This window comes from Gordonia sp. 'Campus' (genome assembly GCF_022206305.1).
Lineage (GTDB): Bacteria > Actinomycetota > Actinomycetes > Mycobacteriales > Mycobacteriaceae > Gordonia.
The window spans coordinates 1-48,478 of sequence record NZ_JAKOIW010000027.1; the positions used below are offsets into that span (position 1 = coordinate 1).

The window sequence follows — 48,478 nt, forward strand, 5'->3', positions numbered from 1 at the left end:
ACCCCGACCCCCTGCACCCCGACCTCGGATCAGGGCCGGCCGAGCAACCGTCGGCGGACGTCGTCGACACCGGTTCGGGTACCGCCGGCCGGCTGGTACTGGCGGCCACGCCGATGGGGCAGGTCGACGACGCGTCACCGCGCCTGCGCGTCGCGCTGCAGACCGCGGACATCGTCGCAGCGGAGGACACGCGTCGTACCCGGGCCCTGGCCGCCGCGCTCGGCATCGAGATCGGCGGGCGCATCGTCAGCTACTACGACCAGGTCGAGGCGGCGCGCACCCCGGGATTGGTCAGCGCGATCGCCGAGGGGCAGACGGTGCTCCTGGTCACCGACGCCGGGATGCCTTCCGTCAGCGACCCCGGTTACCGCATCGTCGTGGCGTGCGCGGATGCCGGGTTGCCGGTCACCGCTCTACCCGGCCCCTCGGCGGTCACCACCGCACTGGCGGTGTCGGCGCTGCCGTCGGAGCGGTTCTGTTTCGAGGGCTTCGCTCCCCGCAAATCCGGGGCCCGGGCCGAGTGGTTGCGCGAGTTGATCTCCCAGCCCCGCACGGCGGTGTTCTTCGAGTCGCCGCACCGCCTCGCCGACACTCTGGCCGCGGCTGCGGAGATCCTGGGTCCAGACCGCCGCGCCGCCGTCTGTCGCGAGATGACGAAGACCTACGAGGAGGTCCGTCGCGGGGGTCTCGCCGAGCTCGCCGATTGGGCCGCCGCCGGGGTCCGGGGCGAGATCACCGTGGTGGTCGCCGGCGCGGTGGCCGCCGAGCCAGACGTCGACGACCTCGCGGACCGCGCCGAAGCGCTTGTCGCCGAAGGGATGCGGTTGAAGGATGCCTGCGCGCAGGTCACGCAGGGTTCCGGTGCCTCTCGCCGCGACGTCTACCAGCAGGTGCTCGATAGACGTCGAGCTGATCCGGACTGACACGCAACTCGACCCGTGGCGCCAGCCGGTAGGGCCGGCTCGACACGAGTGCGCCGACCACCCGGCGCAGGCGGGACAACTCGGCGCGCACGCTCACCGAATGACCGTCGTCGCCGAACAGCAACTGGCTGAGCCGTTGTGAGGTGAGTCCCTGTTCGCCCGCGTCGGCGAGGAGCAACAGGATCTGCGCGTGCCGGCGCGTGAGGACCGTGCGCCACGGCTCGCCGTCGCCGGTCACCGTGACCGACGGCTCGCCGCTGAGGTCGAGTTGTGCCAGCACCGGGCCCGTCGGGCCGGCGGGTCGGACGAGCCAGCCCTTGCCCAGCCGTTCCACGACGCAGATCCCGAGCCCGGGCACGAACTGCCGCATGTCGTCGGTCGGTGCCGCCACTCGGACCGGTGGCGTACACCCGCGGCCCTCGGCGACCCACCCGTCGTCGTCGATCAGCAGGCCCGGCCCGTGTAGGCCGGCGAGCTGTGAACGGCCGGAGAACCGCAGATCCGCCAGTTCGCGCTGGTGCGCCAGGGTCACCTCGTGCTCGCCGAGGGCGGCGAGCGCCGAGGTGAACGCGGATGCGGCGGGCTGCATCTGGAGTGCCGGGCCCGCCAGGCCGGCGATCGCCACCATCTCCCCGGTGCGGTGATCGTGCACCGGAACGGCCGTGCAGAAGAGCCCGTGCAGAGAGCTGCAGTAGTGCTCGGCGCCGAACAATCGTGTGGGACGGCGGTGGTGCACCGCGAGCCCGACCGCCGTCGTCGCGGTCGAGTCCTCATCCCAGCGACTGCCCTCGACGAGATCGAGCCGATCGGCCTCCGGCAGGATCGTCGACGACCCGCCCCGCCACAGCAGGACCCCGTCGGCGTCGAACACGCCGAGAGCCATCGAGGCGTCGTCGGCCGACTGCGCGAACAGTCGTTGCAGCGGTTCGACGGCGTCGCGCAGGGGGTGCGTGGCGCGGCGCAGCTCGAGTTCGTCGGGCGAGATGTGCCCGGGATGGTGGGCGTCGGGGGTCGCGCGGTGCTTGCCCGCCCGCACGCGCCCCCACGATTCGATGACGTCACCGGGTACATCCGGTCGGGGGACACCACCGGACATGAAGGCGTCGTGATCACGGCGCAGATCGCGATCGAGCACCGTCAGGTCGGTGGTCGACCGGATGGGCACAGTCATGAGCGGAATCGTACCCAAACCGTCCTGCATTCATGCCGAACCGAATCAGCGCAGTGTTCTCTGTGGCCGCGGCTGCGTGTCAGTGCGTCCGCAGTGCGCGATCGTGTCCCACGATGCTGGCGGCCTTGTCGAGACATTCCTGCCATTCGCGGTGCGGGTCGGAGTCGATGGTGATCCCGCCGCCCACGCCGAGCGCGGTCGTCCCGTCGGAGCCGATCTCGACCGTGCGGATGGCGACGTTGAGGTCGAGGGCACGGTCGGGTCCGGCCATCCCGATGGCGCCGCAGTACACACCGCGCGCATCGGCCTCCCAGTCGTGGATGAGTTCCAGCGCACGCAGTTTCGGGGTACCCGTGACCGATGCGGGTGGGAACGTCGCGGCCAGAACGGCGTCGTTACCGGTGCCGGGCGGCAGGATCGCCTCCACCCGCGACACGAGGTGCCACACACCGGGTGCCGGGACGACGGTGAGGAGTTCGGGCACCCGGACGCTTCCGGTGACCGCGACGCGTCCGAGGTCGTTGCGGACGAGGTCGACGATCATGATGTTCTCGGCGACGTCCTTGGCGGAGGCGGCGAGGGCGTCGGGATCGGCCTGGGCCGGCAGCGTCCCCTTGATCGGCGAGGACGAGACGATGTTGCCCGTGCGTCGGAGGAACGTCTCCGGCGACAGGCTGGCGACGGCGCCCCAATCACCCTGCAGAAAGGCAGCTTTGGCGGGAGTCGTCGAGCCGGCGAGCTCGGCGAAGTAGTCGACGGGCGCACTGTCCGTCGTGCCGGTGAACCGAGTGCACACGCATGCCTGGTAGATCTCGCCGGCACGGATGGCGTCGAGACATTTGTCGATGGCGTCGAGGTGCGGGGTGCGTGCCGGTCGGTCCCAGTGCGTCGCCTTCGCCGGTAGGGGCAGGGTGTCGGGCGCATACACCGCCGCCCATGCCCAGTCGGGTATCCCGGCGCCTTCGGACGTCCATTCACCGTCGCGGAGCACGAGGACGCCGTCGGTGAGCCCGCCGACGGTGGCGGGCAGCGCTCCATCGTCGGGCCGAACGGGAAATCCGATGTAGCCGAACCAGTATCGGTCCGGGTCGTCGGGCGGTGGGCAGCCCGGACGGAGATCGACGGTGGGTGCGACCACGGCGTCGGCGCCGTACCAGTCGCCGATCAGTGCCGCCGGTGGCGGTAGCCCGCGTGCCGTCGTCTGGGTGTGCAACGCGCGTAGCACGTCGAGGGCTGGCGCGACCATGTGCGGCGAGAGGTCAGTTCTCGTACCGAGGGAACACCGGTGTCGGTTTCGGCAGCGCTGTACCCGGCACGAGTCGGTCTGTGGCAGCGGTGAATTGACGGTCGTCACCGGTTGCCAGCAGATCGAGGATCTTGTTCGACGACTCCGGCATGACGGGTTGGCTCAGCAGTGCCACGATGCGAACGACCTCGGCGCAGACGTAGAGCACGGTGCCGGTGCGTTCGAGATCGGTCTTGGCCAGTTTCCACGGTTCCTGCGCGGAGATGTACCGGTTGGTCTCGGCGAGCGTCGCCCACAGGGTTTCCAGCGCCAGGTGGATGGCCTGGTTGTCGATGTGGCCGCGGACGGTGTTCAGCAGCGAGTCGGCACGGTCGAGCAACGTGGTGTCGACCTCGGTGAACTCTGCCGGAGTCGGGACCGTCCCGTCGAAGTACTTGCCGATCATCGACAGGGTGCGCTGGGCCAGGTTGCCGAATTCGTTCGCGAGGTCGGCGTTGATGCGCGACACGATCGCCTCGGCCGAGTACGAACCGTCTTGTCCGTAGGAGACCTCGCGCAGGAAGAAGTAGCGCACCGGATCGAGGCCGAACTCCTCGATGAGATTGTCCGGGTCGACGACGTTGCCGACCGATTTGCTCATCTTCTCGCCCTTGTTGAACAGGAAACCGTGCGCGAAGACGCGTTTGGGCAGGTCGATGCCCGCGCTCATCAGGAACGCCGGCCAGTACACGCAGTGGAACCGGATGATGTCCTTGCCGATGATGTGCAGGTCGGCGGGCCAGTACCGGGCGACGGTGTCCGGGTCGTCGGGAAAACCGACGCCGGTCAGATAGTTGGTGAGGGCGTCAACCCACACGTACATGACGTGTTCGGGGTGATCGGGGACCGGAACGCCCCAGTCGAATGTGGTCCGTGACACCGACAGATCGGTCAGCCCGCCCTTGACGAAGCTGATGACCTCGTTGCGCCGCGCGTCGGGTCCGATGAAGCCGGGCTGTGACTCGTAGAGCTCGAGGAGCTTGTCCTGGTAGGCGGAGAGACGGAAGAAGTAGGTCTCCTCTTCGGTCCAGGTGACAACGTGCCCGGTGTCGGACGCCACGCGATCGCCGGCCTCGTTGAGCTCGGTGTCGCCCTCCGCGTAGAAGGTCTCGTCACGGACGTCGTACCACCCCGAGTACTTGTCGAGGTAGATGTCGCCGCGGTCGCTCATGCGCTTCCAGATCTCTTCCGACGCCCTCTTGTGATCGGCGTCGGAGGTCCGGATGAAGCGGTCGAAGCTGGACCCGAGTCGTTCCTGCAGCGCCTGGAATCGGTCGGAGTTGCGGTTTGCCAGTTCCGCTGTCGGGATGCCCTCGGCGTTCGCGGTCTGCTGCATCTTCTGCCCGTGGACGTCGGTGCCGGTGAGGAACCGGACGTCGAAGCCGTCGAGTCGTTTGAACCGGGCCAGCGCGTCGGCCGAGATGTATTCGTAGGCGTGCCCGATGTGCGGTGCGCCGTTCGGGTAGGCGATCGCGGTCGTCAGGTAGTACGGGCGTCCGGCGCCGTGTGATGCGCCGGAAGGATCAAGGCTGGTCAGATCGGGTGCCATAGTGTCCAACAGACTACCGATCGGCCCGGCGGGCACCCAATTGCGTCCCGGCCGTCACCGTGTCACCTCGGGCACTCCGCCCGAGGTGACACGGTGCGGGTTCACTCTGGAACTCTCAGAGAACGAAAGTCTGGTTCCTGCGGGCCGGAACCCGCCGAGACGTCAGCGGCGGGTGCCGCAACGCCACCTCGGGGCGCGCTCTCACGCGGCGTCGTCGAGGTGCATGGTCCGGCGGTGATAGCCGGGAAGTGGCCGGCGCCGGGGGTCGATGGTGGCCGGGGGGATGAGCCACGGGTGCCGGTCGATCCCGAGGGCGATGTCCCAGCCGTGGTGATGGACCTGGGTGTGGCAGCGCTGACGGAGCAGGCATCCGTTGTCCAGGTCGGTGGGGCCGCCATCAGCCCAGTGCACGATGTGGTGGACCTGGGGGTGTGAGGCGGGTGCGCCGCCCGCACCCCGCTCGATGGCCCCTCACGACTCCGATCGCCGGGCGAGCACTGCGACGGCGGTGCGGGACACGGTGCTCTCGGCATCGGCGGTCAACGTCCGTAACGCAGAACTTGCTGCATCGCCGGGGATCTCGGCGAGAGCCTGCACGAGGCGGGACCGTACCGAGGGGTCGGGATCGGAGCCGAGGCGATCGACGAGCAGGCCGACGATCTGCTCGCGGCGTGACTCGTGACCCGCGAGCACCTCGGCGGCCTCGACGTCACGGTCCCCGGCGGCGATCAACTCGATCAGGGCTTCGGTCGCCGCCGATCCGTCGCGACGCCCGAGGGACAGGGCAGCGACGCGCCGGACGTCGGGGTCGGGATCGTCGAGCGCCTCGTCGAGGAGCGCGGTGACCCGTCTGGAGGTCTCGAGCGCGGCGAGTGCGGTGACCGCGCGCAGTCGGACCCGCGGGTCGGGGTCGGTGGCGCCGTCGCCGAGGCGGTCGATGCCGCCGGGCCGTTGGGCGAGCGCCCACCGTAGAGCCCCGGCCACGTTCGGATCGCTTTCGGCCAGCAGCGCATCGGCCAGCGAATCCGCGGACACACCGCCCTCGCCGGCGAGGAGCGCGGCGCGTTGGCGATGGGCTGCGTGCTCGGACTGCACCCCGCGGAGCAGACCGATCACGCCCACGACCGTCGACCAGTCGCCGGGGCCGCTTGCCGCGATGTGCTCGAGACGCTCCAGGAGCCGGGCATCGGCCGCCATTCTGGCCTCGGTGTCGTCGATCAGGCGTTGCACCAGCGCATCCGGCGCGAAGCCGGGATCGTCGAGTGCGCGACCGACCTCGCGGAGCGACAACCCCAGCGAACGAAGGCTTTCCACATGCAGCAAGCGCTGCAGGTCGGCCTCCGAGTACTCGCGGTAGCCAACCGCGGTCCGGCCGGTCGGCCGCACCAGCGCGAGCGAATCGTAGTGCCGCAGCATACGGGTGGTCAGGCCCGTACGCTGCGCCACCTCACCGATCAGCATCCGGGTCGTCTGCGGGCGCACCGGAACCGGCCAACCGCGACGCGAAGTCCAGTGCGGCGGCGAAGTCGCTGTCCGGGTCGTCGATCAGCTTCTCGGTCGCCGCGACATGGGCGCGCACGGCGGCGGGGCCACGCTTCTTCGCGGTGGAGAGTGGCCCGGACGCGGCGTCACCGAGCTCGACCAGGGCCCGGCTGAGGCTTCGTTGCACGTCCGGCTCCCCGCGGCCGAGTTCCCCCGCGAGTTCGTTTGCCAGCCAGGTCTCTCTGCCGGGCGGGACCAGGACGGCGGCGGCACGCCAGGCGGTCCGAGCGACCTCGTCGTCGGCGTCGTGCAGCAGTTCGGGCGTGATCGCCGGCCAGGCCGACGGATGCCCGATCTTCGACAACGTGTGCAGGGCCTGCGCCCGCGCCTGCGCCGATCCCGAACCGAGTTCGACGACGAGGCGCGGCACCGTCAGGTCGGCCGGGAGCCTGGTCAGGGCCCACGTGAGCATGTCCCGGACGAAGAAGTCCGGTTCCACGCCGCACCGCGCGACGAGATCGTCGGTCAGCGCCGGGTGGGGATCCGTGCCGGCGGCCATCGCCGCGCGCAGTCTCGTCGACGCATCTCCTGCGGCCAGTGCCGCCATCACGGCCCGATCGGACGGGCGGATGGTCTGATCGGTCATGGGACCACCTCCTTCGTCCACGATTCCACTCCCTGACACCGTGTGAAGGTCAAGCGGACCCGAGGCGGATCAGGCCGTGGCCGGGATGAGCCGAGCGGTCAGATCTCCCGCCGGTAGGGCTCACATCCGGGCGGAGCCTTCGGCGGCTCGCGGTAGGCCAATTCCGGGATGTGCAGGGTCACCGGAGCGGACTCGAGAGTGAACTTGTCGCCATGGTGCGCCAGATCGATCGGCGGACCGGACAGCAGACGATAGGTCGCGGTGTCCTTGTCCACCGCGACGACGATCTTCGAGTCGCGGATGATCATGCGGAAGGACATGTACGTCAACCGTTTCGGCAACCGGGGCGCGAAGGTGATGTTGCCGCCGAAGTCGCGCATGCCACCGAAGCCCGCCACGCAGTCCGTCCACGCCCCGGCCAGGGCCGCGATGTGCAGGCCGCTGCTGACATTGTTGTGCAGATCGTGCAGATCGGTGAACACCGATTCGGCCAGCAGATCGTAGGCCAGATCCGGGTACCCGACCTCGGCGGCGGTGACCGCCTCGCAGCACGCCGACAACGACGAGTCGCGCACGGTCAGCGGGTAGTAGTAGTCGAAGTTGCGGAGCTTCTGCTCGGCGGTGAACGCATCTCCGAAGAGGTAGGTCGCGAACACGAGGTCTGCCTGCTTGACGACCTGCTTCCGGTACAGGTCGTAGTACGGATAGTTCAGGAGCAGGGGATAGCGGCCCACCGACGACTCGAAGTCCCAGGCACCCAGCAGCGTGAACGATTCGCACTGCTGGTGCACGCCCAGGGCATCGTCGTAGGGGATCGTCATCTCGTCGGCACACGATTCCCAGTGCGCCGCTTCGGCTGTTGTCACCCCGAACTGTTCGGCGAGGTCGGGACGACGATGCACCGCGGCCACGGCATCGCGCAGATTCTGTTGTGCCGCAAGGTTGGTGAACGTGTTGTTGTTGACCACGGCGGTGTACTCGTCGGGACCGGTGACGCCGTCGATGCGGAACTTGCCGTTCACATCGTGGTGTCCGAGACCGGCGAACAACCGGGCGGTCTCGACGAGGAGTTCGACGCCGCACTCGGTTTCGAACTGTTCGTCGTTGGTCGCGCGGAGGTAGCGGGCGGTGGCGTTGGCGATGTCGGCGGACACGTGCACGCCGGCAGTCCCGGCCGGCCAGTACCCGGAACACTCGTCGCCGTTGATCGACCGCCACGGGAACATCGCCCCGCGCTGGCCGAGCTCGGCCGCGCGAGCCTTGGCCTTGTCCATCGTGGCGTGCCGCCACCGCAACTCCTCACCGGCCGCGGCGGGCACGGTGTAGGTGAGCATCGGGAGGATGAAACTCTCTGTGTCCCAGAACGTGTGGCCGTCGTAACCCGGACCGGTCAGTCCCTTGGCCGGGATGGCGCGCGACTGACCGCGCGCCCCCGCCTGCAACACGTGGAACAGCGCGAACCGGACCGCCTGCTGCAACTCGGGATCGCCGTCGAGTTCGACGTCGGCATCGCGCCAGAAATCCTCGAGGTAGCTGACCTGGTCGGCCTTGAGCGAGTCCCAGCCGGTCTCCATGGCCATCGCGAGAGCGGCGTCGACCTGGGCGCGCAGGGCCGGGACCGAGCGTCGTGCCGACCAGCCGTACCCCATGTACTTGGTGAGGGTGAGGCTCTTGCCCTTCGGCACGTTCGCCGCGATGGTGAGCCGGGCGAGGTCGCCGTCGGCACGGATGAACGTGTCCGCCTTGTCCGGGAAGTAGATCTCGTGATCCATCCCGGCCGCGATGTGCAGGCCGGACTTCTTGGTGTGGTGGACCAGCATGCCCCAGTAGTTGCGGCACGTCGCGAGATCGGAGACGAGCGGTGCGTCGAGCGCGGCGGCCAGGCGGGGGTCGTTCCCGGGGGCGGGGACCGGCTCGTTGGCGAGGAGGTCCGACTGGAGGACGAGTTTCATGTCCTCGTCGACCGGTTCGACCTCATAGCGGATGGCCGCGATGGTGCGCTTGGTGAAGGACACGAGCCGCTCGGACTTGATCCGCACCTTGCGGCCCGTGGGTGAGGTCCACACGGTGTGACGACGCAGGGTGCCGGTGCGGAAGTCGAGGGTCCGCTCGTGCTCTTCGGTACGCCCGTACCGCAAGTCCATCGGCTCGTCCTCGACGAGCAACCGGATGATCTTGCCGTCGGTCACGTTGACGACGGTCTGCCCCGACTCGGGGTAGCCGTAGCCGCTCTCGGCGTACGGGAGGCCACGCAGCTCGTAGAAGCCGTTCAGGTAGGTACCCGGATGGTCGACCGGCTCACCCTCCTCGAAGGACCCGCGTAAACCGATGTGTCCGTTCGACAATGCGAACAGGGTCTCGGTCCGGCCGAGCATGTCGAGGTCGACGCCGCCGCGCCACTTCAGCTGCCACGGATGGATCTCGAAACCGAAGTCGTGGCCGTGCTCGGCGGTCATGCGGGAAGCAGTTCGTCGAGATCGGTCACGACGATGTCGGCACCGGCCGACTTCATCGCGGCGGACTGACCGCCGCCGACCCGGTCGACACCGACGACGTAGCCGAACGCGCCTGCGCTGCCCGCCTGCACCCCGGAGATCGCGTCCTCGAACACGGCAGCAGCGGCGGGTTCGACACCCATCAGTTGCGCGCCGAGGAGGAAGGAGTCGGGCGCGGGTTTACCGTTCAGGCCCTTGGTCACGATGTCGAGACCGTCGACACGGACCTCGACGAACTTCGACAGGTCGGCTGCATCCAGCACTGCTGCTCCATTCTTCGACGACGTCACGACCGCGATGCGGAGACCCGCGTCACGCGCTGCGGTGAGGTAGCGCACCGATCCGGGATAGGCCTGCCCGCCGTCCTCCGCGAGGCTGACGAGGAACATGTCGTTCTTCCCGTCTCCGATCTGTGTCACCGTCTGCGCATCGACGTCGTCGATGCCGCGGGACGCCAGGAACGCCCGGACGCCGTCCTCCCGGGGGCGGCCGTCGACGTAGTCGAGGTAGTCCTGGTCGGTGAACTCCACGAAGTCGGCATGGTCGGCGCCACCAGCGCGCTCGGCGAGGAAGGCGTCGAACGCCTTCTTCCATGCCTTGCGGTGGAGCACCGCGGTCTCGGTGAGGACCCCGTCGAGATCGAAGAGCGCGACAGAGATCGCATCTGGCAAACCCAACACGCTTCGCAACGCTACCCGTCGGCGGCGACTCCGGCGCGATTTGCGCGGTGGGCGGCGTCGACGTCGGCCGGCTGTGGGCTCTCCGGACCTGCGGTGACCGGTGGGCCGCTGCGCCGTCTCGCACCGCGGACGAAACCGTTCGTGGTGGTCCGTCCGAACGTCAGCAGTCGAAAAGCCCTTGCGCGACGCCCAACTCGCGATGAGACGATGTTCCGATGACTCGACGGTTCGCGCAGATCGATGTGTTCTCGGCCACGGGCACCGGGGGCAACCCGGTCGCTGTCGTCCTCGACGCCGAGGAGATACCCGAGGACCGGATGGCGGCGTTCGCGCAGTGGACCAATCTGTCGGAGACGACGTTCGTGCTGCCCCCGACCGATCCCGCCGCGGACTACCGTCTGCGCATCTTCACTCCGGACGGCGAGTTGCCCTTCGCCGGACACCCGACGCTCGGTTCGGCCCACGCCTGGCTCACCAGCGGTGGACGCCCACGCAGCGACGACCCGGGGGCCGACATCGTGCAGGAGTGCGGCGTCGGGCTCGTCCGGCTCCGACGTACGGGCGCGCGTCTCGCGTTCGCGGCGCCGCCGCTGCGACGGTCGGGACCCGTCGACCCCGACACCGTTGCCGACGTCGTCGCGGCTCTCGGGGTGGCCACCGATGAGGTGCGCGCCGCCGAGTGGGTCGACAACGGTCCGGAGTGGATGGTGCTCGACCTGGGTTCGGGAGAGCGTGTCCTCGAGCTGCGGCCCGACATCCCGGCACTCGGCGATCACAAGGTCGGGTTGTTCGGCATGTACGGCTCCGGTGATGGGGAGGTGTTCGCCGAGGTGCGCGCCTTCGTGCCCGGGATCGGCGTCCCCGAGGACCCGGTGACAGGCAGCCTCAACGCGGGCATCGCGACGTGGCTGCGCGCCACCGGCAGGGCACCCGCGTCGTATGTCGCGGCTCAGGGCGCGGCTCTCGGACGGGCCGGCCGTATCCATATCCACGACGACGGCGAGAACATCTGGGTCGGTGGCGACACCACGACCGTCATCGAGGGGACCGTCACCCTCTAGCGCCGCGGTCGCCGACCACCGGCCGGGCGGGTCCTCGTTCTGTGCCAAGGTGGGTGCCATGAGCGATGCCCCGGGTGCCGGAGTGAACGGTGAGGTCGAGACCCCGAGCAACATCGAAGGCCAGGGCAACCCCCAGACCCCGGGCGGCGTCGACACCCCGACGGACGTCGAGACCCTGAGCAACAAGGCGGCTCGCAAGCGCCGCCGGCGCGAACCCCCACCTGACCCGGCCCCGCTGCCGGGGCTCGTCGACGCCCACACCCACCTCGCCGCCTGTGGTGGGCGGGACGAAGCGTCGGTGCGCGCGATCCTCGACCATGCTCAGATGGTCGGCGTCGACCATGTGGTCACGGTCGCAGACGACATGGTCGACGCCCGCTGGGCGGTGGCGGCCGCCGAATGGGACGAACGGGTCTTCGCCGCGGTCGCGCTGCATCCGACGCATGCGGGGGATCTGAACGACGAGACAGCCGCCGAACTCGAGGCGATGGTGCGTTCCCCTCGCGTCGTCGCGGTGGGGGAGACGGGCCTCGATTACTACTGGCCCGGGAAGTCCGACGACTGCGCCGCACCCGAGGTGCAGCACGAGGCGTTCCGCTGGCACATCGACCTCGCCAAGCGGGTCGGAAAGCCGCTGATGATCCACAACCGCGAGGCGGACCGGGATCTGCTGGACATCCTGGCGGCCGAGGGTGCGCCGGAGACCGTGATCATGCACTGCTTCTCCGGTGACCGAAATGTTGCGCGGGAATGTGTCGAGCGCGGCTTCATGCTCAGTTTCGCCGGCACTGTGAGCTTCGCCAACGCCGCAGAGTTACGGGCGGCGGCCGAACTGGTGCCCGACGACCAGATCCTGGTGGAGACCGATGCGCCGTTCCTGACGCCGGATCCGTACCGTGGCCAGCCCAATCAGTCTTACTGCCTGCCCTACACGGCCCGGGCGCTCGCCGAGGTCCGTGGCGTGACGGATGTGGAGATGGCCCGGCTGCTCGGCGCCAACGCGCGGCGCGTCTACGGCATCCCTTTGCCATAATCTGGCCGGTTCGTTATCGTACTGTGATCCGCCTGGCCGACGTGCTGATCCACTCGGCGGGCGTGGTGCCAGTGTTGCCTATCAGGATGTCTGCCCTTGCCTTCCATGTCGAACCCAGAGCCGTCCAACTCGGTGTCACCCCGATCGGTCTTCTCCAAGATCAACGGGTCGAACTCGTTGCGCGTCCGCGTCGCCGTCGGCGCCGTCTGCGCCACCGTGGCGGCCGGCGGGGTCATGGGCGTCACCATGCACAAGAACGTCGCGATCGACGTCGACGGGGATGTCCGGCACGTGTCGACCATGGCGATGTCCGTCGAGGGTCTGCTCGAGTCCGAGGGTCTCGCCCCCAAGGACGGGGACAAGGTGATCCCCGCACTGAACTCCGGGTTCGGCGACGGCCAGACGATCAAGGTGAACCGGCTCAAGGAGATCACCCTCGACGTCGAGGGCACGCCCGAGAAGATCGTCACCAATGCCTCGACCGTCGACCAGTTGCTCGCCGAACGCGGTCTGACGCACGCCGCCGAGCGCGCCGCTTTCGGCAGCGAACTCCCGGTCGACGGCGGCGAGATCGACGTCGCGCTGCCCAAGCCGGTCACTCTCGTCGACGGCCCGTCGCGTAAGCGCCCGACCGTCGCGGCGCACACCGTCGCCGATCTCCTGAAGGCTCTCGGGACACCGTTGAGCGCGGAGGACAAGGTGACCCCCGCCCCGGACACCAAGGTCACGCCGAACCTGAAGATCGTCGTCACCCGGATCAAGACCGAAGACGTCACCCTCACCGAGCCCGTCACGCCGCCGGAGGTCAAGAAAGAAGACCCCACCCTCGTCCGCGACCGCAAGGTCGTCGAGAAGAAGGGCACGCCGGGTGAGGCACGCGTGACCTACAAGGTCACCACCGTGAACGGACGAGTGGTCAAGCGCGACAAGCTGACCAGCGAGGTGCTCACCGAGCCCGTCGCCGCGACCGTCCGCATCGGCACCAAGCCGGGCGCGCCGTTCGTGCCGTTCGGTTCCGTCTGGGACGCGCTGGCCGCATGTGAGGCGACCGGGAACTGGGCGATCAACACGGGCAACGGCTTCTACGGCGGCGTGCAATTCGACCAGAACACCTGGGAGCGTTGGGGCGGCCTCGAGTACGCACCGCGCGCCGACCTCGCCACCCGCGAGGAGCAGATCGCCATCGCCAGCAAGACCCAGGCGGTCCAGGGCTGGGGCGCATGGCCGTCCTGCTCGTCCAAGCTGGGTCTGCGCTGATCGACGAGACGCCTCCGTCCGAGCCCGACGCCGCGCCGCGCCTGCTCGGGCCCGCGCAGATCCGGCAACTCGCAACCGAGGTCGGTGTCCGGCCGACAAAGACGCTCGGGCAGAACTTCGTCCACGACGCCAACACCGTCCGGCGGATCGTCGCCGCGTCGGGAGTCGGACCCGACGACACGGTGCTCGAGGTGGGCCCCGGGCTGGGATCGCTGACCCTCGCCCTGCTCGGAACCGCGGGCAAGGTGGTCGCCGTCGAGATCGATCCGATTCTCGCGCAACGGCTTCCGTCGACGATCGGGGAGTATGCGCCGGCCCGGCGTGACGATTTCCAGGTGATCCTCGCCGATGCGCTGCAGGTCACTCGCGACGATCTGCCCGCGGTCCCGACCGCGCTGGTGGCGAACCTGCCCTACAACGTGTCCGTTCCGGTGCTGCTCCATCTCCTCGGGCTGTTCCCGGAGATCACCACCGCCCTCGTCATGGTGCAGGCGGAGGTCGCCGACCGTCTTGTCGCCGGTCCGGGCAGCCGCACGTATGGCGTGCCCAGCGTCAAGGCCCGCTATCACGGCCGGGTGAGCCGGGCAGGAGCCGTGGGGCGCAACGTCTTCTGGCCCGAGCCGAAGGTCGAGTCCGGGCTCGTCCGCATCGAACGCACCGACGACCACCCGACGGATCCGGCGACGCGTCAGACGGTGTTCGAGGCGATCGACGCCGCATTCGCCCAGCGGCGCAAGACATTGCGGTCGGCACTGGCCGGCTGGGCGGGATCACCTGCCGATGCCGAGCGCCGACTCCGTGCGGCCGGGATCGATCCCGGCCTGCGGGGCGAGCGGCTCGACGTCGACGACTTCGTGCGACTCGCCCGTACGTCCTGATCGGGGACGGCGACTGGGCGTGCCGCCCATGAAAAGCGCCCCCGAAATCCGCCCCTCAGCGGCGGCGCGGCGACGTATCGTCGTCCGCACCGCGCCGTAGGGCGGAAATCAGGGGCGCTTTTCGGTTGCGGCGAAGCGGATCGATACAGGAGCGCGCCGGGAGCTCAGCTCGACGCCGCGCGCAGCTTCTCGAGCAGCTCGGGAGCGGCGTCGCGGAGGAATTCGTCCTGCGTCTCGCCGCCGATCTGGACGAGTGCGACGTCGGTGAACCCGGCCTCCCAGAACGGTTTCACGGCCTCGACGATCTGATCGAGATCGGGACCGCACGGGATGTTCTCCGCCACGTCGTCGGGGGTGACGAACTGGGTAGCGGCCGCGAAGCCCGCGGTGGTCCGCAGGTCGGCGTTGACATCCCAGCCGCCGGCGAACCAGCGGAACTGGTCGTGTGCGCGGGCAATCGCCTTGTCGCGGTCGGGGTCCCAGCTGATCGGGATCTGACCGATGGCCCGGGAACCCTGCCCGCCGACGGTCGTCGTCGAGGAATGTTCGTTCCACGACGAGACGAGGTCGGCGTTGGGTTCGACGGCGATCAGGTGGTCGGCGAGCGGACCGAAGGTGTCGATGCCCGCGTCGCCGGCGATCGCCACGCCGATCGGGACCGGCTGCTCGGGGAGATCCCAGATCCGGGCCGCGTCGACCTGGAAGAACTCGCCGCGGAAGTCGACGAGCTCACCGGAGTGCAGCTTCCGGATGATCTCGATGGCCTCGGCGAGCATGTCCTGACGGTCGGCGACCGACGGCCAGCCCTCACCGACGACGTGCTCGTTCAGGTTCTCTCCCGATCCGAGACCGAGGGTGAAGCGTCCGTCGGCGAGGATCTGCAGGGTCGCAGCCTTCTGCGCGATGATCGCCGGGTGGTAGCGGATGGTCGGGCACGTGACATAGGTCATCAGCTCGACCCGCTCGGTGGCATGGGCGACGGCGCCGAGGACGGTCCACGCGTACGGTGCGTGGCCTTGCGAGGAGAGCCACGGGAAGTAGTGGTCGCTGGACACCTCGAAGTCGAAACCGGCGCGTTCGGCGTCGACGGCGAATCGCACCAGGTCCTTCGGGCCGGCCTGTTCGGTCATCAGGGTGTAGCCGAATTGTGTTGCCATGGGTCGCTCCTCTGCGAGATCGGTCGCTTCGGTGTAGGCGTTGAGTCGTGGGTCCGATGCGTCTTCACGCTCGAGTCGTGGGCGCGGGACGCACGGACATCCGACGGCGGGGCGCGCTTCTCGACCCCGGGAATGAGGTGCACATGCCTGATCAGCAAGCCGAAAGATCGATCGACACCGTGCTTCTCGATGTCGACGGTACGCTCGTCGACTCGACGTACCTGCACGCGTCGGCGTGGATGCGGGCGTTCGCCGCCCATGATCTGACGCCGCAGTGGTGGCGGGTCCACCGCGCGATCGGGATGGGCGGTGACCGCCTCGTCGGCGAGATCTGCGGCGATGACGTGGAGGATTCCCTCGGCGACACGCTGCGAGACGAGTGGGAGGGGCACTACCGGGGGATGCTTCCCGACGTCCATCCGCTCCCGGGTGCGTCGGACTTCGTCCGCGGGTTGCTCGAGGCCGGCTACCGGGTCGCGCTGGCATCCTCGGGGAAGTCGGAGTTCACCGACGCCGCCCTGGAGTCGATGGGGTTGCGCCGCGCCGACTTCGCGGCGGTGACCACCTCCGACGATGCCGACTCGTCGAAGCCCGCGCCCGACATCCTGGCCGTGGCGCTCGAGGAGGCCGGAGGTGGCCGGGCGGTCGTCGTGGGGGACACGGTCTGGGATGTGGCGTCCGCGCATCGCCTCCCTGCCGAGTGCGTGGCGGTCCGCTCCGGTGGGTTCGCCGAGGGGGAGTTGCGTGATGCGGGTGCGGTCCTGGTCGTCGAACACGTGGGCGACCTCGCCGAACGGGGTTGGCGACCCTGATCCCGGCCGCGCTCGTAAGCGCGTGGTCGATGGCGGACGCTAGGCTGGATCATTGTGCCGCGAACGTCACTGTCGGTCGTGACCGACTCCGTCACCGCACGGGCCCCGTCGAAGGTGAATCTGCACCTGGGCGTGGGTCCGCGGCGCGATGACGGGTACCACGACCTGGTCACCGTCTTCCAGGCGTTGTCGCTCCACGACGACGTCCGGGTGGCGCAGTCGCATGAGACCAGCGTTCTCATCCGCGGTGAGGGCGCCGGTTCGGTGCCGGCGGACGACTCGAACCTCGCCGTCCGGGCAGCGACGGCACTGGCCGACTGGGCGAAGCGCTCCGGGACCGTCGCGATCGAGATCGACAAGACCATCCCCGTCGCCGGCGGTATGGCGGGTGGAAGTGCCGACGCCGCCGGGGCCCTCGTCGCTCTCGCCGCGCTCTGGAAGCTCGACATCGGACGGGACGATCTCGCCTCGATCGCGGCCGACCTGGGTAGCGACGTCCCATTCGCCCTACACGGCAACACGGCGTTGGGCACCGGCCGTGGCGAGCGCCTCATGCAGGTGCTCTCGCGCGGTGAATTCCACTGGGTTCTCGCACTCGCCCGGGTGGGACTCTCCACCCCGGCGGTGTATCAGGAGCTGGATCGATTGCGCGACAGCCGTTCCGGCGAGGTCGCCGCCGACGACGAGCCCGATCTCCTACGGCGGCCCGATGCGCTGATGCAGGCGCTCGCGTCCGGCGACCCGCATGCTGTCGCGCCGTTGCTCCACAACGACCTCCAGCCGGCCGCTCTCAGTCTGCAACCGACTCTGCGTCGCACGCTGCGCGCCGGAGTGGATGCGGGGGCTCTCGGGGGCATCGTGTCGGGGTCCGGCCCCACGTGCGCCTTCTTGTGCGCCGACGAGACCAGTGCGGTCAACGTCGCCGCGGAGCTCTCCGGGGCCGGGGTGGCGCGCTCGGTCCGTACCGCGCACGGCCCGGCGCCCGGTGCGCGCGTGCTCGGCGCCGACTCCCGGTCCTGATCGCCTACGGTTGACGGGTGCCCCGCAGACCCCCGACAACCGCCTCGATTCTTGCCCCGGTCACGGTGACGGTCGTCCTGTTGTCGATGATGCTGCTGGTGGTCGGAGGGGTGACGATCGCCCCCGCCGCGGCCGCCGCCCCCGAGAACGGATTCGTCTTCACGACCACCGACGTCGCCGACGACCAGCTGCCGTCGTCGGCGGGGGCGGGAACCCGACTCACCTATGCGACGAGGGATCAGAACGGGCGACCGGCGATGTCGAGCGGCGTGTACTGGGTGCCCAAGGGCGACCCGCCTGCAGGTGGGTGGCCGGTGGTCTCCTGGGCGCACGGCACGGTCGGGCTCGCCGACGAGTGCGCGCCGACCCTCCACCGGCTCGGTGACGGCGTCGAGGCGCCCGTCCGCGCCGCGCTCGCCGCCGGCTACGCCGTGACGGCGACCGACTACGCCGGACTCGGTTCGGCCGGGGAGACCGAATACCTCGGCGGCCGTGCGGCGGCGCGGTCGGTCATCGACATGATCAGAGCGGCCCGGTCGGTGGACGAGACGCTCGGGCCGCGCTGGGTCTCGATGGGCCATTCGCAGGGCGGGCACGCCGCGTTGCACGCGGGCCGGCTCGCGCGCGACTACGCCCCGGAGCTGCCTGTCGCCGGAATCGTCGCGATCGCGCCGGTGTCGTCGCTGGAGAGGCTGTTCGGGCTCTTCGGTCCACGGGTCCCGGGACTCGGTGCGCTGAACGTGCTCAGTGCACCGTTCCTGTTCACGCTCGCCGGGCTCGACCACGCCCACCCCGAACTCCGCGTCGCCGACTCACTGACACCCGACGGCCGCCGGTTCCTCGACCGCGCACGGTCTCAGTGCAACGGCGACCTCGTCGACGCGCTTCGCTCGGTGTCACCGGGATCGCTCGTGGCGGCGTCGTTCACCGCCGAGCAGACGTTTCGCGATGCCCTGCGCGAGTACGCGGAGGTGCCGACCTCCGGCTACCCGGCGAAGGTCACCATCGCCCACGGCATCCTGGATCCGGTGCTGCCGTATCTGCTCAGCCGGTCGCTGCGCTCGGACATGCGCGACGACGGCACGGATGTCGACCTCAAGACCTACGCACGTGCCGACCACAGCAGCGTCGTCGACGAATCGTTGCCCGATGTGATGGCCGCGGTGCGACAGGCCTTCGGCCAGTAGATCATTCGATGGCTTCGCCGAGCTCCATCCAGCGTTCCTCGAGTTCGGCCAGCTCGGATTCCATCGCGCGGATGGCCTCGGTCTCAGCGGCCAGGCCCTGGTAGTCGGCCTGGTCGTGGTCGGCCAACGCGGTCCGTGCCGTGTCGATCCTGGTGTGCAACTTGTCGATCCGCCGCTCCAGCGAGGCCAACTCCTTGTTGGCGGCGCGCAGCTCGGCACCACTGAGTGCGGAGTTCGGCGGTGCTGCACCGGAATCGGCTCCACCCGAGGTCGCAGAACTCGTTCCGGATGGTTTCGACTGACCCGATTTCTTCTGCGCCGCACGAAGTCTGAGGAACTCCTCGACGCCGCCCGGCAGGTGACGCAGGCCGCCGTCGAGTACGGCGAACTGCTGGTCGGTGACGCGCTCGAGGAAGTAGCGGTCGTGCGACACGACGATCAGCGTGCCCGGCCACGAGTCGAGCAGGTCCTCGAGGGCGGCGAGCATGTCGGTGTCGAGGTCGTTGGTCGGCTCGTCCAGGATCAGGACGTTCGGAGCGTCGAGCAGGATCAGCAGCAGCTGCAGGCGTCGTTTCTGTCCACCGGACAGGTCGCGCACGGGGGTCGACAGTTGCGCACTGTCGAAGCCGAGCCGTTCGAGCAGTTGGGAGGGGGAGAGCTCCTGAGCTTTCGACCCGGCTCCGAACGTGTAGGTGGTCTGCAGCTCGGCGATCACGAGACGGACCGGGTCGTCGAGATAGCGGTCGAGGTCGTCGAGACGTTGGGTCAGTGTCGCGACCTTGACCGTCTTGCCGCGCTTCACCCGGCCGCCGGTCGGTTCGACGGTTCCGGCGACCAGCCCGAGCAGAGTGGACTTGCCTGCGCCGTTGACGCCGAGGATGCCGGTTCGTTCGCCCGGTGCCAGCCGCCACTCGACCCCGTCGAGGACGTCGCGGTCGCCGTAGGACACCGACACGTCGAGCAGGTCGACGACGTCTTTGCCCAGACGCGCGGTGGCCAGCGACTGCAGGGCCACGGTGTCGCGGACCGGCGGGACGTCGGCGATGAGGGCGTTGGCGGCGTCGATGCGGAACTTCGGCTTCGATGTGCGGGCGGGGGCACCGCGTCGCAGCCACGCCAGTTCTTTCCGGGCGAGGTTCTGGCGGCGCGCCTCGATCGCCGCGGCCTGCCGGTCACGCTCGACGCGCTGCAGGATGTAGGCGGCATAACCGCCCTCGAAGGGTTCGACGATCCGGTCGTGCACTTCCCACGTCACCGTGCACACCTCGTCGAGGAACCAGCGGTCGTGGGTGACCACCAGGAGTCCGCCTGCGTTGGCAGGCCATCGACGCTTCAGGTGATCGGCGAGCCAGGTGATCGCCTCGACGTCGAGGTGGTTGGTCGGCTCGTCGAGCGCGAGCACGTCGTGTTCGCCCGCGAGCAGGCGGGCGAGCGACACCCGGCGGCGCTGGCCGCCGGACAGCGACGCGGTGGTCGCCGCCCATTCGACGTCGCCGAGCAGTCCGCCGATGACGTCGCGCACCCGGGCGTCGCCGGCCCACTCGTGTTCGGGCCGGTCGCCGACGACCGCGTGCCCCACGGTCTCGTCGTCGTCGAACGAATCGGCCTGGTCGAGGACCCCGACCCGTACACCGCCGCGGACGGTCACACGTCCCGAGTCGGGTTGTTTGCGGCCGGCGAGCATCGCCAGCAGGCTCGACTTGCCATCGCCGTTGCGACCGACGATCCCGATGCGGTCACCCTCGTTGACGCCGAGGGACACCGACTCGAAGACCTTGGTCGTCGGGTATTCCAGGCCTAGGGTTTCCGCGCCGAGTAGATGAGCCACCCGACAAACGCTAGTGGGTGCCCGGCGCCGGGTTAACGCCGGATGGCCCCGTTGACCATGGCCGCGAACGCGACCGCCCCGGCCTGGTTGACGTGGAAGGGGAGTGCGATCCGGTTGGACAGCGCGCTCTCGTACCAGGGATTGACGAGGTTGCACGCATCATGGCCCGCCGAGCGCCTATTCGCGTCGATGAAGGTGGCACCGACCTTCGTGGACGCGCGCCACAGCGCACCGTTGGCCCGGTTGAACACCTCACGAATCCAGCGGGCGTCGGGGTCGCTGAGCGGCACGAGCGGCCAGCAACCGGTGGACCCGATGAAGCCGCCGAGACCGACGACGATGATCTGGGCGTTGGGTGCCTTCGCGCGGATCGCCTTCAGCGCGGGGGTGACACGGTTCTCCATCAGGGCCACGCGCGACCGGACCTCGTTCTCCAGATTCCGGTTGTATCGGCATCGACGATCGGTGAACGCCGGGGTCCGGCACTGGCTGAGGACCGCATTCCACCGCATGTCGTTGCCGCCGATGCTGACGGTGATCAGCTGGGCGTTCCGCGGAACCAGATGCAGCTGAACCGGTTTGGTGCCACCGCTGGTGTGTTGCGGAGTCTGGTACAGGTGCGTCGCCTGCGCGCCCGCACACGAGGCGTCGATGAAGCGCCGCGGCAGGTTGGCCCCGGCGACGAGGGTCGGGTAGTTGAACGCCGACCGCTTGCATCCCGCGAAATACGCGGGGGTCGGGGTGTAGAAACTGCCCGACGCCCGCGAATCCCCGAGCGCCACGTATGTGCCACCGGTGTAGCGACCCGGAGCCGCCTCGGCGGGTGCCGCCAGCGCTGCCACCAAGGTCGCCACGAACGCGGTGACCAGGACAACCGTCACCGCACGAAACCCGCCCCGAGAATTGCCTACCACCAAACACCGCTTCCGCTACCCGCCCATTGCTCAGGGAAGCTTAAGGCACGCGCGCCGTCGGCACTGCCGACCGCCCCACAGACAGCGAACCCACGCCCCAGAGTGAGGGATGTGTACGGGAATCCGGCACAGATCCCTCACTCTGTCAGGTCCCATATCAGGCGAGCGTCTTGCGAACCTGCGCGGCGACGTATCCGGGGCGCTCGAGGAGGTCGGACCAGGTGAAGTTCAGCACAGTCCAACCCGCCGTGATCAGCGCGTTCCGCCGCGCTCGATCGTGCTGGAAAGCGTCGACATCACGGTGGTACGCCATACCGTCGATCTCGACGGCAACCTTCTTCCTCACGAATGCGAAGTCGATCTCGTAACTTCCGACGGGATGGTTGGCGATCCAGCCCTCGATCCCGTGCTCCTCGAACAGATCCACCGTCAACCGCTCGGCCGCGGACCGCGCGCCCGACCCGACGAGTACCAGCATCTGCGCCATCTTCGACGCGCCCTTGCACTTCCGGCGGCGCTGATATGCCTCGGTCAGTGCGTCGACGGTCACGCGCTTGTTCTGTAGCGCCCGATCGAGGACGTCGAACTTCCCTTCGACGGCGCCTTCCAGAACGGACAGCGGTAGCGAGGTCACCCGTAGTCCGCGCCGGACCACAATGTCTGCGTCGTCCAGGTCCCGCCGCACGATCCTGGCCCCGGCGACCGGCGACCCGTGCCATCCCCGAGGTGCGGAGACGGCGCTCGTCGCAGGTCGTGCGGACACGATTCCGTGCCACCACGCGGCGGCCAAACCGCTCAGGATCGCCTGCGGTGAGACGGTCAACGTCGCGATCCGAGTCCGGGACTGCCCGGTGACCGGGTGGTCTGCGAGGCGATAGAGCCCTGGACCCTCACGGACCCACTCCCCGGATCGGACGCGACGCGAGATCGCTCCGCGGGTGAGCCCATGACCGCGAGCCTCATCGATGGTGATGACGCCGTCGTGGGCGAGGGCGAGCTTGCGCAGCTCAGGTGCGGTTGCCATGTAGAGGTGGACGCACAGCGGGCACCGCTGGTTCCATGTGTCCCCAACGCACATGGGTCCGGCAAGCACAGTGCGAAATGAGCGCCGCAAACCGACACTCATCCCGCACTCTGTGCGACCTACAGGCCGAGGTCCTTGGCGATGATCGTCTTCATGACCTCGCTGGTGCCGCCGTAGATGCGGGAGACGCGGGTGTCGGCGTAGAGGCGCGCGATGGGGTACTCCAAGACGTAGCCGTACCCGCCGTGCAGCTGCAGGCACTTGTCGATGACCCGGCCTGCGGTCTCGGTGGCGAACAGCTTGGCGCGGGCCGCGTCGGGGACCGTCAGCTCACCCTCGTTGTGCAGTTCGAGCGCGCGGTCGACGATCGCGCGGATCGCCTCGACCTCGGCCGAACACTCGGCGAGCACGAACTTGGTGTTCTGGAACGCGGCCACCGGCTTGCCGAAGACGTCGCGCTCCTTGGTGTAGGCGATCGCGTGCTGGACGGCAGCCGCGGCGGTGGCCGACGCGCCGATCGCGATGGTGAGGCGCTCCTGGGCGAGGTTGTGGCTCAGGTATTTGAAGCCCGCGCCCTCGTCGCCGAGGAGGTCCTCGACCGGCACCTTGACCGAGTCGAAGGACAGTTCGGCGGTGTCGGAGGCCTTCAGCCCGATCTTCTCGATCTTGCGACCGACCGAGAATCCCTCGGACTTGGTGTCCACCACGAGGATCGACAGTCCGGCACGACGGTTCTCGGGATCAAAGGGTGTGGTGCGGGCGACGACGAGGATGCGGTCGGCGAGCGCGCCGCCGGTGATGAAGGTCTTCGCGCCGTCGAGCACATAGTGCGAACCGTCCTCGGACAGTTTCGCGGTGGTGGAGATGTTCGCGAGGTCCGAGCCGGTGCCGGGCTCGGTCATCGCGATGGCGAACATGATGTCGCCGGAACAGAATCCGGGAACCCAGCGCTCTTTCTGCTCCTGGGTTCCGTACTCCATCAGGTAGGGCAGGATCAGGTTCGAGTGCACCGAGTAGCTGCCGAAGGTGACTCCCGCAGCGGACGTCTCCTCCGCGATCACCAGCGAATAGGTGAAGTCGCTGACGCCACCGCCGCCGAACTCCTCCGGGGCCTCGATGCCCAGGACGCCGAGATCGCCGAGACGGTTGTAGAACTCGCGCGGGGGATGCCCCTGCTTCTCCCAGTCGTGATAGACCGGCGCGACCTCTTTGGCGATGAAGTCCCGGATGGTCTTGCGGAAGGACTCGTGGTCCTCGGTGAAGATGCGACGCTGCATGAGGTGTTCCTAACGAGGTTGGGAGCGAACGGGATCTACGGTGCGACTCACTGCGCGCGGTACTCGCGCAGCAGGCCCTTGGAGATGATCTGTTTCTGGATCTCGCTTGTGCCCTCACCGATGAGGAGGAACGGAGCGTCGCGCATGAGGCGTTCGATCTCGAATTCCTTGGAATAGCCGTAGCCGCCGTGGATTCGGAAACTCGCCTGGGTGACCTCGGCGCAGTACTCGCTGCACAGATACTTGGCCATGCCGGCCGCGACGTCGTTGCGTTCGCCGCTGTCCTTGAGCCGAGCCGCGTTGACCATCATCAGGTGCGCGGCCTCCACCTTCGTCGCCATCTCTGCGAGCGAGAAGGCGATCGCTTGGTGGTCGGCGATCGGTTTGCCGAAGGTCGACCGCTGTTGTGCGTACTTCACGCCGAGTTCGAATGCCCGCTGGGCGATTCCGCACGCGCGGGCGGAGACGTTGACGCGGCCGACCTCGACGCCGTCCATCATGTGCGCGAACCCTCGGCCCGGCGCGCCGCCCAGGATGTCGGTCGCGGGCGCACGGTAGCCGTCGAAGATGAGCTCGGTGGTGTCGATTCCCTTGTAGCCCATCTTGTCCAACTTGCGGGGGATCGTCACCCCGGGCAGCACCTCGCCGAAACCCGCGGGCTTCTCCACGAGAAAGGTCGTCAGGTTCTTGTGCGGCTTCTCGTGCCCTTCTTCGGTGCGGACAAGCGCGGCAACGAGAGTCGACGATCCACCGTTGGTCAGCCACATCTTCTGACCGTTGATGACGTATCCGTCGTCGCCGTCGCGCTTCGCGGTGGTCTTGATCGCCGCGACATCCGAGCCGAGTTCCGGCTCGGACATCGAGAACGCGCCGCGCACTTCTCCGGTCGCCATCCGGGGGAGGAATCGCTGCTTCTGTTCGTCGGTGCCGTGCTGCCGGATCATGTAGGCCACGATGAAGTGGGTGTTGATGACACCGGACACGCTCATCCAGCCCCGGGCGAGCTCCTCGACGCAGAGCGCATAGGTGAGCAGCGATTCGCCGAGCCCGCCGTACTCCTCGGGGATCATCAGACCGAAGAGCCCCATCTCGCCCATGCCGTCGACGATGGCCTGCGGGTATTCGTCCGCATGCTCGAGTTCCTGCGCATTCGGGATGATCTGTTTGTCGACGAACGAGCGGACGTTGGCCAGGATCTCGGTCTGGATCTCGGTGAGGCCCAGGGTCTGCGCGAGGCGGGTCATGGCGGTGAGGTGTCTCCGAGTCTGTCGGGGCTGTCGAGTCGGTCGGGGGGCGGGCGACCGGGGCGGACGTGTGGTGTGCGCCTCAGCGGGACGTCCGTCTCACAGCATGCACCGCCCGACCGCGGCGAAGTAGTCGCTGTGAACTAAGGGTGCGATAGCGCGAGCCAATGAAACGAGTGGCACCGAACGCACCATCGCTAAGGGTCCGTGAGGGCCTGCCAATGACCCCAGCTCGCGGCGGGGCGGGCCTGGGCACATAGGCACGGGCAGTCGGATCGTTCGCCGGGCGAACGTTGTCAGTGGCGATCATGTCCGGTTTGAATCGGGTCGGGTGTGATTCAGCCCACGTGCTGAGCGCATCGTTATCCAGACCACTCGTCGGAAGAGGTACCACCATGGCGGTCACGACCACCTCCGGATCAGGACCCGGTAAGAAGCCCGGTTCGTCGGCGCACGCCTCACCCGGCGACGCCACGCAGACGACCGACTTCGAGGCGCCCCGGTCCGGTCGCTCGCCGAAGGATCGCAAGCTGGGGCCGCGCGGCGAATCCCGGGTGGGCGCCTGGGGCATCACCTCGCTGCTGGTGAGCCTGTACGTCATCAACTACGCCGACAAGGCGGTGCTCGGGATCATCGCCCAGCCGCTTCGTGAGGAACTCGGCCTCAGTTCGTCGCAGATCGGGCTCGTCGGCAGCCTGTTCTTCCTCACCTTCACCATCGGTGGGTTCTTCGCGGGCCTGCTCAATCGCTGGATGACTCTGCGCTGGTCACTGGTGCTGCTCGCCCTGTGCTGGGCCGCGGCGATGCTGCCGATGGTCGTGGTGGCCGGGTTCGGAGTCCTCATCGTCAGCCGGTTGTTCCTCGGTCTCGCCGAGGGGCCCAGTTCCGCCCTGCTGCACACCGCGGCCTACTCGTGGCACCCTCCGGCCCGGCGTGCGCTGCCGGGTGCCCTGCTCGCCGGCGCCGCGTCGATCTCGAAGATCGCCGTCGCCCCGCTGCTCGCCGTCATCACCGTGACCTTCGGATGGCGCTGGGCGCTGATCTCGCTCACCATCGGGGGTCTGGCATGGTGCGTCGTCTGGCTGGCCACGTGGCGCAACGGCCCCTACATCGCGAGTGGGAAGACGACGAAGGGCGCGACTGCCGCCGCAGACACCGACGCCGAGCCGACCACGCCCTGGATCTCGATCTTCACCTCGAGGACCTTCATCACCGGAGCTCTGGTGGTGATGAGTGTGTACGCACTGGTGAGCGTTGTGCTGACCTGGCTGCCGTCGTACTTCGAGGAGGGACTCGGCTACAGCCGCCTCCAGTCCGGTTCGATGTTCGCGTTCCCCTCGATCGTCGGACTCATCTTGATGGTGCTGAGTTCGATCACCAGTGACCGGATGATCTCGCGGGGCGCCACCTCGCGGATGCTGCGGATCGTCGTGCCCTCGGTCGGTGTGCTCGTGTCCGGCGTCTTGCTGTTCCTGCTGCCGTCGATCAGCACACCGATCGTCGCGGTAGCGATCCTGTCGATCGGGTACGGCTTCGCCGCCACCGTGTTCCCGCTGTTCAACGCGGCTGTCGCCGAGATCTGCCCGCCTCGGCAGACAGCGGGCACGCTGGGCGTCTTCCTGGCGATCATGGCCATCGGCGGGCTCGTGGCGCCGTACGCCACCGGTGTCATCGTCGACGCTGCGGGCACCCCGGCAGAGGGTTATGCCACCGCGTTCCAGGTACTCGGTCTCGTCGCGGCGGTGTGTGCGGTGCTCGCGCTGGTGTTCGCCGACCCCGAACGTGATCGCGCCCGGCTGCGGCCGCACGCACCGACGGTCGAGGGTGCGACGGCATGATCCATGTCCCATAGGCAGGGCCTCATCGTCTGTGAGTGGGAATCGACTTGTCTGCCAATCGCCTTGATGGTCGGCTCAACAGAACGGGCGATCGGCGCCCGCCCGGCGTCGTGCGCGTCGAACACAGCTCCACCTCTCGTCCCGACATCGAGGAGACCCCATGCGTGATGCAGTGATCGTCGACGCGGTTCGCGCCCCGATCGGCCGCCGCCGCGGCGCCCTGTCCGGAATCCACCCGGCCGACCTGTCCGCCCACGTCCTCGAGGCGCTCGTCGAACGGACCGGAATCGATCCGGCCGTCGTCGACGACGTCATGTGGGGGTGTGTGAGTCAGGCGTCCGAGCAGGCGGGCAACGTCGCGCGGACCGCGGTGCTCGCCGCCGGTTGGCCGGAGAGCGTTCCGGGCACCACCGTGACCCGTGCCTGCGGATCGAGCCAGCAGGCCGTCAGCATGGCGGCCGCCGCGGTCATCTCGGGCCAGCAGGACGTCGTGATCGCCGGCGGGGTCGAGTCGATGAGCCGTGTCCCGATGGGCAGCGCCGCGCCCAACGGAGAACACCAGCCGCCCACCGTGCTCGACCGGTACGGCGTGGACAAGTTCAGTCAGGGGGTTGGCGCGGAGATGGTCGCCGCGAAGTGGGGACTCGACCGCACCCGCCTCGACGAGTACTCGCTGCGCTCGCATGAGCTCGCCGCGCAGGCTGCTGACCGCGGTGCCTTCGACAATCAGCTGGCGCCGATCCCGGGGGTGCTCGAGGGTGACGAGGGCATCCGCCGCGGCGGCACGCTGGAATCCCTGGCCAAGCTCAAGCCCGCGTTCAGCGAGGACGGCGTCATCCACGCCGGGAACTCGTCGCAGATCTCCGACGGATCGGGTGCGCTGCTGATCATGTCCTCGGACACCGCGAAAGCGCACGGTCTGACCCCGATCGCGCGCATCCACACGGCGGTCGTCGCCGCCGATGATCCGGTGATCATGCTGACCGGGCCCATCCCGGCCACGGCGAAGGCACTCAAACGATCGGGATTGTCGATCGACGACATCGGGGCGTTCGAGATCAACGAGGCGTTCGCCCCGGTTCCGCTCGCCTGGCAGGCCGAGACCGGTGCCGACATCGACCGCCTCAACCCTCTCGGCGGTGCGATCGCCGTCGGGCACCCGCTGGGGGGCTCCGGCGCCATTCTCATGACCCGCCTCGTCCATCACATGCGCGACAACGGAATCCGTTACGGACTGCAGTCGATGTGTGAAGCCGGCGGTATGGCGAACACCACCATCCTCGAACTCCTCTGACCGCAGAACCCCGCCCCTGAGGTGGAAGCACGCTCGCACCTCGGGGAGCAGGACCAGATCACTTCGAAAGGCAGTACAGAGCATGGAACTCAAAGGACTCTCGGTCGCCATCACCGGTGGGGCCTCCGGTCTGGGTCTGGCGACGGCCAAGCGCGTCATCGACGCCGGCGGTCTCGTCACCCTCATCGATCTGCCCACCTCCGACGGGCAGGCCGTGGCCGACGGACTCGGCACCGCAGCCGGTTTCGCCGCCGCCGACATCACCGATGCCGAACAGTTCGCTGCTGCTCTCGATGTGGCCGACGAGCGCGGTGGTCTCCGAGGTGTCGTGCACTGTGCCGGGGCGGGCCGGCGTATGCGGATTCTCGACAAGGAGGGCAAGGCGTCTCCCGCCGACGACTTCGAGTTCGTGATGAAGCTCAATCTCGTCGGTTCGTTTCATGCGTTGTCCCTCGGCGCCGAGCGCATCGCGCGCCTCGAACCGATCGACGGCGAGCGCGGCGCGATCATCATGACCGCGTCGGTCGCGGCCTTCGAGGGCCAGATCGGCCAGATCAACTACGCGGCGTCCAAAGCCGGCATCGTCGGTATGACCCTCGTCGCGGCGCGTGATCTGGCCAGCAAGCTCATCCGCGTCAACACCATCGCACCCGGCACGATGGACACCCCGTTGCTGGCACGGCTTCGCGACGACGTGCGTGAGTCGCTCGCGGCGAGTATCCCCAACCCGGCCCGGCTCGGCCGGCCGGAGGAGTTCGGTCATCTGGCCGCGTCGATCCTGGAGAACACCTATCTCAACGGCGTGACCATCCGCCTCGACGGGGCGATCCGGATGGCCCCGCGCTGATCGGGCGGGCCGACTGGGGAGGCGGCCGACCACATCGCCCGGGGAGGCGTTCAGCCACAACGCATTTCGTGCACAGAACTCCGAGAGGACACCTTGCGATGACCGCATCGGCGCCCACGACGCTGCGCTATCCCGACACCACCATGGCTGCTCTCCCGGCCGGAATGGCGGCGATGTACGGCGACCGCGCGGCCGTCGTCGACGGTGAGAAGACCCTCTCGTACGCCGACCTCGACGCGCGTTCGGCCGCGGTGGCATCAGCGCTACGAGCAGCCGGGGTCGCCGAGCGGGACGTCGTCCTCCTGTATCTGACGAACAGTGTCGAGTTCGTGGTCTCCTACTACGGGTCGTTGCGGGCGGGTGCCACCGTGACGCTGGTGAATCCGCTGCAACCCACCCCCGGTCTCCGGCGTCAGATCGCGGAAACCGGTGCGGTGGTGGGGTTCACCCAGGGCGAGCAGGCGGGGCGGTTGCTGGCGGCCGCCGCGGAGTCGACGATGACGACCGTCGTGGTGGTCGACGGGACGGCCGCCGAAGCCCCCGACGGGATCACGACGTGCTCGCTCGCGGCGTTCACCGCCGGACACCACGGGGCGCCCGCGGTGTCGGTGACGAGCGAGGACGTCGCGCATCTCGCCTTCACCGGCGGCACCACGGGTGTGTCGAAGGGAGTGCGGGTGTTGCATCGCAACGTCATCGGCAATGTCACCCAGATGATCGCCTGGCGAGCCGGGCATTCTCTCGACGTGGGTGACGACGGCCTGCTCACTCTTGCACCGCGGTCCGACGAGAACCCGGGCGTGGTCCCCGGTGCCGCCGCCACCGTGGTCGTCTCGCCGCTGTTCCACGCGCACGCGCTGATCAACATGTCGTTCCTGTTGTTGTGTGGCGCAACCCATGTGTTCGCCGGGCGGTTCGATCCGGCACGGATGCTCGCCCTCATCGAGGAGCACAGGGCCTCCTACGTGACCGGCAGCCCGGCGATGTGGCATGCGCTCGCCGCCCACCCCGATGTCGCCTCGCGTGACCTCACCTCGGTGCGGGTCGTCTCCTCGGGTGCGGCACCCATCGATCACGTCACCCTCGGACACCTCGAGAAGGCGTTTCCGGCCGCGGCCGTCGTCGAGGGTTACGGCCTCACCGAGGCCACCTGCCTCGTGTCCTCGGCGCCGCTGACCTCGCAGGGGCACTACCGCCTCGGCAGTGTCGGCCTGCCGACGTTCGACACCGAGGTCGAGATACGTTCGCTCGACGATCCGGCTGCGGTACTCGGACCGGGGGAGAGGGGTGCATTGTGGGTCCGCGGACCGCAGGTCACCGACGGTTACCTCGATCACCCCGAGAAGACCGCAGAGCAGTTCGTCGACGGATGGCTCGACACCGGGGACATCGCCTACCGTGACGCCGACGGCTACCTCTACATCTGCGATCGCGCCAAGGACATGCTGATCTACAAGGGCTACAACGTGTATCCGCGTGAGCTGGAGGAGGTCCTGGTGACCCATCCCGACGTGGAGGCGGCCGCGGTGGTCGGACGCGAGGCGGGTGCCCTGGGACAGGAACCGGTCGCGTTTCTGGTGGCCAGGGCCGGGCACGTCATCGATCCGGTCGCAGTGGCGCGGTTCGTCGAGCAGCAGGTGTTGCCGTACAAGAAGATTCGCGACGTCCACGTGGTCGACGAGCTGCCGACGTCGGCGGCGGGCAAGATCCAGAAGGTGGCGTTGCGAGAGCGCCTGGCGAACGCCTGAGGGTCGGGCGCCGGCCTACAACCGACGGGCCCGCGCCGGCGAACGGCGGGGGTCAGCGCTGCGCGCGCTTGACCAGGTTGCGCCCGATGATGAGTCGCTGGATCTCACTGGTTCCCTCGTAGAGACGCAGGAGGCGGACCTCGCGGTAGATGCGTTCGACGGGCACATCCCGCATGTAGCCACTGCCACCATGGATCTGTACCGCGAGGTCGGCGACCTTGCCGACCATCTCGGTGCAGAACAGCTTGGCCGCCGACGGGGCGATCCTACGGTCGGTGTCGTCGACCCAGGCCCGCGCCGCCTCGCGCACGAGAGCGCGCCCGGCCATCACGCCCGACTGCTGGTCGGCCAGCATCGCTTGTACGAGTTGGAATTCGCCGATCGCGGTACCGCCCTGGGTGGCCGTGGCCGCCCACGACACCGATTCGTCGAGCGCGCGCTGGGCGGTGCCCACCGACAGTGCGGCGATGTGTACGCGCCCGCGCGCGAGGCTCATCATCGCCGCCTTGTAACCCACGTCCTCGCTGCCGCCGACGAGCGCGGCCGCGGGCACACGGACCCCGTCGAAGTGGACGTCGGAGGTCCAGGCGCCCTCCTGGCCCATCTTGCGATCCTTGGCACCCACCGTCAGCCCCTCGGCGTCAGCGGGCACGAGGAAGACCGCGATACCGGTGCCGTCGGCGTCGGCGGGGCGGGTACGGGCGAACACGACGAAGAGATCCGCCAGCGGGGCGTTGGTGATGAACCGCTTCTCACCGGTGATGACCCAGTCGTCACCGTCGCGCACGGCCTTGGTGCGCAGTCCGGCCGGGTCCGAACCGGCACCCGGCTCGGTCAGTGCGAACGACGCGACCACCTCACCGGAGGCGATCTTCTCCAGCCAGGTGGACTTCTGCTCGTCGGTGCCGAAGTGCACGAGTACCTGGCCTGCGATGCCGTTGTTGGTTCCGAACATCGACCGCAACGCCAGGGACGTGTAACCCAACTCCATGGCCAGTTCGACGTCCTGCGTCAGATCGAGTCCCAGACCGCCCCATTCCTGGGGGATGGCGTAGCCGAAAAGACCCATGTCCTTGGCGGTCTGGCGGATGTCGTCGGGGATCGAGTCGGTGTCGAGGATCTCCTGCTCGCGGGGCACGACGACCTCGCGGACGAACTCACGCGTCGCGGCCAGGATGTCGGCGAAGTCCTCGGGGTCCACCTGGGAGAAGGTCGCAGATGATTGCCCCACAGCTGATTGCGTTCCACCGGTCATGTAGCCACTCTCGCTCGTCCGCGCGGTGGGGTCCAATACGAAACCGGGATCGATGCGATAGCCGCTGCGTATGACGCGGGCGGGTTCAACGGACATGATTCTCGCTAGATTGAGTCCACACACCCATGCCGGCGCGACTCCGCCTCGCTGCCCCGCTCTCCTCGCCGGCCGACACCAGTCGGCCGTCGCCGCCTCGGAAGGACCGACCCATGTCATCCAGCACCACCGCCGCTCCGCTGCTCGACGGGCGTACCGCCGTTGTCACCGGCGGCGCGCAGGGCATCGGCTTCGAGATCGCCCGCTCCTTCGTGGAGGCCGGTGCTCGGGTGGTTCTCGGCGACCTCGATGTCGACGCCGCGCAGGCCGCCGCCGACACTCTCGGCGGCTCCGACGTCGCGCGCGCCGTCCGCTGCGACGTCGTCAACGCCACCGAGGTGGACGCGCTGCTGGCCAAGGCCGTCGACGGGTTCGGTTCACTCGACGTGCTGGTCAACAACGCCGGGATCACACGCGACGCGACCATGCGCACGATGACCGAGGACGACTTCGACCTGGTGATCGCCGTGCACCTGAAGGGGACCTGGAACGGAACCCGTAAGGCGGCGGCCATCATGCGGGAGGCCAAGCGCGGTGCGATCGTGAACATCTCGTCGCTGTCGGGCAAGGTCGGCATGGTCGGTCAGACGAACTATTCGGCCGCCAAGGCGGGCATCGTCGGCATGACCAAGGCCGCGGCGAAGGAGATGGCGCACCACGGGGTACGCGTCAACGCGATCCAGCCCGGACTGATCCGGTCGGCGATGACCGAGGCCATGCCGCAGAAGGCCTGGGACCAGAAGATGTCGGAGATCCCCATGCACCGCGCCGGCGAGGTCGGCGAAGTCGCGAGTGTGGCCCTCTTCCTCGCCTCGGACATGTCGTCGTACATGACCGGCACCGTCCTCGAGGTCACCGGCGGCCGCTTCATGTGACGGTCCGCGGCCACCGAACCCCTCCAGCTTCTCTTCCTCTGAAAGGTCACCTCCCATGCGCGACGTCGTCATCTGCGAGCCGGTCCGTACCCCCATCGGCCGGTACGGCGGAATGTTCAAGAGCCTCACCGCCGTCGACCTCGGGGTCGCCGCGCTGACCGGATTGCTCGACCGCACGGGGCTCGACCCGGAGAAGGTCGAGGACGTGATCCTCGGTCACTGCAACGGCAACAGCGAGGCGCCGGCGCTCGGACGCGTCATCGCACTCGACGCGGGGTTGCCGATCACGGTGGGCGGCATGCACATCGATCGTCGCTGCGGTTCGGGGTTGCAGGCGGTCATCCAGGCCGCCTATCAGGTGTCCGCGGGTGACAACGACCTCGTCGTCGCGGGCGGCGCCGAATCGATGAGCAACGCGTCGTTCTACTCCGTCGACATGCGGTGGGGTGGTGCCCGCACCGGTATCGCGATGCACGACAGCCTCGTTCGCGCTCGCTCGACGGCCGGCGGCAAGAACTACCCCGTGCCGGGCGGCATGATCGAGACGGCCGAGAACCTGCGCAAGGAGTACGAGATCTCCCGCGAGGAGCAGGACGAGCTGGCTGTGGCATCGCATGAACGAGCGGTTCGAGCCCACAAGGACGGCGTGCTGGCCGAGGAGATCATCCCGGTCACCGTGACTTCGCGATCTGGTGATCAGATCATCGACACCGACGAGCATCCGCGCCCGGATGTCTCGGTCGAATCGCTGGCCAAGCTCAAGCCGATCATGGGCAAGACGGATCCCGACGCGACCGTGACCGCGGGCAACGCCAGCGGTCAGAACGACGCCGCCTCGATGGCCATCGTCACGACGTCAGAGGTCGCCGACAAGCTGGGGCTGCGCCCGCTGGTGAAGCTCGTCTCGTGGGGACTCGCGGGTGTGCCGCCGCGCACGATGGGTATCGGACCGGTACCGGCCACCGAGAAGGCGCTGGCCAAGGCCGGCCTGACGCTCGCCGACATCGACGTGATCGAGCTCAACGAGGCCTTCGCCGCCCAGGCGCTCGCGGTCACCCGCGAGTGGGGTTTCGGTCGGTTCGGTGCCGGAGGCGACTTCGACCGCACCAACGTGCACGGATCGGGTATCTCGTTGGGGCATCCGGTGGGCGCCACCGGCGGGCGCATGCTGGCGTCCCTGGCGCGTGAACTGGACCGTCGCGGAGCCCGGTACGGGTTGGAGACCATGTGCATCGGCGGTGGGCAGGGACTGGCGGCGGTCTTCGAGCGCGTCAGCTGAGCGCGCCGGTCACCGCCGCCGCGCGCGTATCAGCTCGACGAACGCGTGCCCGACCGGTGACAGGGACGGCGGATGGAAGGCGATGGCGAACGGCCGCACCACATTCGGTTCGATCTCGCGGATGACGACCGGCTCGTCGGCCGATTCCGCGACCGATCGCTCGAGGAGGGTGCCGCCGATTCCCGAGACCACCATCGGCAGTCGTTCCTCGCGCAGTTCGGACAGCACCGCGAGCGGTGGTCGCACACCGCCGACCCGGATGGCCTCTTCGAACTCGTCGGCCACCGAATACCCGCGCGGGACGAAGACCATCGGGATCGTCGGCAGGTTGTTGAGAGGGATCGGTCCGTCGGGCACATCGGTGCCGGGCGGGTAGACGAGCACGTGTTCGTGTTCACCGATCACGATGACCTCGAGATCATCCCCGGCGATCGGGAGATGTGCGACCGCGAACTCGCAGTAACCGTCCTCGATGGTCGACGCGGCCTTCGTCTCGTCGCGTAATTCACCGAGGCGCACCGACACCCGCGGGTAGAGTGCGCGGAACCGGGCCACCAGATCGACGACCGGACCGACCGCGGTCGCCGCGAACGCGAGGATGTCGAGATGTCCGGTGAGTTCGTCCTCGGACGCCGACAGCATGTCGTCCACGGAGTCCATGTCCCGGACGATCTGGCGCGCCGGGCCGACCATGGTCCGTCCGGCCGCGGACAGCACCATGCCACGGCCGATGCGATGGAAGAGTTGCACGCCGAGTTCGCGTTCCAGGGCGCGAAGAGCTTGCGACACGGTCGGCTGGGCGACCCCGAGGGCCGACGCGGCGCCGCCGATTCCCTGGTTCTCGACCACCGCCAGAAAGTACTCGACCTGTCGCAATTCCATTGCGGGCTACCAATCCTGGGTGTCGGACGGATCGGGGGAGATCCCGCTGTGAGCGCGGGCTGCGGAGATGAACGCGAGCGCGGCCGGCGAGGGCAAGCCGGAACGGAGTACCAGCCCCCACGGCCGCGACAGCGGCGGGTCGAGGGCGACGCGACGGGTTCCGGCCAACTGCCGGTCGGCGACCGTGCGGGGGAGAACCGTTGCGCCGGTACCACTCCGGACGAGACTCCACACCGCCGAGGGTAGCTGGCAGTCGATCACGACGTTCTTCGCGTCGTCGTCGACGATCCCGGCGAAGAGGTTGGCGGTGTGCTGATCACTGTGGTCGATGATGAGCGGCAGTGCGCGCACGGCCGAGTGCGGTGCGGGGTCGGGCAGTTCCTCCGCGAGCCGAGGTGGCACGGCCACCACGAGATCCTGTTCGGCCATCGGGATCGCGGAGAAGGTGGCGTGTTCGGCGGCCGAGTCCATGATGCCGATCTCGGCATCCCCGGAGCGCAGCGCGGACAGCACGCCGCCGGGACCGTCGGCGGAGATGACGCGTACCGACAAGCGCGGGAACCGTTCCCGGAACAGGCGCACGACGTTGACCACCGGGTCGATGCTGAAGGCGGCATAGGTCACGACGTCGACCCGCCCGGCCCGCAGTTCGCGGACCGCGTCGACCTTCGCCTTGGCGCGGTCGACGTCGGCCAGGATGCGTCGCGCCGCGACATCGAGTTTGCGTCCTGCCTCGGTGAGTTCGAGGCGTCGCCCGGTGCGGTCGAACAAGGTCACGCCCAACCGCTTCTCCAGCGTCCGGATGGCCTGTGACAGGGACGGCTGCGAGATGTACAGCGACTGGGCGGCCTTCGTGATCCCGCCGTGGTCGACCACGGCGACGAAGTAGGTCACGAGGTGCAGGTCCACCCCGGTCACTCTAGCGGGCGCCGGGAGCGGAGCGAGCGGGCCGAGTCAACAGAACATCCGGCGATTCACTTGCCGGTCCAGCGCGGCGCCCGCTTCTCGGCGAACGCGATGGCGCCTTCGCGGGCGTCGTCGGAGCTGAAGACCGGTGCGAGGTAGTCCCACTGCTTCTTGATCAGCTCGGGATCGGTGTAGCGGATGGCCATCGAGGTGACCTGCTTGGTCGCGCGCACCGCGAGTGGCCCGTTGGCGGCGATCACCGCGGCCAGCTCGCGCGCGCCGGCGAGCGCTTCCCCGGGTTCGGTGACCCGGTTGACCAGACCGAACTGGTGGGCACGCTCGGCGGTGAGCGGATCGCCGGTCAGCGCGAGCTCCATGGCGACCTGGTACGGCAGGATCTTCGGGAGGCGCAGCAGGCCGCCGGCCGCGGCGGCGAGCCCCCGTCTGACCTCGGGGATACCGAACTTCGAGTCGCTCGCCGCGACGACGAGGTCGGCCGACAGCGCGAGTTCGCAGCCACCGGCGAGGGCCCAGCCCTCGACGGCGGCGATCAGGGGCTTGCTCGGGGGCGCTTCGGTGAGACCGCCGAACCCGCGGCCGTCGAGCGACACCTTCTCGCCGCGCGTGAAAGCCTTGAGATCCATGCCCGCGCAGAACGTTCCTCCGGCGCCGGTGATGATGCCGATGGTGAGGTCGTCACGTCCCTCGAGTTCGTCGATGGCGGCGGCGATCCCTTCCGAGACCTCGCGGTTCACGGCGTTCTTCGCCTCGGGCCGGTTGATCGTGATGACGGCGACGCCGTCGGCGAACTCGGTGAGCACGGCACTCATGGGAACTCTCTCCTCTGGATGGGTGGGCGGGATGGGGTGTCAGGGGCCTTCGTCGGTCGAGATAGTCTGCGGATCAGAGTGTTCGGGTTCGTCGGCGGGGGCGGGCGACCACCGGATCGGCTCGACGGAGTCGGCATCGTGCACCGGGGTGGTGGCGGTGAGAATGCCGCGTTCGCGGAGGACGACGAGGTGGGCATCGGTCTCGCGCAACGCGAGTCGGCTCAGCGTGAGCGTCAGCTCCTCGAACGGACGCGACCAGGTCACCGACCGGGTGATCTCCCACGCCGTGCTCTCCGGTGCGCGGGCCACGGTCTCGGCGATCTCGGCGAGTCGCTCCTCGTGATGGCTGAGCAGTCCGGTCACCCGGTTGCCGAGTCCGCGGAACCGGTACTCGTGCGAGGGCAGTGCCTCGTGGTCACGCATCTTCTCGGTGTTCGCCAACGACACGAGGTAATCGGCGAGTGGACTCGACGTCTGCATCGGATTGGTGGAGATGTTCGGGCTGATCCGCGGGAGCAGGTGGTCGCCGGTGAAGATCACGCCTGCGGTGTCGTCGACGAAGCAGAGATGGCCGGCGGTGTGGCCGGGTGTCCACACCGCGCGCAGGTCCCATCCGGGGATGTGGAGGTCGGCGTCGCCGGTGAGCTCGTGGTCGACGGTGCGGCCGTCGGGCATGCGGATGAATCCGACGAGTCCCTCGTCGGCGACCTCGGCCGGCGCGCCGAGCGCCCGGAGCTCCGATCGGGCCTGGTTGAGCTGGCTCTCCACCTCGGCGTCGGAGTGGTGACGCAGATACCGCGCGTCGTCGTGGTGCATCCACAGCTCGGCATCCGCATGCTCGAGAAGCCGTGGAACGAGGCCGAAGTGGTCCGGATGGAGATGGGTCACCGCGACCGATCGGACGTCGGCGACATCGCGCCCGGTGGCTCGGATTCCGGCTACGAGCACGTCCCACGATTCGTCGGACGGCCAACCGGCATCGATGAGTGCGAGCCCACCATCGGGGAGACCCAGCGCGTAGACGAGGACGTATCGGAGGGGGTTGGGGCCCATCGGAACCGGAATCGACCACAGGTCGGGCCGGACTTCCTCCACCGGTGGCAGCACCTTGTCGGCCCACGCCTGTTTCTGACGCTCACCGGTGACCTCGATCGTGCCCATCCAGCCTCCCGTCATCCGCAGCGGACGCCGCTGTACCGCCACGAATGTTGCAGCGACCACGAGCCATCCGATCACGAGACGCCGATCACGCTCAAACTGGGTGCGACTCAGACACCCTGAGGTAGGACCTATGAGTCGAGTTCGTGTCCGACCGCACCGGTGAGGTCGCAGCCCGCCGCCACCTCACCCACGAGCCGTCCCGCGAGTTCGGGCTGGATGAGCGGGAAGAGATGACTCGCACGCGGAACGACGGTGAGGGTCGCGCCCGGTGCGGCGTCGACGAACCGTCGCTCGTGAACCCGGAACTGATCCTGACTCCCGTTGACGAAGAACGTGCGGCCCGGATATCGACCGACTTCACCGAGCGCGTCGAAGTGCTTGAGCTCGCCCACGACGTCGGCGATGGACCCGAGCGACAACCCGCCGATCTCCATGTCCTCGGACACCTGCCTGCCGACGGCCAGGCGGGTGAGCACCTGACTGATCACCGCTGCCTGACGTGGCAGGAGCGACGTCACCGCCCCGAAGGTCTCGAACGGCGCCGCGAGCACCCGACTGGGTTGCGCGGTCGCACACATGGGCACCAGCGCGGCGACGTGACCTGGGTGGCGACCCGCGGCCGCCATCGCCACATAACCGCCCATCGACATGCCGGCCACGACAGCCGGCCGGCCGAACCGCTCGATCTCGGCGACGACGGCGTCGACGGCACCGCCCATCGTGAACGTCTCCGCCCGCCGCCGTCCGTGACCGGGGAGATCGGGAGTCGCGACGTCCCTTCCCGCCGGTGCGGTCGCCGCCACCGCGGCCGCCACCCGGTGCAGTGTTGCGCCGCTCACCCGTATCCCGTGGACGAGGACGACGGGGGTGGGTTCGTCCACCGGCGGATCGGTCGTGGCAAGGGCTGACGGAGGCATCGCACGCAGTATGCGGGCGCCGCGGCCGCACCGCGGGTCGAGTCACCGAGTGTTCGTCAGCGGTCTGCCTGGGCGTCGACGGCGGGTTCCGTCCCGGCGGCCTCGTCCTCCGCGCTCGGCGGGGAGACCCGCCGCTCGATCCCGATCCGGTCGAGGAAGCCGGTGTCGTGGGAGACGACGAGCAGCGCCCCCGCCCAGGCCCCGAGGGCGTCGACGAGTTGGGTCACCGTGTCGAGATCGAGGTTGTTCGTCGGCTCGTCGAGGATCAGGAGCTTCGGCGTCGGATCACCGAGGAGTGCGTCGGCGACCGCGACCCGCAGCCGCTCACCGCCGGACAGCTCCTGCAGCGCGCGGTCGGCCCGGGCGCCCCGGAACAGGAACCGCGCCAGGTGCGCCCGCACATCCTGGGTCGAGATGTCGGGGTGGTGCGCCGTGACATGACCGGCAATCGACGCGGTCGGGTCGTCGAACAGGATCTGCTGCGGCACAAAGGCGTACGGAACGACGATGCGATCCTGCTCGATGAGGTCGGCGATGAGTGTCGACTTCCCGGAGCCGTTCGGGCCGACGAGTGCCACCCGCTCGGGTCCATCGATGCGGAGCCGGTCGTCGACGACGATCTGTGCCCGCGGTGCCACCTCGACCTCCGGAAGCGTGATCTTCGCGGTGCGATCGGCACGGATGTCCTCGCGTGCCTCGTCGAGTCTCGTCGCAGCGGCGGTCACGTCGTCGCGATGGGCGTTGCGCAACTTGCCCGCCGAGACCTGGGCCTCGCTGCGGCGGTTGTGCGCCACGATCTTCGGGACACGCTTCTCGCGTTCCGCGGTGGCGCCCGTGCGGGCACGGCGGTCGAGTTTGATCAGCGCCTCGGACATCTCCCGCCGCTGTTTGCGCAGATCGCCGGCGGCGGTGGCGACCGCGGCCTCCGCCGCCTCCTGTTCGGCGTCGACGATCTCGCGATAGTGCGAGTAGGGGCCGCCGAACAGGCGCACCCGACCGCGGTAGAGCTCGATGGTCGCGTCCACGCGCTCGAGCAGCTCGAGGTCGTGACTGACGACCACCACGGTGCCGGCAAATGCCTGGATGGCATCGAAAAGCCGCGCGCGCGAGTCGGTGTCGAGGTTGTTGGTCGGCTCGTCGAGCAGCAGGACCGACGGCCGCGTGATCAGCGCGGCGACGATGGCGAGGAGGGTGGCCTCGCCGCCGGACATGGCGCCGACCGGACGGTCGAGGTCGGGTGGCAGGCCCATCTGCGTGAGCAGCCCCACGGCGCGTTCGTCGACACCCCAGTCGTCGCCGACGGCGTCGAAGTCGGCCGGCTCGACCGACCCGTTCTCGATTCGCCTTATCGCACTGCGGGTCTCGTCGATGCGGAGAAACTGCGCGACCGTGGCCTCCGGATCGGCCTGTGGGTCCTGCCGGACCATGGCGACCTCGGCCGAGACGGACCCGACGGCGATGGTGATGCTCCCGGATCGGGCCGGGAGACGCCCCGCGATCAGTGCGAGCAACGTCGACTTGCCCGCACCGTTGGCGCCGATGAGGGCGTATGTCTCGGCACCGAGGGCGAGGTCGAGGTGATCGAAGACGACGGTCCCGTCGGGCCAGGCGAACGAGACGTCGGACAGCACGATGGACGAAGACATGAACACTCCTGAAGTGGGTCGGGTACACCGACGAGATGTCGGTGATGTCCGGGGCGGGTGCCTCCGGGCCGGGGCCACTTCAGCTGTTCATCGGGGCGGATCACTCCTGAGGTCGTCGTACAGTGGTGACCACCGTAGCCGACGCGCGTCGGGTTGCCAACGGATTATCTGTGCCGGCTGACCGCTACGGTTGTGGCATGTCTTTCATTCGCACCTCGGTGGCCGGCGGTGTCGGCGAGATCGTCCTGGACCGTCCGAAAGCTCTCAACGCGCTGGATCAGAGCATGATCGACGACATGTACGTCACCCTCGGCGAATGGGGTGACGACGACTCGATCGAGACCGTGCTCGTGACCTCCGCCAGTGACCGGGCCTTCTGCGCGGGCGGGGACATCCGGGCGATCCGTGAGCATGCGATCGACGGCGACACCGAGTCGATCACCCGCTACTTCGCGAGTGAGTATCGACTCGACCAGCTCGTCGCCGACTACCCCAAGCCCTACGTCAGCCTCATCGACGGGGCGGCGATGGGGGGCGGGCTCGGCATCAGCGTGCACGGCGAGATCCGCGTGGTGACCGAGAAGGCACTGATCGCGATGCCCGAGACGGCGATCGGCTTCTTCCCCGACATCGGTTCCACGTACTTCCTCCCGCGCCTGCCCGAGGGGGTCGGAATGTGGTTGGGGCTCACCGGGGCTCGCATTCGCGGTGTCGACGCGGTGGCCGTCGGGATGGCAACGCATTTCGTCTCGTCCGCCGATCTGCCCGCGGTCGCGGAGAGCATCCGGTCCGGGGCCTCGCTGGCCGATGCACTGGCCTCTTCGGGTACCGAGGAGACCTCCGACGTCCCGCTGCGCAAGATCGGGGAGTACTTCGCCGACGACAACGTCAATGCCATCGTCGGGGGGCTGCGGGGCGCGGTCGGCGACGAGTGGGCGCAGGAGATGCTCGGGCTTCTCGAGAACGCGTCACCGACCAGTCTGTGGGTCACCGCGGCGATGATCGCCGCGGGGGCACGGTCGGTGCTCGACGAGTGTTTCGATCGGGAACTGCATGCGGCCGAACAGATCACGGCCACCAACGACTTCCGTGAGGGGGTCCGCGCGGTTCTCGTCGACAAGGACCGCACGCCCGCCTTCGACCCCGCCTCCATCGAGGACGTGGATCCTGCGGTGGTGGCGCGCATCGTCGGCGCCTGACGGTCGGCGTCGGTGATCACCACCGCCACAACGACTATGGCCTGAGCTCGAACCACCCGGACAGCGAGACGCCGGCTGTCGGGCCGGAGGTGGGGGCTGGTTTCTTGGTCGACGATTCGTCGATGTCGTAGGACACATCGTCGTCGGGGGCGAGCGGGTTGGCGTCGACCCGGGTCGCCGTCGGACAGCTGAAGGACCCGGCGGCGAGCTGATCCGACATGGCGGTGACGCTGAGCTGACATGTCGACGAATGGTGGTAGACGCCGTCGACGGACACGCCGATCTGCGCGTTGACGGGTTTGGTCAGCGGGCCCACCGTCGGCCGCGCCCCACCGACCGGGGGCAACAGTCCACCGGTCAGTTCGCTGATCAGGAACTCGATCTGGGCGCCACCGGCACCGGCGTCCTTGAAGACGAAGAGCAGTGAGTCGGGCGGGACGTCGGGTTGGGCCGGTCCCCACCGCTCGAACTCGTAGCAGGTCGTGGCATCGGTCGGGGTCACCCCGGCGCCGGGTCCGCGACCGGACGTGTCCGACGGCCGGGTGACCGCGATGTCGATGCTGCCGTCCTGGAACAGGAAACCCTGGCCGCTGCGGTCGATGTCGCCCTGCGGCGGCTTCTCGGTGCAGTTCGCCGGGTCGACGGGCTGCGCGGTGGGTGGGGGCGTCGAGCTGGTCGACGGTGTCGACGGACCCCCGTCCGTCCCGCAGGCGACGACGAGGGCCGCCACCGCACCCATCAGCGCGGCGACGCGGGCCGATCGTGTGCCTGGGCCCACTGGTCGGTCAATCCGCAGCTGCGACAAGGGGTTCGAGTGTGAGATCGGGGTGCTCTTTCTCGATGTACTGCAGGCGCCACTTGTCACTGAAGAGGGCCAGCACCGCGCCGTCGGTGCGCGTGAAGACCTCGACGCCGCGTTGCCGGTTCAGTTCGGCCGCGCTGTCGGCGTCGGTCCGGCGGGCCAGGGAGTACCCGAGTGGTTCGATGATGGTGTCGACGTTGTACTCCGCCTTCATGCGCGCGGTCACGACCTCGAACTGCATCGGTCCGACGGCGGCGAGCACCGGGGAGGCCTCGCCGCGGGTCTCGTTGCGCAGCACCTGGACGACGCCTTCGCTCTCCAGCTGGTCCATGCCCTTGCGGAACTGCTTGTACTTGTCAGCGGTGGTCGCGCGCAGCGTCGAGAAGTGTTCGGGCGCAAAGGACGGGATCGGCGGGAACTGTACCTTCGGACCGTCGTAGAGCGTGTCGCCCGGTGCGAGTGCGGTCGCGTTCACCAGTCCCACGACGTCGCCGGGATAGGCGGTGTCGACGGTCGAACGGTCGCGGCCGAAGACCGCCTGGGCGTACTTGGTGGCGAACGGTTTACCGGTCTGCGCGTGCGTGACGACCATGCCGCGCTCGAACACCCCGGACACGATGCGCATGTAGGCCAGGCGATCCCGATGGCTGGAGTCCATCCCCGCCTGCACCTTGAAGACCACCGCACTGAAGGGATCGGTGACCGGACGGGGTTCGCCCTCGACGTCGAGGCGGGGTCCCGGCGGGGGAGCGAGCTCGACGAGCACCTCGAGCAGTTGGCGCACACCGAAGTTCAGCATCGCGGAAGCGAAGATCATCGGTGAGGTCTGGCCGGCGAGGAACAGTTCCTGATCGTGGTCCTGGCCCATCTCGCTGAGGAGTTCGCTCTCCTCGATCGCGGCGGTCCACTCATCACCCTCGCGCGCGGCAGCCGCGTCGGCCGACATGATCTCCTCGGGGGCGATCTTGGCGCCGCCCGCGGTGCGGGTGAAGTGCACGTACTCGCCGGTGCGTCGGTCGAGCAGGCCGCGGAAGTCGCCGGCGATGCCGACCGGGAAGAACAGCGGCGTCGGCGTCAGGCCGATCCGCTCGGTGATCTCGTCGATCAGCTCGAGCGGGCTCTGGCCGGGACGGTCCCACTTGTTGATGACGGTGATGACCGGGATGCCGCGGTGTCGGCACACCTGGAAGAGCTTCAGGGTCTGCGGCTCGAGCCCCTTGGCGGCGTCGATCAGCATCACCGCCGCGTCGACGGCGGTGAGAACCCGATAGGTGTCCTCGGAGAAATCCGCGTGACCGGGGGTGTCGACGAGGTTGATCACGCTCGGGATGTCGGGGTCGGCCTGGGCTGCCGCCGAGTAGTTGAACTGCAGCGCCGTCGAACTGACGGAAATCCCGCGGGCCTTCTCCATCTCCATCCAGTCGGAGACGGTCGACTTGCGGCCCGCCTTGCCGTGGACGGCGCCCGCCTCGCTGATCATCCGCGCGTGCAGCGCCAACGCTTCGGTCATCGTCGATTTACCGGCGTCGGGATGGGAGATGATGGCGAAGGTACGACGACGCGTCACCTCGCGACTGATCACCTCGGAACTCACGAGGTTCCAGGCTACCGGGCGGTGTGGGGGCGGCCAAACTCACGAGGGTCGATGAGAGCCAGCAATCGCACGGGTCAGCAGTAGGTATCGCTGACCGATACCAATTGCTGACCCGACTCACGTTGCAGCGGCGAGTGCGCGACGGATTCGGGCGATCACATCGTCGGGGCGTTCGGTCAGATCGGCCCAGGTGAAGTTCAGCACCGCCCACCCGGCCGTGAGCAGGTCGTTGCGCCGGCGTCGGTCGTGTTGGAATGCGGTCGCGTCTCGGTGATGGGCGAAACCATCGACCTCGACGATGAGATGCTGCGACGGGAACGCGAGGTCGGCCACATAGCCGTCCGTCGCATAGTTGGCGACCCAGCCCTCTATGTCCGCGTCACGGAGGAGCGCAACGGTCAGTCGTTCGGCTTCAGAGCGAGCCCCGGGTCCCAGTGCATCCAGGATGCGCCGGAGACCTGGAGCGTCGGGCGACCCGGCGCGTCGTGCAACCGCATCGTGCAACTGGCGCATGGACACGCGGCGGAGCAGTAGCGCGTTGTCCACGACGGCTATCGAGTCCTGCAATGCACCTTCCAGCAGCGCGACCGGCAGTGCCGTGACACGGAGTCCCGCGCGCTCGTAGAAATCCGCGTCGTCGAGGCGCCGAAAGCGGATGCGAGTACCTGACAGGGGGCGTCGATGATGACTCGGCGGCACCGTGACGGTGATGGTCTTCGGCGGATCGCTCAGCAGGCCCTGCCACCACACCGAAGCCATCCCGGAGAGGACGGCGGATGGACCGGCTTGCAGCACTGACAGGCGAATCTGGGTACGTGCGGTGGTCGGGTGATCGGCGACGGTGTAGAGCCCCCGCGCGCTTCTGGACCAGGCGCCGGATGCGACTCTCCGTGCGACCGCGGTCCGGTCGAGCCCTGCTGCGCGCGCGTCGGCCGCGGTGATCACACCGTCGTGTTCGATTGCGATGCGGCGGAGTCCAGGGGGCAGGTGCATACGTGGTTGGACGCTCGTCGCCCCGCCGGGGTTCCCTCCCGAAATGATTCAGCAGTAGGTGTCGGTGAGCGATACCTACTGCTGAACCGCAACGCCTGAAGCGGAACTACTCGAACGGAACCGGAGGCATGGTGACGACCTGCGCGGCGTAGGACAGGCCGGCGCCGAAGCCGAGGAGCAGCGCGGTCTGTCCCGGCTGGGCCTTGCCGGTGGAGAGCAGGTCCTCCATGGCGAGCGGGATCGACGCGGCGCTGGTGTTGCCGGTGTATTCGATGTCCTTGGCCACGACCGCGTCGTCGCGCAGCTTGAGGTTCTTGGCGAGCAGTTCGTTGATGCGGGCGTTGGCCTGATGGGGGACGAAGACGTCGAGGTCCTCGGAGCCGAGCTTGGCGGCCTCGAGGGCGCGGTGGGCGACCTTGCCCATCTCGAAGGCGGCCCAGCGGAAGACGGCGGTGCCCTCCATGCGCAGGTAGGGACGCTCGGTGCGGTCGCTGTCCAGGAAGGTGATCCAGTCGAAGTCCTGGCGGATCGCGTTGAACTGGGAGCCGTCCGAGCCCCAGATCACCGGGCCGAGCTGTTGCTGTTCGGTCGGGCCCACGACGACGGCGCCCGCGCCGTCGCCGAAGATGAAGCAGTTGGTGCGGTCGGTCATGTCCATGGTCACCGAGAGCTGTTCGGCACCGATGACGAGCACGTGGGTGGCGCTGCCGCCGCGGATCATGTCGGAGGCGAGGGCCATTCCGTAGCCGAAGCCGGCGCAGCCGACGGTCACGTCGAAGGCGGGCACACCGTTGCAGCCGAGTTCGGTCGCGACCTTGGTGGCGCCGGCCGGGGTCAGCAGGAGGTGGGTGTTGGTGGCGAGGATGACGGCGTCGATGTCGGAGCCCTGCAGCAGCGCGTTGGCGATCGCCTTGCGTCCGGCGTTGACCGACATCTCCATGACGTTCTCGTCGCGGCGCGCGAAGCGGCGGGTCTTGATGCCGGTGCGCGTGTAGATCCACTCGTCGGACGAATCGATGTTCTCGCAGATCTCGTCGTTGGTCACGACGCGTTCGGGCCGGTAGGCGCCGATGCCGAGCATGCCGATGTTGTTGATGCCAGTGGTGTCTGCGATGACCGCCATGGTGAACCTTTCCCGAATAACGTGCCCGGCGAATATGTGACCCGACATACGACGGTACTCACACGGTGTCTTACTGGGAAGTAGCGGACCCCTCCGGCGAATCGTTACGCCGCGGGTGAAAGCGGACCGGATTTGTCCTCGTTGCGATGAAGACTCGTCGTCAGATCAGTCGATCTTCATCGGGGGCGTCGGAATCCGGCCGTCCACCACGACGATCAGCACACGATGAAGTGCGCACCCATCAAGCACGAGAGATGCCACGGGAAGGGGAAGTCCGCATGATCCATGCACGCGGGTTGGTCCAGGTGTTCCACACCGGGAAGGGCAAGAAGAAGCGCGAGGTCCGCGCGGTCGACGGCGTCGACCTCGACATCGCCGAGGGGGAGGTGGTCGGCTTCCTCGGACCCAACGGCGCGGGCAAGACCACGACGCTGCGGATGCTGACGACGCTGCTCCGACCGACTGCGGGCACCGCGACGGTCAACGGGTACGACGTGGTCGCCGACCCGGTGTCCGTCCGGCGCAGCATCGGCTACGTCTCGCAGGCCGGCGGAACATTCAGTCAGGCGCAGGCCGGCGACGAGATCGTCGACCACGGGATGCTGTACGGGTTGTCGCGTGCCGAGGCCACCCGCCGCGGTCACGACCTGTTCTCGCAACTTCAGCTCGACGGACTCTGGGAACGTATGCCCAAGAACATGTCCGGAGGTCAGAAGCGTCGCCTCGACATCGTGATGGGTCTCGTCCACGAGCCGTCCCTGGTGTTCCTCGACGAGCCGACGACCGGTCTCGACCCGCAGGCGCGCGCGAACCTGTGGGAGCACATCCGGCGTCTGCGCACCGAGCGCGGCGCCACGGTCTTCCTCACGACGCATTACCTCGACGAGGCCGACGAACTCTCCGACCGGATCATCATCATCGACAACGGCCGGATCGTGGCCGCGGACACCTCCGACAATCTGAAGGCCCAGGTCTCGGGTGATCTGGTGTCGCTGGAGGTTGCCGACGCCACCGCGGTGTCCACGGCTGCCGAGAAGCTCGCCTCCGTCACCGGCGGCAACGGCGAGGGCCGGATCGAAGTGGACGGCAGGCACGTGCAGGGCCGGGTCCCGCGGGCAGGGCGCGCGCTGCCGGGACTGCTGCGAGACCTCGACGCCGGCGGGATCACCCTCGACTCCATCGAGGTTCTGCGTCCCACCCTCGACGACGTCTTCCTCACCCTCACCGGGCGGTCGTTGCGCGACGCCGAGACCGGCGGAGGCGGACCGGACGAGGCCGCCGCTCAGCCCTCCACCGATGTCCCGACCTCCGCACTCGATCAGCAGGGAGCCTCCCGATGACCACCTTCTTCCGCGAGAGCACCATCGTCTTCCGTCGTCAGATCCGGATGAACCTGCGCAACCCCGCCTGGGTCCTCATCGGGGTCATGCAGCCGATCCTCTACCTGGTGCTGTTCGGCCCGCTGCTCAAACCGCTCGTCGCGCAGTTCCCGGGCGGCGCGGACAACCCGTACACCTTTCTCGTGCCGGGACTCCTGGTGCAGCTCGGTCTCTTCGGCGCGCTGTTCGCGGGGTTCAGCCTCATCGGCGAGTGGCGCGAAGGCGTCATCGAAGCCGAGCGGGTGACTCCCGCTAGCCGCACGGCGTTGCTGACGGGCCGGCTGATGCGCGACATGCTGCAGCTGCTGGTGCAGGCGTTGATCCTCGTGGTGCTCGGCTACGTGATGGGCATGCGCGGATCGTTCGTCGGCGTGATCATCGGCATCGCCATCACGATGCTGATCGGCGGAGCCTGCGCCGCGGCGTCGAATGCCCTGGCGCTGACCACCAAGAGCGAGGACGTCATGGCCCCGCTGATCAACATGGTGATGATGCCGGTGCTGTTGCTGTCGGGCATCCTGCTGCCGATGACGCTCGGGCCGTCGTGGCTGCAGAGCCTGAGCGATTTCATGCCGTTCCGGTGGATCGTCGACGCGGTGCGCGACACCTTCTCCGGCGACCTCGCCAGTGCTCAGGTCTTGTGGGGTGTGCTCGCGTCGCTCATCCTCGCCGGCCTCGGGACCCTGTGGGGCACTTCGGTGTTCCGCAAGGAGAACGCGTGACCGCCGGCTCCCTGAGGAGCGAGCCTGCGAGCCGTCCGGTTCCCTGAGGAGCGAGCCTGCGAGCGGTCCGGCTCCCTGAGGAGCGAGCCTGCGAGCGTCTCGAAGGGTCAGCGCCCGTCGAAGCTCGTGACGGCGGGGGCGGGCGGGAGGGTGACGACCGCACCGGCAT

Annotated in this window: 41 protein-coding genes and 1 pseudogene; 17 read left to right on the top strand and 25 right to left on the bottom strand. The window is 68.5% G+C overall.

What is annotated here, in order from left to right; genetic code table 11:
- The first annotated feature begins 113 nt into the window (after positions 1-113).
- Complete coding sequence (gene rsmI / locus MAY35_RS21180; protein ID WP_238423295.1) at positions 114-923, top strand: 16S rRNA (cytidine(1402)-2'-O)-methyltransferase; 810 nt, start codon at positions 114-116, stop codon at positions 921-923.
- Here rsmI and MAY35_RS21185 read toward each other — a convergent pair.
- From MAY35_RS21185 to MAY35_RS21220, 8 genes and pseudogenes are all read right to left on the bottom strand, one after another.
- Positions 847-2,094, bottom strand: coding sequence for a helix-turn-helix domain-containing protein (locus MAY35_RS21185; RefSeq protein WP_238423260.1), 1,248 nt, complete (start codon positions 2,092-2,094; stop codon positions 847-849). The two genes, rsmI and MAY35_RS21185, sit on opposite strands and share 77 nt — an antisense overlap.
- Positions 2,095-2,173: 79 nt before the next feature.
- Positions 2,174-3,340 carry an aminodeoxychorismate synthase component I gene (locus tag MAY35_RS21190; protein ID WP_238423261.1) on the bottom strand — a complete coding sequence of 389 codons (1,167 nt, stop codon included), beginning with the start codon at positions 3,338-3,340 and terminating at the stop codon, positions 2,174-2,176.
- Between the two features lie 13 nt (positions 3,341-3,353).
- Positions 3,354-4,928 (bottom strand): methionine--tRNA ligase, encoded by a 1,575-nt coding sequence (metG, locus tag MAY35_RS21195; RefSeq protein WP_238423262.1) that lies wholly within the window; start codon positions 4,926-4,928, stop codon positions 3,354-3,356.
- Between the two features lie 201 nt (positions 4,929-5,129).
- Positions 5,130-5,375, bottom strand: a pseudogene (locus MAY35_RS21200) (HNH endonuclease); the annotation flags it as partial.
- Between the two features lie 24 nt (positions 5,376-5,399).
- A complete protein-coding gene (locus MAY35_RS21205) occupies positions 5,400-6,389 on the bottom strand; it encodes a HEAT repeat domain-containing protein (RefSeq protein ID WP_238423296.1) in 990 nt (329 codons plus the stop codon).
- Positions 6,376-7,056 carry a HEAT repeat domain-containing protein gene (locus MAY35_RS21210; RefSeq protein ID WP_238423263.1) on the bottom strand — a complete coding sequence of 227 codons (681 nt, stop codon included), beginning with the start codon at positions 7,054-7,056 and terminating at the stop codon, positions 6,376-6,378. The genes MAY35_RS21205 and MAY35_RS21210 overlap by 14 nt, the downstream gene beginning before the upstream one ends.
- A gap of 98 nt (positions 7,057-7,154) precedes the next feature.
- Positions 7,155-9,512, bottom strand: coding sequence for a glycoside hydrolase family 65 protein (locus tag MAY35_RS21215; protein ID WP_238423264.1), 2,358 nt, complete (start codon positions 9,510-9,512; stop codon positions 7,155-7,157).
- Complete coding sequence (locus MAY35_RS21220) at positions 9,509-10,231, bottom strand: beta-phosphoglucomutase family hydrolase (RefSeq protein WP_238423265.1); 723 nt, start codon at positions 10,229-10,231, stop codon at positions 9,509-9,511. Before MAY35_RS21220 ends, MAY35_RS21215 begins: the two co-directional genes overlap by 4 nt.
- Positions 10,232-10,446: 215 nt before the next feature.
- On the opposite strand from MAY35_RS21220, the gene MAY35_RS21225 reads away from it, so the two are divergent.
- The 4 genes from MAY35_RS21225 (at position 10,447) to rsmA (ending at position 14,460) form a co-directional block, all read left to right on the top strand.
- Positions 10,447-11,292, top strand: a complete 846-nt coding sequence (locus tag MAY35_RS21225) for a PhzF family phenazine biosynthesis protein (protein ID WP_238423266.1) — start codon at positions 10,447-10,449, stop codon at positions 11,290-11,292.
- A gap of 58 nt (positions 11,293-11,350) precedes the next feature.
- Entirely contained in the window at positions 11,351-12,325 is a 975-nt protein-coding gene (locus MAY35_RS21230) for a TatD family hydrolase (protein WP_238423267.1), read from the top strand.
- 105 nt (positions 12,326-12,430) lie between these two features.
- Positions 12,431-13,582 (top strand): resuscitation-promoting factor, encoded by a 1,152-nt coding sequence (locus MAY35_RS21235; RefSeq protein ID WP_238423268.1) that lies wholly within the window; start codon positions 12,431-12,433, stop codon positions 13,580-13,582.
- Positions 13,546-14,460, top strand: coding sequence for a 16S rRNA (adenine(1518)-N(6)/adenine(1519)-N(6))-dimethyltransferase RsmA (gene rsmA, locus MAY35_RS21240; protein WP_238423269.1), 915 nt, complete (start codon positions 13,546-13,548; stop codon positions 14,458-14,460). The genes MAY35_RS21235 and rsmA overlap by 37 nt, the downstream gene beginning before the upstream one ends.
- 164 nt (positions 14,461-14,624) lie before the next feature.
- On the opposite strand, the gene MAY35_RS21245 is transcribed toward rsmA, so the two are convergent.
- The gene (locus MAY35_RS21245; RefSeq protein WP_238423270.1) at positions 14,625-15,617 is read right to left on the bottom strand and encodes an LLM class F420-dependent oxidoreductase; all 993 of its coding nucleotides are present in this window, start codon (positions 15,615-15,617) and stop codon (positions 14,625-14,627) included.
- Between the two features lie 143 nt (positions 15,618-15,760).
- On the opposite strand from MAY35_RS21245, the gene MAY35_RS21250 reads away from it, so the two are divergent.
- The 3 genes from MAY35_RS21250 (at position 15,761) to MAY35_RS21260 (ending at position 18,636) form a co-directional block, all read left to right on the top strand.
- Complete coding sequence (locus MAY35_RS21250) at positions 15,761-16,429, top strand: HAD family hydrolase (RefSeq protein WP_238423271.1); 669 nt, start codon at positions 15,761-15,763, stop codon at positions 16,427-16,429.
- Between the two features lie 54 nt (positions 16,430-16,483).
- Complete coding sequence (locus MAY35_RS21255) at positions 16,484-17,449, top strand: 4-(cytidine 5'-diphospho)-2-C-methyl-D-erythritol kinase (protein ID WP_238423272.1); 966 nt, start codon at positions 16,484-16,486, stop codon at positions 17,447-17,449.
- Between the two features lie 86 nt (positions 17,450-17,535).
- Positions 17,536-18,636 carry a lipase family protein gene (locus tag MAY35_RS21260; RefSeq protein ID WP_238423297.1) on the top strand — a complete coding sequence of 367 codons (1,101 nt, stop codon included), beginning with the start codon at positions 17,536-17,538 and terminating at the stop codon, positions 18,634-18,636.
- Position 18,637: 1 nt separating this feature from the next.
- On the opposite strand, the gene MAY35_RS21265 is transcribed toward MAY35_RS21260, so the two are convergent.
- The 5 genes from MAY35_RS21265 to MAY35_RS21285 all read right to left on the bottom strand — a co-directional run bounded on the left by MAY35_RS21265 (position 18,638) and on the right by MAY35_RS21285 (position 24,923).
- Positions 18,638-20,464 (bottom strand): ABC-F family ATP-binding cassette domain-containing protein, encoded by a 1,827-nt coding sequence (locus MAY35_RS21265; RefSeq protein ID WP_238423273.1) that lies wholly within the window; start codon positions 20,462-20,464, stop codon positions 18,638-18,640.
- Between the two features lie 32 nt (positions 20,465-20,496).
- On the bottom strand, positions 20,497-21,345 hold the full coding sequence (locus MAY35_RS21270) for an SGNH/GDSL hydrolase family protein (RefSeq protein WP_374237996.1): 849 nt from the start codon (positions 21,343-21,345) through the stop codon (positions 20,497-20,499).
- Between the two features lie 190 nt (positions 21,346-21,535).
- Positions 21,536-22,402, bottom strand: a complete 867-nt coding sequence (locus MAY35_RS21275; protein WP_238423275.1) for a type IV toxin-antitoxin system AbiEi family antitoxin domain-containing protein — start codon at positions 22,400-22,402, stop codon at positions 21,536-21,538.
- Between the two features lie 119 nt (positions 22,403-22,521).
- A complete protein-coding gene (locus tag MAY35_RS21280; RefSeq protein WP_238423276.1) occupies positions 22,522-23,679 on the bottom strand; it encodes an acyl-CoA dehydrogenase family protein in 1,158 nt (385 codons plus the stop codon).
- A 47-nt stretch (positions 23,680-23,726) separates the two neighbouring features.
- Positions 23,727-24,923: an acyl-CoA dehydrogenase family protein gene (locus tag MAY35_RS21285; RefSeq protein WP_238423277.1), complete on the bottom strand. Its 1,197-nt coding sequence runs from the start codon at positions 24,921-24,923 to the stop codon at positions 23,727-23,729.
- Positions 24,924-25,318: 395 nt separating this feature from the next.
- Between MAY35_RS21285 and MAY35_RS21290 the strand changes: the two genes are divergently transcribed.
- The 4 genes from MAY35_RS21290 to MAY35_RS21305 all read left to right on the top strand — a co-directional run bounded on the left by MAY35_RS21290 (position 25,319) and on the right by MAY35_RS21305 (position 30,650).
- A complete protein-coding gene (locus MAY35_RS21290) occupies positions 25,319-26,761 on the top strand; it encodes an MFS transporter (protein WP_238423278.1) in 1,443 nt (480 codons plus the stop codon).
- Positions 26,762-26,921: 160 nt separating this feature from the next.
- Complete coding sequence (locus MAY35_RS21295) at positions 26,922-28,055, top strand: thiolase family protein (protein WP_238423279.1); 1,134 nt, start codon at positions 26,922-26,924, stop codon at positions 28,053-28,055.
- Positions 28,056-28,137: 82 nt separating this feature from the next.
- A complete protein-coding gene (locus MAY35_RS21300; protein WP_238423280.1) occupies positions 28,138-28,902 on the top strand; it encodes an SDR family NAD(P)-dependent oxidoreductase in 765 nt (254 codons plus the stop codon).
- A 98-nt stretch (positions 28,903-29,000) separates the two neighbouring features.
- The gene (locus MAY35_RS21305; protein ID WP_238423281.1) at positions 29,001-30,650 is read left to right on the top strand and encodes a class I adenylate-forming enzyme family protein; all 1,650 of its coding nucleotides are present in this window, start codon (positions 29,001-29,003) and stop codon (positions 30,648-30,650) included.
- Between the two features lie 52 nt (positions 30,651-30,702).
- Here MAY35_RS21305 and MAY35_RS21310 read toward each other — a convergent pair whose 3' ends face one another.
- Complete coding sequence (locus tag MAY35_RS21310) at positions 30,703-31,905, bottom strand: acyl-CoA dehydrogenase family protein (RefSeq protein WP_238423298.1); 1,203 nt, start codon at positions 31,903-31,905, stop codon at positions 30,703-30,705.
- Between the two features lie 209 nt (positions 31,906-32,114).
- Between MAY35_RS21310 and fabG the strand changes: the two genes are divergently transcribed.
- Both fabG and MAY35_RS21320 read left to right on the top strand, forming a co-directional pair.
- The gene (gene fabG / locus MAY35_RS21315; protein ID WP_238423282.1) at positions 32,115-32,876 is read left to right on the top strand and encodes a 3-oxoacyl-ACP reductase FabG; all 762 of its coding nucleotides are present in this window, start codon (positions 32,115-32,117) and stop codon (positions 32,874-32,876) included.
- A gap of 55 nt (positions 32,877-32,931) precedes the next feature.
- Complete coding sequence (locus MAY35_RS21320) at positions 32,932-34,155, top strand: acetyl-CoA C-acetyltransferase (RefSeq protein ID WP_238423283.1); 1,224 nt, start codon at positions 32,932-32,934, stop codon at positions 34,153-34,155.
- Positions 34,156-34,164: 9 nt separating this feature from the next.
- On the opposite strand, the gene MAY35_RS21325 is transcribed toward MAY35_RS21320, so the two are convergent.
- The 6 genes from MAY35_RS21325 to MAY35_RS21350 form a co-directional block, all read right to left on the bottom strand.
- On the bottom strand, positions 34,165-35,037 hold the full coding sequence (locus tag MAY35_RS21325) for a LysR family transcriptional regulator (protein ID WP_238423284.1): 873 nt from the start codon (positions 35,035-35,037) through the stop codon (positions 34,165-34,167).
- Between the two features lie 6 nt (positions 35,038-35,043).
- Entirely contained in the window at positions 35,044-35,946 is a 903-nt protein-coding gene (locus MAY35_RS21330) for a LysR family transcriptional regulator (protein WP_238423285.1), read from the bottom strand.
- A 65-nt stretch (positions 35,947-36,011) separates the two neighbouring features.
- The gene (locus MAY35_RS21335) at positions 36,012-36,773 is read right to left on the bottom strand and encodes a crotonase/enoyl-CoA hydratase family protein (RefSeq protein ID WP_238423286.1); all 762 of its coding nucleotides are present in this window, start codon (positions 36,771-36,773) and stop codon (positions 36,012-36,014) included.
- Between the two features lie 39 nt (positions 36,774-36,812).
- On the bottom strand, positions 36,813-37,934 hold the full coding sequence (locus MAY35_RS21340) for an MBL fold metallo-hydrolase (protein ID WP_238423299.1): 1,122 nt from the start codon (positions 37,932-37,934) through the stop codon (positions 36,813-36,815).
- Positions 37,935-38,062: 128 nt separating this feature from the next.
- Positions 38,063-38,851 carry an alpha/beta fold hydrolase gene (locus tag MAY35_RS21345; RefSeq protein ID WP_238423287.1) on the bottom strand — a complete coding sequence of 263 codons (789 nt, stop codon included), beginning with the start codon at positions 38,849-38,851 and terminating at the stop codon, positions 38,063-38,065.
- A 56-nt stretch (positions 38,852-38,907) separates the two neighbouring features.
- Positions 38,908-40,497: an ABC-F family ATP-binding cassette domain-containing protein gene (locus MAY35_RS21350; RefSeq protein WP_238423288.1), complete on the bottom strand. Its 1,590-nt coding sequence runs from the start codon at positions 40,495-40,497 to the stop codon at positions 38,908-38,910.
- Positions 40,498-40,694: 197 nt separating this feature from the next.
- Between MAY35_RS21350 and MAY35_RS21355 the strand changes: the two genes are divergently transcribed.
- Complete coding sequence (locus MAY35_RS21355) at positions 40,695-41,696, top strand: enoyl-CoA hydratase/isomerase family protein (protein ID WP_238423289.1); 1,002 nt, start codon at positions 40,695-40,697, stop codon at positions 41,694-41,696.
- A 34-nt stretch (positions 41,697-41,730) separates the two neighbouring features.
- Here the strand turns inward: MAY35_RS21355 and MAY35_RS21360 are convergent, their stop codons facing one another.
- The 4 genes from MAY35_RS21360 to MAY35_RS21375 all read right to left on the bottom strand — a co-directional run bounded on the left by MAY35_RS21360 (position 41,731) and on the right by MAY35_RS21375 (position 46,208).
- Complete coding sequence (locus MAY35_RS21360) at positions 41,731-42,435, bottom strand: hypothetical protein (RefSeq protein ID WP_238423300.1); 705 nt, start codon at positions 42,433-42,435, stop codon at positions 41,731-41,733.
- A gap of 46 nt (positions 42,436-42,481) precedes the next feature.
- On the bottom strand, positions 42,482-44,092 hold the full coding sequence (locus MAY35_RS21365) for a peptide chain release factor 3 (RefSeq protein ID WP_238423290.1): 1,611 nt from the start codon (positions 44,090-44,092) through the stop codon (positions 42,482-42,484).
- 117 nt (positions 44,093-44,209) lie between these two features.
- The gene (locus MAY35_RS21370) at positions 44,210-45,085 is read right to left on the bottom strand and encodes a DUF559 domain-containing protein (protein WP_238423291.1); all 876 of its coding nucleotides are present in this window, start codon (positions 45,083-45,085) and stop codon (positions 44,210-44,212) included.
- Between the two features lie 106 nt (positions 45,086-45,191).
- Positions 45,192-46,208, bottom strand: a complete 1,017-nt coding sequence (locus MAY35_RS21375) for a beta-ketoacyl-ACP synthase III (RefSeq protein ID WP_238423292.1) — start codon at positions 46,206-46,208, stop codon at positions 45,192-45,194.
- Between the two features lie 278 nt (positions 46,209-46,486).
- Here MAY35_RS21375 and MAY35_RS21380 point away from each other — a divergent pair, with 278 nt between their 5' ends.
- Together MAY35_RS21380 and MAY35_RS21385 are read left to right on the top strand one after the other, a co-directional pair.
- Positions 46,487-47,548, top strand: coding sequence for an ATP-binding cassette domain-containing protein (locus MAY35_RS21380; RefSeq protein ID WP_238423293.1), 1,062 nt, complete (start codon positions 46,487-46,489; stop codon positions 47,546-47,548).
- A complete protein-coding gene (locus MAY35_RS21385) occupies positions 47,545-48,309 on the top strand; it encodes an ABC transporter permease (RefSeq protein ID WP_238423294.1) in 765 nt (254 codons plus the stop codon). Before MAY35_RS21380 ends, MAY35_RS21385 begins: the two co-directional genes overlap by 4 nt.
- The last annotated feature ends 169 nt before the right edge of the window (positions 48,310-48,478 follow it).

Excerpts from the sequence above, each read along its gene's own strand:
- rsmI (WP_238423295.1), top strand. The coding sequence starts at position 114 with ATGGGGCAGGTCGACGACGCGTCACCGCGCCTGCGCGTCGCGCTGCAG.
- MAY35_RS21185 (WP_238423260.1), bottom strand. The coding sequence starts at position 2,094 with ATGACTGTGCCCATCCGGTCGACCACCGACCTGACGGTGCTCGATCGC.
- MAY35_RS21190 (WP_238423261.1), bottom strand. The coding sequence starts at position 3,340 with ATGGTCGCGCCAGCCCTCGACGTGCTACGCGCGTTGCACACCCAGACG.
- metG (WP_238423262.1), bottom strand. The coding sequence starts at position 4,928 with ATGGCACCCGATCTGACCAGCCTTGATCCTTCCGGCGCATCACACGGC.
- MAY35_RS21205 (WP_238423296.1), bottom strand. The coding sequence starts at position 6,389 with ATGCTGATCGGTGAGGTGGCGCAGCGTACGGGCCTGACCACCCGTATG.
- MAY35_RS21210 (WP_238423263.1), bottom strand. The coding sequence starts at position 7,056 with ATGACCGATCAGACCATCCGCCCGTCCGATCGGGCCGTGATGGCGGCA.
- MAY35_RS21215 (WP_238423264.1), bottom strand. The coding sequence starts at position 9,512 with ATGACCGCCGAGCACGGCCACGACTTCGGTTTCGAGATCCATCCGTGG.
- MAY35_RS21225 (WP_238423266.1), top strand. The coding sequence starts at position 10,447 with ATGACTCGACGGTTCGCGCAGATCGATGTGTTCTCGGCCACGGGCACC.
- MAY35_RS21230 (WP_238423267.1), top strand. The coding sequence starts at position 11,351 with ATGAGCGATGCCCCGGGTGCCGGAGTGAACGGTGAGGTCGAGACCCCG.
- MAY35_RS21235 (WP_238423268.1), top strand. The coding sequence starts at position 12,431 with ATGTCGAACCCAGAGCCGTCCAACTCGGTGTCACCCCGATCGGTCTTC.
- rsmA (WP_238423269.1), top strand. The coding sequence starts at position 13,546 with ATGGCCGTCCTGCTCGTCCAAGCTGGGTCTGCGCTGATCGACGAGACG.
- MAY35_RS21245 (WP_238423270.1), bottom strand. The coding sequence starts at position 15,617 with ATGGCAACACAATTCGGCTACACCCTGATGACCGAACAGGCCGGCCCG.
- MAY35_RS21250 (WP_238423271.1), top strand. The coding sequence starts at position 15,761 with ATGCCTGATCAGCAAGCCGAAAGATCGATCGACACCGTGCTTCTCGAT.
- MAY35_RS21260 (WP_238423297.1), top strand. The coding sequence starts at position 17,536 with ATGATGCTGCTGGTGGTCGGAGGGGTGACGATCGCCCCCGCCGCGGCC.
- MAY35_RS21275 (WP_238423275.1), bottom strand. The coding sequence starts at position 22,402 with ATGGCAACCGCACCTGAGCTGCGCAAGCTCGCCCTCGCCCACGACGGC.
- MAY35_RS21280 (WP_238423276.1), bottom strand. The coding sequence starts at position 23,679 with ATGCAGCGTCGCATCTTCACCGAGGACCACGAGTCCTTCCGCAAGACC.
- MAY35_RS21285 (WP_238423277.1), bottom strand. The coding sequence starts at position 24,923 with ATGACCCGCCTCGCGCAGACCCTGGGCCTCACCGAGATCCAGACCGAG.
- MAY35_RS21290 (WP_238423278.1), top strand. The coding sequence starts at position 25,319 with ATGGCGGTCACGACCACCTCCGGATCAGGACCCGGTAAGAAGCCCGGT.
- MAY35_RS21295 (WP_238423279.1), top strand. The coding sequence starts at position 26,922 with ATGCGTGATGCAGTGATCGTCGACGCGGTTCGCGCCCCGATCGGCCGC.
- MAY35_RS21300 (WP_238423280.1), top strand. The coding sequence starts at position 28,138 with ATGGAACTCAAAGGACTCTCGGTCGCCATCACCGGTGGGGCCTCCGGT.
- MAY35_RS21305 (WP_238423281.1), top strand. The coding sequence starts at position 29,001 with ATGACCGCATCGGCGCCCACGACGCTGCGCTATCCCGACACCACCATG.
- MAY35_RS21310 (WP_238423298.1), bottom strand. The coding sequence starts at position 31,905 with ATGACCGGTGGAACGCAATCAGCTGTGGGGCAATCATCTGCGACCTTC.
- fabG (WP_238423282.1), top strand. The coding sequence starts at position 32,115 with ATGTCATCCAGCACCACCGCCGCTCCGCTGCTCGACGGGCGTACCGCC.
- MAY35_RS21320 (WP_238423283.1), top strand. The coding sequence starts at position 32,932 with ATGCGCGACGTCGTCATCTGCGAGCCGGTCCGTACCCCCATCGGCCGG.
- MAY35_RS21325 (WP_238423284.1), bottom strand. The coding sequence starts at position 35,037 with ATGGAATTGCGACAGGTCGAGTACTTTCTGGCGGTGGTCGAGAACCAG.
- MAY35_RS21335 (WP_238423286.1), bottom strand. The coding sequence starts at position 36,773 with ATGAGTGCCGTGCTCACCGAGTTCGCCGACGGCGTCGCCGTCATCACG.
- MAY35_RS21340 (WP_238423299.1), bottom strand. The coding sequence starts at position 37,934 with ATGGGCACGATCGAGGTCACCGGTGAGCGTCAGAAACAGGCGTGGGCC.
- MAY35_RS21345 (WP_238423287.1), bottom strand. The coding sequence starts at position 38,851 with ATGCCTCCGTCAGCCCTTGCCACGACCGATCCGCCGGTGGACGAACCC.
- MAY35_RS21350 (WP_238423288.1), bottom strand. The coding sequence starts at position 40,497 with ATGTCTTCGTCCATCGTGCTGTCCGACGTCTCGTTCGCCTGGCCCGAC.
- MAY35_RS21355 (WP_238423289.1), top strand. The coding sequence starts at position 40,695 with ATGTCTTTCATTCGCACCTCGGTGGCCGGCGGTGTCGGCGAGATCGTC.
- MAY35_RS21360 (WP_238423300.1), bottom strand. The coding sequence starts at position 42,435 with ATGGGTGCGGTGGCGGCCCTCGTCGTCGCCTGCGGGACGGACGGGGGT.
- MAY35_RS21370 (WP_238423291.1), bottom strand. The coding sequence starts at position 45,085 with ATGCACCTGCCCCCTGGACTCCGCCGCATCGCAATCGAACACGACGGT.
- MAY35_RS21375 (WP_238423292.1), bottom strand. The coding sequence starts at position 46,208 with ATGGCGGTCATCGCAGACACCACTGGCATCAACAACATCGGCATGCTC.
- MAY35_RS21380 (WP_238423293.1), top strand. The coding sequence starts at position 46,487 with ATGATCCATGCACGCGGGTTGGTCCAGGTGTTCCACACCGGGAAGGGC.
- MAY35_RS21385 (WP_238423294.1), top strand. The coding sequence starts at position 47,545 with ATGACCACCTTCTTCCGCGAGAGCACCATCGTCTTCCGTCGTCAGATC.